Consider the following 42,569-nt stretch of genomic DNA (forward strand, 5'->3'; position numbering starts at 1 on the left):
CGAGCTCGAGACGCCCGGCGGCGCGACCGTCCGGCGCGAGACCGACGATCCGTTCGGCGAGGTGAAGCGCCTGCTCGCGCCGTATCGACCCGTCGCCGTGCCGGGTCTGCCACGCTTCACGGGCGGCGCCGTCGGCTACGTCGGCTACGACATGGTGCGCGCATTCGAGCGGCTGCCCGTGCGGACCACCGACGACCTCGGCATGCCGGACGCCTGCCTCATGCTGGTGCGGAGCCTCCTCGTCTTCGACAACATGGCGCAGAAGATCAAGGTCGTCGCGCACGCGCACGTGACCGACGACACGTCGCCCAACGCCGCCTACGACGAGGCGGTGGCGCGCGTCGACGAGCTGGTGGCACGGCTCGGCGCGGCGATCGTGGAACCGCGGGGCAGCGGGCGGGCGAGCGGCGAGGTGCGCTCCAACGTCTCGCCCGAGGCGTACCAGTCGATGGTGCGCCGGGCGAAGGAGTACGTCTTCGCGGGCGACGTCATCCAGGTGGTGCTCGCGCAGCGCTTCGAGCTGCCACTGAGCGCGGCGCCCTTCAACGTGTACCGCTGCCTGCGGACGGTGAATCCGTCGCCGTACCACTTCTTCCTCGCGCTCGGCGCCGACACCGTGGCCGGCGCGTCGCCCGAGGTGATGGCGCGCGTCGAGGGCGGCGAGGTGACGGTCCGCCCCATCGCCGGTACGCGGCCGCGCGGCACGATCGAGAAGGAGGACGCGGAGCTGGCCGCGGAGCTGCTCGCCAATCCGAAGGAGATCGCCGAGCACGTGATGCTGGTCGACCTGGCCCGCAACGACGTCGGCCGGGTGTCGGAGATCGGCTCGGTCGCCGTCACCGAGCGGATGATCCTCGAGCGCTACTCGCACGTGATGCACCTCGTCTCGAACGTACGCGGGAAGCTCATGCCCGACGTCGACGCGTTCGACGCGTTTCGCGCCACGTTCCCGGCGGGCACGCTCACCGGCGCGCCGAAGGTCCGTGCGATGGAGGTCATCGAGGAGCTCGAGCCCGTGCGGCGCGGGTTCTACGGCGGCGCGGTCGGCTATTTCGCGTTCGGCGGCGCCATGGACACGGCGATCGCGATCCGCAGCGTCCTCATGCGCGACGGCCGCGCCTACATCCAGTCGGGCGCGGGCATCGTCGCCGACTCCGATCCGGAGGCCGAGCACCGCGAGTGCGTCAACAAGGCGCGCGCGATGATCCAGGCCGTGCGGCTGGCGGAGGCGTTGTGATGGCCCGCGTCCGCCTTCTCATGATCGACAACTACGACTCGTTCACCTACAACCTCGTGCAGTATCTGGGCGAGCTCGGCGCCGACGTGACGGTGCGTCGCAACGACGCCATCGACCTCGACGGGATCGCGACGATGGCCCCGGACGCGGTCGTGATCTCGCCGGGCCCCTGCACGCCGCGCGAGGCCGGCATCTCGGTGCCCCTGATCCAGCGCTTCGCGGGGCAGCTGCCGATCCTCGGCGTGTGCCTGGGACACCAGGCGATCGGCGCCGCGTTCGGCGGCCAGATCGTGCGCTGCGACCGCATCATGCACGGCAAGACCTCGCCGATCCTGCACACCGGCGAGGGCCTCTTCGCCGGGCTTCCGAACCCGTTCGATGCCACGCGCTACCATTCGCTGGTGATCGATCCGTCGACGCTCCCGGCCGAGCTCGTGCGGACCGCGTGGACCGCCGAGAACGAGATCATGGGCGTGCGGCATCGCGAGCTCTTCGTCGAGGGCATCCAGTTCCATCCGGAATCGATCCTGACGCTCGCCGGGAAGGATCTGCTCGCGAACTTCCTCGCGCGGGTGCCGGCGGCCGCATGACACCGCAGGCCGCGCTCGGCCGGCTCGTCGGGGGCGACTCTCTCGCCGAAGACGAGATGGCCGCCCTCATGACCGCGCTCCTGGACGGCCAGATGACGCCGGCCCAGATCGGCGCGATCGCCGTCGCGCTGCGGATGAAGGGGGAGAGCGAAGCCGAGCTGGCGGGCGCCGCGCGCGCGATGCGCGCGCACATGACCCGGGTCGAGGGTGCGCCTGCGGGCGCCGTCGACACCTGCGGGACGGGCGGCGACGGCGCCGCCACGCTCAACGTGTCGACGGCAGCGGGGCTGGTGGTCGCGGCGGCCGGCGTGCCGGTGGCAAAGCACGGCAACCGGGCCGCGTCGGGCAGCGTCGGCGGCGCCGACGTCCTGGAGGGGCTCGGCGTGCGCCTCGTGCTCGATCCCGCCGCCGCGTCGGCGTGCCTGCGCGAGGTCGGATTCGTCTTCCTGTTCGCCCCCGCGTTCCATCCCGCGCTCCGCCACGCCGCGGCGCCGCGCCGCGAGCTCGGGGTCCGCACGTTCTTCAACCTGATCGGGCCGCTCGCGAATCCCGCCGGCGTCGGGCGGCAGGTGATCGGCGTGGCCGAGCGCCGGTGGGTCCTCCCGCTCGCGCACGTGCTCCAGCGGCTCGGCGCCGAGCGCGCGTGGGTCGTGCACGGCGCCGTCGGCCTCGACGAGCTGGCGCTCTCGGGCGAATCGCTGGTCGCGGACGTGACCCCGGGTGCGGTGGACACGCGCACCGTGAGGGCCGCGGACGCGGGTGTTCCATCTGCCCCGCTTGCCGCCCTGCGGGTCACGAGCGTCGCCGATGCGGTCGCGCGTGTGCGCGCCGTCCTCGCCGGAGAGCACGGACCGGCACGCGACGTGGTCTGCCTCAACGCCGCCGCCGCGCTGGTCGTGGGCGGGGCGGCGCGCGACCTGCGCGACGGCGCCGGGCAAGCGGCCCGCGCCATAGACGGCGGCGCCGCGACGGCGCTCCTCGAGCGGCTCGTCGCCTTCACGCAGGCTCGAGGAAGCGGGGCATGATCCTCGACGAGATCCTCGCTCACAAGGTCGACGAGGTCTCGGCGCGCAAGCGCGAGGTGCCCCCGTCGGCCCTGCGCGAGCGGCCCCTCTACGCCGAGCCGCGCCGCGGCTTCCGGGCGGCGCTCGCCGCGCGGCCGGCGCCCGCCGTGATCGCGGAGCTGAAGCGCGCCTCGCCGTCCAAGGGCGTGATCCGTACGCACTACGACCCACCCGCCCATGCGCGGAGCTACGAAGCCGCCGGTGCCGCCGCGCTGTCGGTCCTGACCGACGAGCGCTTCTTCGAGGGCCATCTGGACCATCTCGCGATCGTGCGCGGCGTCGTCGCCCTCCCGTGCCTGCGCAAGGACTTCCTCGTCGATCCGTACCAGATCGACGAAGCACGGGCGTTCGGCGCCGACGCCGTGCTCGTGATCGCCGCCGCCGGCTCGGCGGCGCTGCGCGTCGAGCTGCTGGCGGCGGCGCGCGAGGCGGGGCTCGACGCGCTCGTCGAGGCGCACGACGAGCGCGAGCTCGAGTGGGCGTTGGCCGCGGGTGCGACGCTCGTGGGCGTCAACAACCGCGACCTCGCGACCTTCGCCGTGAGCCTCGAGACCACCGAGCGGCTGGCGGCGCTCGTGCCGCCGGGAATCCTCCTCGTCGCCGAGAGCGGCATCCACTCGGCGGGCGACGTCCGTCGCATGGTGGCGGCCGGCGCCCGCGCGGTCCTGGTCGGCGAGGCCTTCATGGCGGCGCCGGATCCCGGGGCGGCGCTCGCGGAGTTCCTCACGTGAGCGTGGTCGTGAAGATCTGCGGCGTCTGCACGCCCGAGGACGCGCGGGCCGCGGTCGACGCCGGCGCCGACCTCCTTGGCCTCAACTTCGTGCCGTCGAGCCCGCGCTATCTCGTGCCCGACGCGGCGCGCCGCGTGGCGGCGGCCGCCACCGTGCCGCTCGTCGGGGTCTTCGTCGACGCCCCGCGGGAGGAGGTCCTGCGCATCGCCGCGCACGTCGGCCTCGCAGGCCTCCAGTTCCACGGCGACGAGCCACCCGCGTACTGCCGCGGCTGGACGCAGCAGACGATCAAGGCGCTGCGGCCGCGCCCCGGCGAGGACGCGGCGGCGCGCGCCGCCGACTACGACACCGACTTCATCCTGCTCGACACCTGGGTTCCCGGCGTCGCCGGCGGCACGGGCGTCGCGCTCGACCCGGCGGCCGCGTGCGGTCTTCCGCGCGACCGCCTGTTCGTGGCCGGGGGCCTTCGGCCCGAGACGGTGGCGGACGTCGTGCGCGCGCTGCGTCCCCACGGCGTCGACGTGGCCTCGGGCGTCGAGCGCAGACCCGGAGTGAAGGACCATGACAAGATCCGCGAGTTCATCCGACGCGCGAAAGCTGCCTGACGCCGAGGGGCACTTCGGGCAGTACGGCGGCCGCTTCGTCGCCGAGACGCTCATGCCGGCGATCCTCGACCTCGAGCGGGCGTGGTCGAAGCTGCGCAAGGACCCAGGCTTCCGGCGCGAGTTCCACGGCTGGCTCGCCGACTACGCGGGGCGTCCGACGCGCCTCCACTTCGCGCGGCGCCTGACGGAGCGGCTGGGCGGGGCGCGGATCTACCTGAAGCGCGAGGACCTCCTCCACACCGGAGCGCACAAGATCAACAACACGATCGGCCAGGCGCTCGTCGCCCGGCGCCTGAAGAAGCGCCGGCTGATCGCCGAGACGGGGGCGGGGCAGCACGGCGTCGCGACGGCGACCGTCGCCGCGTTGTTCGGCATGCCGTGCGAGATCTTCATGGGCGCCGAAGACGTGCGCCGGCAGAGCCTCAACGTGTTCCGCATGAAGCTCCTCGGCGCCGAGGTCCGCGTGGTCGAGTCGGGTGCGCGTACGCTGAAGGACGCCATGAACGAGGCGCTGCGCGACTGGATCGCGACCGTGACCGACACGTTCTACGTGATCGGCACCGTGGCGGGCCCGCATCCGTACCCGCTCATGGTCCGCGACTTCCAGTCCGTCATCGGCGCGGAGGCGCGCCGCCAGATCCTGAAGGCCACCGGGAAGCTGCCCACCGCGGCCGTCGCATGCATCGGCGGCGGCTCGAACGCGATGGGGCTCTTCCACGCCTTCCGCAACGACCGCCGGGTCCAGCTCGTCGGCGTCGAGGCGGCCGGCCGCGGCCTCGAGACGGGCGCGCACGCGGCGTCGCTCTCGGCGGGGCAGGTGGGTGTCCTGCACGGCAACAAGACGTACCTGCTGCAGGACGAGACCGGGCAGATCCGCGAGGCCCACTCGATCTCGGCGGGGCTCGACTACCCGGGCGTCGGGCCGGAGCACGCGTATCTCCGCGACACCGGCCGCGCGACGTACGTGACCGCGACCGACGACGAGGCGGTGTCGGCACTCCAGCTCCTGTCGTCGACCGAAGGCATCATCCCCGCGCTCGAGAGCGCCCACGCGATCGCGCACGTGGCGCGCATCGCGCCGGCGATGCGGCGCAGCGACGTGCTGCTCGTGTGTCTGTCCGGCCGCGGCGACAAGGACATGGGCACGGTCGCGCAGCACCTCGGAGTGCGCCTCTGATGACACGCATCGACGACACGTTCGCTGCGCTGCGCGCGCGGCGCGAGGTGGGCTTCGTCGCCTACCTCACGGCGGGCGACCCGTCGCTCGCCGTCACGCCCGATCTCCTGCGCGCGCTCGTGGCGGGAGGAGCCGACCTGATCGAGCTCGGGGTGCCGTTCTCCGACCCGATGGCCGACGGCCCGGTCCTGCAGCGCGCCGCCACGCGTGCGATCGCCGCCGGCACGAGCCTCGCGCGCGTGCTCGAGATGGTCGCCGAGCGCCGTGCCGAGCTGCCGGTGCCGATCGTGCTCTTCGGCTACTACAACCCGTTCTTTCGCTACGGGCTCGACGCGGTGGCGCGCGACGCGCGCTCGGCCGGGGTCGACGGCTTCCTGTGCGTCGATCTGCCGCCCGAGGAGGCGGCCGATCTCTCGGCGGCGCTCGCGCGCAACCAGCTCGACCTGATCCGTCTGCTGGCGCCGACCACGCCGATCACCCGCGCAAGGAAGATCGCGAACGCGGCGAGCGGCTTTCTCTACTTCGTCTCCGTGCTGGGCGTGACGGGGGCTCGACGTGAGCTGCCGCGCGAGCTCGAGGAGCTCGTGCGGCGCGTCGCCGCCGTGACGGCGCTTCCCATCGGCGTCGGCTTCGGCGTCCAGACCCCCGAGCAGGCACGCTGGATCGCCGGCTTCGCCGACGCGGTCGTGGTGGGCAGCGCGATCCAGCGCCTGGTCGAGGAGCACGGCGCCGCCGGCGCGCCGGCCCGCGTCGAGGCCTTCGTGCGGAGCCTCAAGGACGGCATGCGCGCGGCCGAGCGGTGACGGCGTACACCGACACCATCGCCTACCTCCACGGCCTCGAGGTCACGAAGGGCTGGGACCTCGAGCTCGAGCGCATCCGCGCGGCGCTCGCGCGCCGCGGGCATCCCGAAGCACGCGTGCCGGCGCTCCACGTGGCGGGCACGAACGGGAAGGGGTCCACGGCCGCGATGCTCGAGGCCGTGCTGCGCGCCGCCGGCTACCGGACGGGCCTCTACACGTCGCCGCACCTCGTCGACTTCGCCGAGCGCATCCGCGCAGGAGGGCTCGCGATGCCGCACGACGCGATCGTCGAGCTCGTCGCGGAGCTGCGGGGCGATCTCGATCGGGCGGGCATCGCCCTCACGCACTTCGAGTTCGCGACCCTGCTCGCGCTCGAGTGGTTCGCCCGCATCGGCGTCGAGGTGGGCGTGATCGAGGTCGGCCTCGGCGGCCGGCTCGACGCGACCAACGTGGTGCACCCGATCGTGACCGCCGTGACGTCGATCGCCCGCGACCACGAGGAGTTCCTCGGCAGCGATCTCCGCTCGATCGCGCGCGAGAAGGCGGGCATCGCCAAGCCCGGCGTCCCACTCGTGGTCGGGCGGATCGTGACCGAGGCCGAGGACGTCGTCGTCGCCCACGCGCGCGCGGTGGGCGCTCCGGTCGTCTCCGCGGTGCGCGATGCGACCCTCGAAGCGGGTGCGGGCGGGCTCGCCTTCCGGGGGCCCCGGGGCCACGCATGGGACCGCCTCCGGATCGGCCTGCCGGGCGCCGTGCAGGAGGAGAACGCACGCGTCGCGCTGACGGTCCTTTCGTGTGCGGCGGAGCGGTTCCCGTGCACGGTCGACGCCGTCCGCGGCGGGCTCGGGGCGGCGCGGTGGCCCGGCCGGCTCGCGACCCTGCGGGAGCGCCCGCGCGTGGTGGTGGACGGCGCCCACAATCCGGCCGGCGTCGAGATGCTCCTGCGCGAGCTTCCGGCCCTGGTCGCCGACCGTCGCGTGACCCTCGTCTTCGCGGTCATGGCCGACAAGGCGTGGCAGGCGATGCTCGATCCGCTCGCGCGGGCATCGGCGCGCGTCGTGCTGACGCGCGTCGGGCGGCGCGGTCTCGATCCACAGGTCATGGCGGCCCACGTCGGCGATCAGATCCCGACGGACGTCCTCGAGGAGGCGCGCGCCGCCGTCGAGCGTGCGCTCGCGGTCACGGCCGACGACGGCGCCGTCGTGGTCGCCGGATCGCTGTTTCTGGCGGGCGAGGCCTACCTCGCGCTCGGCCAACGCGAGCTGATCCCGCCTTGGCAAGGTTGGGAGCGAATTGGTACACAGGCGCGCCCATGAGCGTCGACCAGGTCGTCCGGTTGGGACTGGCAGCCTTGCTGCTGGTCGCCGGGCGTGGTTGGGCGGGCGAGCTCGACGGACCCACGATGTCCGCCGAGGTACGCGTGCTGTCCGGGCCGAACGCGCCGACGGTGATCACGCTCCAGGCCGAGCCCGACGCGCGCATCGAGGACCGCACGCCGGGCGCGCATCCGGCGTCGGACGTGAAGGGGCCGGCGAGCGTCGGCGAGACGTTCACCGACGAAGTGAGCTTCCTGGTCGCCGGCGCACCCGTCTCGCGCCAGGCCGCGATCGAGGTCGCCGACGCGCTCGTCTCGACGGTGCGCCTGTCGCCCGAGGCGGGCGGCACCCAGGTGGTCGTGTTCGTCCGGCAGCCGGTCAGCTACACGATCGCCCACCCGACGGCGACGGGCGCCATCGCCGTCACGCTGCGGCCCCGCACGGTCGCGACCGCGGCCGCGCAACCTGCCGGTACGCGCAAGCGTGCGGCGCCGCGCGCCGAAGGCGAGAGCAACCAGGTCGCCGTCGACGCCGCGGAGATGCAATACGACCAGGACCAGAACGTCCTCACCGCGCGCGGCGGCGTGACGCTCACGCGCGGCGAGACGACGGTGCGCGCCGACGAGGTGACCTACGATCGCACGACGGCGGTCGCCGAGGCGCGCGGGCACGTCGTGGTGGTCGATCCCGAGGGCACGATGGAGGGCGAGGCGGCGCGCCTCGACCTCGACGACGAGACCGGCTGGGTCGTCGACGCGGAAGCCGACATGAAACGGAGCCCGTACCACTTGAAGGCGGGCCAGGTGGAGAAGCTGGGCGGGCCCTGCTACCGGGTGGAGAACGGCGTCTTCACGACCTGCCGCTGCGGCGGCATCGAGTCGCCCTCGTGGAGCATCGCCGGGAAGGAGACCAACGTCACGCTCGGCGGCGTCGGCGTCACCAAGGACGCCACCCTGCGCGTGCAGGACACACCGGTCTTCTGGTCGCCGTACTTCCTCTTTCCGGCCAACACGGAGCGCGAGACCGGCTTCCTCTTCCCGCGCCTGGGCTACTCGAACAAGCGCGGCTTCCTCTACGAGCAGCCGTTCTTCTGGGCGATCGACAAGAGCAACGACGCGACCATCACCGCCGATCTCGAGACCGCCGCCCGCGTCGGCGTGATCGGCGAGTACCGCTATCAGTGGTCCAAAGAGACGCGCGGCATCTTCACCGGCGCCTACTTCAACGAGCGGATCGGCGGAAGCCCCGAGCCGATCACGCCCCTCTCGCCCCAGTCGGCGGAGGTGCCCGTCAATCGCTGGGTCGTGGCCGGGCGGCACATCCAGCCGTTCCTGTGGGACAGCAAGCTCTACCTCGACGTGCTCCGCGTGAGCGACGACGACTTCTTCCGCGAGATCCGCGCCTTCTCGTCGACGGTCCGCAGCGACATCCAGATCCGCAGCACGCGCTTCACCCGCTCGCGGCTCGGCGCCATCAAGACGTGGGACGACGGCCTGGCGCAGGTCGACGCGACGGCGTACCAGGACCTGATAGATTCGCAGGACCTGACGCTCGACCGGGTGCCGCGGGTGAACGCCGAGCACGCGATGCCGCTGCTCGGCGGCGTGGTCGTGGGCCGGCTCGCCGGCGAGGCGACCGATTTCCAGCGCACCGAAGGCTACGACGGCCTGCGGCTGGACTTTGCCCCCGAGCTCACGCTGCCCTTCAATTGGGGACGCTACCTGTACGGCTCCGTCCGCGGGCAGTTTCGCGAAACCGCATACCACCTGACCAACGGCGAGCAGGTGGGGATCTTCGTGCCGGACAACCCGGGTATCGCGACGAAGTTCGCGCTCGGAAAGAACGTGCTGCCCGACCTCGACACGAACCGCAGCCGCGAGATCGGCGAGGTCCATACGACGCTCGGAACCGAGCTCACCCACGTCTACCGTTTCCCGTACTTCGGGTTCGAGAAGATCCGGCACACGATCGAGCCGGAGATCCAGTACCTGTACGTCCCACAGGTGGGGCGCGACGTGGGCTCCGTTCGCACGCGCGTCGACGGCAATCCGGGGACGCTGTTCAGCGAGGGGTATCTCTTCGACGACGTCGACGCGATCAACCGGCGCAACTTCATCTCGTACGGCGTCACCACCCGGGTCTTCGGGCGGGCCGCCACCGCCACCGAGACCGCGCGCGCCGCGAGCGAGCTCGCCGAGGAGGCGGCAGCCTCCGAGGACGACGAGGACAACGAGGACGAGGACGGCGAGAACCTGTCCGATCAGTTCGATCAGGTCGCGGCGGACATGCTCCCGCAAGGCCTGCCGCTGGCGGCGGCGCCGCCCGGGAAGCCGCGCAAGCCGACGGCGGCTACCCCCGCGAGCGTCAACACCTCGCAGGAGCTCGCGCGCGCGAGCGTGCTCCAGGGCTACGACATCTCGCGCAGCATCGCCGGCGGGAGCCATCTCTCCGACCTCGACTTCCAGCTGCGCGTGACGCCGACGGGGTACCTGGGCTTCTCGTACGCGAACTCCATCGACCTGAACGACGGGCGGCTCCTCGCACAGTCGATCGGCATGGTGCTGCGCGAGCCGTGGTGGCAGCCGCCCCCGGGACGCGTCAGCTTCCAGAGCCCGTCCGCGATCGGCGCCTCGTACCGGTTCACCGCCGACAACTTGAACGCCGGCCTCACGCCCGGATCGCCGGAGAACCGGCTCTTCAACAACCCCGACCCGGTCGAGGAGGTCGACGGCACGGCATATCTGCGCCTGGGCGACTACATGGGGTTCCTGTTCGTGGCGCGCTACAGCCTCGCGCCCACGCTCGGCGTCGATCCCAACAACACGAACCGCCTCATCACCATCGGCCCGCAGTTCCTCGAGCGGGACTACATCTTCCGGATCATGTCACGCTGCGACTGCTGGATCTTCGAGATCGGCGCGTCCGATCGCTCGGACACGAACGATACGACGATCCGCGTGCAGTTCACGCTCTACGGCCTCGGCTCGATCGGCCAGGGGCCGAGCAACCGGACCTACACGGGGCTCGCCGGCCTGCAGAACCTCGGCTACAAGCGTCCCTGGGCGACTGGAACGGGGCCCGCGCCATGAAGGGTGTGGTCCTCGCCGGCGGGCTCGGGACGCGCCTCCTGCCGCTCACGCGCATCACCAACAAGCACCTGCTGCCGGTGTTCGACCGGCCGATGATCTACTACCCGCTGCAGGCGCTCATCAACGCCGGCATTCGCGACATCCTGATCGTCACCGGCGGCCAGCACGCGGGCGATTTCCTGCGCCTGCTGCGCAACGGCAAGGACTTCGGGCTCGATCGCCTGCACTATGCGTATCAGGAGGGCGAAGGTGGCATCGCGGCGGCCCTCGCGCTCGCGGAACGCTTCGCCGAGGGCGACCGGATCTGCGTCGTGCTCGGAGACAACATCGTCGAGGGCTCGATCGTCCCCGCGGTGCGCCGATTCGCGCGCCAGCGCAAGGGCGCGCGCGTGATCCTGAAGGAGGTGCCCGACGCCGAGCGCTTCGGCGTCGCGGAGATCTCCGGGGGGCGGGTGGTCTCCATCGTCGAGAAGCCGAAGCGGCCCAAGAGCCGCTACGCCGTCACCGGGATCTACATGTACGACCGTCAGGTTTTTGACGTGATCAAGACGCTCGAGCCCTCGGGGCGGGGCGAGCTCGAGATCACGGACGTCAATACCTGGTACTTGAGACGCGGCCAGCTCTCGTGTGAGATCCTGGATGGTTGGTGGACGGACGCAGGCACGATGGCGTCGCTGCACAGGGCCGGCAATCTCGTCGCCGAGACGGGAGCCAATCGGCTGGACGGGCCGACGACGCGCGTGCCGGACGCGGGCGAAGCGCCGCGTCGCGCCGTGGCGGCGAGGAGACGCGGATGATCGACGGGGTGGTGGTGAAGGAATGCACGGTCCATGCGGACGACCGCGGCACGCTCGTCGAGGTGGTCCGCGACGACGAGCCGGTCTTCCGCGAGGTGAAGCAGACGACGCTCACCGTCACGTACCCCGGCGTGATCAAGGCCTTCCATTGGCACGTGCGGCAGTGGGACGTCTGGTTCTTCGCGAGCGGCAACGCGCAGGTCGTGCTCTACGACCTCCGCGAGGGATCGCCTACGTGCGGGCAGACGCAGGTCCTGTACATGGGGGCCGCCAAGCCGCGGGTGATCGCCATCCCGCCGGGCGTGGCGCACGGCTACCGGGTGCTCGGGAACGAGCCGGTCGCGCTCTTCTACCATACGACCGAGCACTACGACGCGGCGAATCCCGACGAGGAGCGGATCCCGTTCGACGACCCTCGCATCGGATTCGACTGGCGAACCAAGAACCGGTAGCGTCGGGCGCGCATGCGGCTGCTCGTCACCGGGGCGGCGGGGTTCATCGGCACGAACTTCGTCCGCCAGGCCCTGGGATCGCGGCGGGAGCGGGTCGGACGCCTGGTCGCGGTCGACGTCCTCACCTACGCGGGCAACTACGCGAACCTTGCCGATCTCGACGGCGATCCGGTCTTCCGATTCGTCAAGGCGGACATCGCCGACGCGCCGGCCATGGCCGCGCTCGTTCGCGAGGAGCGGATCGACACGCTGGTCAACTTCGCGGCCGAGTCGCACGTCGACCGCAGCATCGAGGACGCGGCGCCGTTCCTGCGCACCAACGTCCACGGGACGATCGCGCTGCTCGAAGCGGTACGTGGGCTCGCGGGGTTCCGGTGCTTCCTGCACGTCTCGACCGACGAGGTCTACGGCACGATCCCGACCGGACGCGCGACCGAAGATGCGCCGCTGCGCCCGTCGAGCCCGTACGCCGCCAGCAAGGCCGCGGCGGACGGCTTCGTGCAGGCCTACGCTACGACGTACGGCGTACCGGCGGCGATCACGCGCTGCTCGAACAACTACGGCCCGTATCAGTTCCCCGAGAAGCTGATCCCGCTGTTCGTCACCAACGCCTTCGCCGGAGAGCCCCTGCCGCTGTATGGCGACGGCATGCAGGTCCGCGACTGGATCCACGTCGCGGACCATTGCGAGGCCCTCTGGCACGTCCTGGGGCTCGGCGTGACGGACGCCCCCGTCTTCAACGTGAGCGCGCACAACGAGACGCCGAATCGCGAGGTCACGACCGCGATCCTGCGCCTCACCGGACGCGGTGCCGACCTCGTCCGGCACGTGACGGATCGGCCCGGGCACGATCGCCGCTACGCGCTCGACGCCTCCCGCCTGCGCGCGACCGGCTGGACGTCACGCCGGGCGTTCGCGGACGGCCTCGCCGAGACGGTCGCATGGTACCGCGACCATCGTGCCTGGTGGGACGACGTGAAGAGCGGCGCCTACCGCGACTACTACGAGCGCATGTACGGCGCGCGCCTGCGCACGGCGACCTCCTGACCGATGGCACCCACGGCGCTCATCACCGGCATCACCGGACAGGACGGCTCGTACCTGGCGGAGTTCCTGCTCGGGCAGGGCTACCGCGTGGTCGGCATGGTGCGGCGCGCCAGCACCGAGAACTTCGAGCGCATCGCGCACCTGCAGGGGCGCATCGAGCTCCGGCAGGCGGACCTGCTCGACCAGCTCTCGCTCATCGACATCCTGAAAGACGCTCGACCCGACGAGATCTACAACCTCGCGGCCCAGTCATTCGTCCCGACGTCGTGGCAGCAGCCCGTCCTCACGGCCGAGTTCGATGCGGTCGGCGTGACGAAGCTCCTCGAGTCGATGCGGCTGGTGGTCCCCGAGGCACGCTTCTACCAGGCGAGCTCGAGCGAGATGTTCGGCAAGGTGCGCGAGACGCCGCAGCGCGAGTCGACGCCCTTCTACCCGCGGAGCCCGTACGGCGTCGCGAAGGTCTACGGGCACTTCATCACGGTCAACTATCGCGAGAGCTACGGGCTCTTCGCCTGCTCGGGGATCCTCTTCAACCACGAGTCGCCGCGGCGCGGGAAGGAGTTCGTGACCCGCAAGGTCTCGGACGGCGTCGCGCGCATCAAGCTCGGGCTCCAGAAGGAGCTGCGCATGGGGAACCTCGAGGCGCGGCGCGACTGGGGCTTCGCCGGCGACTACGTGGAAGCCATGTGGCGCATGCTCCAGCAGGCGGCGCCCGACGACTACGTGGTCGCGACCGGCGAGACACACGCCGTCCGCGAGCTGGTCGAGGTCGCGTTCGGCGTCGTCGGGCTCGACTGGCGGGACTACGTGCGCGAGGATCCCGCCTTTCTTCGCCCGGCCGAGGTCGACCTCCTGGTCGGCGACGCCGCCAAGGCGCGCAGCCGGCTCGGCTGGGCGCCACGCGTGAGCTTCCACGGCCTGGTCGAGATGATGGTCCGCGCCGACCTCGCGCGCCTCGGGCAGGCCACCTAGCGCCGCCGTGCGCGTACTCGTCACCGGGATCGGGGGCTTCGTCGGACCGTGGCTGGCGCGTGCGCTCGCGGCGTGCGGACACGAGGTCCACGGCTTCGTGCGCTCGGCCGAGGAGCGCTCGGCGGTCGCGGGCCTCACGACGGCGACGCATCAGGGCGACGTCACCGATCGTGACGGGGTGGCGCGGACGCTCGCCGCGGTCGCGGCCGAGGCGGTGGTCCATCTCGCGGCCGTATCGTTCGTCCCCGAAGCCGAGGCCGATCCGGACCTCGCCTATCGCGTGAACGTCGGCGGCACGATCGCGGTCCTCGCCGCGGTGCGGGCGGCGGTGCCGCGCGCGCGCGTCCTCCACGTCGGCTCGTCCGACGCGTACGGTGCGGTCCGGCGCGAGGAGCTGCCGGTCACCGAGGAGACGCCCTTTCGCCCGCTCTCGGTCTACGGGGCGTCGAAGGCGGCCGCCGACATCACGGCCGCGCAGTGGGCTCGCAGCTACGGCCTGGACGTCGTGCGCGCGCGGCCGTTCAATCACACCGGGCCCGGACAGCAGCCGACGTTCGTGTGCGCGGCGCTCGCGCGGCAGATCGCGGCCATCGAGCGGGGTGACCAGGAGCCGGTGCTGCGGGTCGGGAACGCCGACCCCGTGCGCGACTTCTCCGACGTGCGCGACATCGTCGCCGGCTACGTCGCGCTCCTCGACCGCGGCAAGGGCGGGGAGGCGTACAACCTCTGTGCCGGCGAGGGCGTCAGCATCGCCGAGGTGATCGCGCTCCTGCGCACGCACGCGCGCGTTCCGCTGCGGGTCGCGAGCGACCCGGCCCTCAAGCGCGCGGTCGAGATCGAGCGCATCGTCGGCAGCCACGCCCGCGCGACCGCCGACACCGGCTGGACTCCGACGATCCCACTCACCGAGACGCTGCGGATCGTGCTCGACGACTGGCGGCAGCGGCGCGCCTGAGCGCTACATCCGCTCCAGGGTGTCGATGCCGAGCAGGCCGAGGCCGGTCGCGAGCGTCCGCGCGGTGAGATCGCACAGGACGAGCCGGCTCTCGCGCACCGCCGGCTCGGCCGGCAGCACCGGGCACGCCTCGTAGAACGTGCTGAAGGTCGTCGCCACGTCGTAGAGGTAGCCGCACAGGCGATGCGGCTCGAGCGTGGCGGCGACCGCCTCGACGACGCCGTCGGCCTGCAGGAGCTGGAGGACGAGCGCACGCTCGGCGGGATGCCCGAGGGCAACCGGGACGCTCGGCGCCGCGTCGAGGCCCGCCTTGCGGAAGATCGCCCGGATCCGCGCGTAGGCGTACTGGAGGTAGGGCGCGGTGTTGCCGTCCATGGCGAGCATGCGCGCCCAGCTGAAGACGTAGTCCTTCACGCGGTCGCTGGCGAGGTCGGCGTACTTGATCGCGCCGATCCCGACCGCACGTGCGACGCCGCCGCGCGTGGCGGCATCGAGGTCGGGGTTCTTCTCGAGCACGATGCGGCCCGCGCGCTCCTCGGCCTCGTCGAGCAGCTCGGCCAGGCGGACGGTGTCGCCGCTGCGCGTCTTGAAGGGCCTGCCGTCCTCGCCGAGGACCGTGCCGAACACCACGTGCTCGAGGCGCGCATCGTCCGGTACCCAGCCGGCGGCCCGCGCCGTCGCGAAGACCATCGCGAAGTGCTGCTGCTGGCGCGCGTCGGTCACGTAGACGATCCGTCGCGCCCCGAGCTCGCGCAGCCGGAAGCGGAGCGCCGCGAGATCGGTCGTGGCGTAGAGGTAGCCGCCGTCGGATTTCTGCACGATGAGGGGCAGGGGCGCGCCCTCCTTCGTCTTGAAGCCGTCCGGGAAGACGCAGACCGCCCCCTCGCTGTCGCGTGCGAGCCCGGCGGCACGCAGCTCGGCGACCACCTCGGCCAGGCGCTCGTTGTAGAAGCTCTCGCCGCGGACGTCGCTCGCGGCGAGCGTGACGCCGAGGCGCGCGTACGCGGCCTGGAACTGCTCGGCGGAGATCGCGACCAGGGCCTGCCACAGGCGGCGCGTCTCGGCGTCGCCGCGTTGCAGCGCGACCACCCGCTGGCGGGCCCGCGCCGCGAACGCCGGATCGCTGGTCTCGAGCGCCGCCGCGTCGCGATAGAGCCCGGTCAGATCGACGTCGGATCCGAGCAGGTCCACCGGGTCCCTGCCCGCCGCCTTGCCGAGGTCGAACAGGCGCTCGATCAGGAGCCCGAACTGCGTGCCCCAGTCGCCGATGTGGTTCTGGCGCACGACCCGGTTGCCCATGAACGCGATCGTGCGCGCGAGCGCGTCGCCGATGACGGTGCTGCGCAGGTGTCCGACGTGCATCTCCTTGGCGACGTTCGGCCCCGAATAGTCGACCACCACCGTCCGGGGCGCGGCGTCCGGCGCAATGCCGAGGCGCGGGTCGCGCGCCGCCGACGTGGCGAGCGCGGCGAGAACGCCGTCGTCCAGGCGGACGTTCACGAATCCAGGCCCGGCGATCTCGGGCGGCGCGCACAGCCCCGATGCGTCGAACGCGCCGACGATGGCCTCCGCGATCTCGCGCGGCTTCTTGCCGAGGCGCTTGCCGAGGCTCATGGCGACGTTCGCCTGGAAGTCGCCGAAGCGGGCGTCCTGCGTCTCGCGAACGACCGGGTCGACGCTCGCGAGGTCCGCACCCAGGGCGCGCGCGATCGCCGCGCGCATCCGCTCGGCGATCATGTCGTGCAGCTTCGCCACGGCCGGCGCATGGTTCCGACCCTGGCCCTCCGCGTCAAGCGGCCGTCGCGGTTGCGCTTTGCGGCCGGTTCCGCGGGGCGCGCGGCGCGTTCCTTGCTTGCCGGTGAACAGGGGCACGGGTACACTCGTCTGTCGGACGATGGAGGTGCAGCACCAGAGCCTGGAGCAGCTCCTTCTCGAGCAGGGGCGCGTGAGCGCCGAGGACCTGCGGAAGGTCAAGCGGCTCCAGCAGGAGCGTGGCGAGCGACTCGAGCGCCTGCTGCTCGATCTGGGATTCATCTCGGAGGAGGACCTGCAGCCGCTCCTCGCGCGCTACCTCGGCGTGCCGGCCATCTCCCGCAAGGAGTTCCCCAGCGAGCCGGTGCCGCTCGGAAAGCTGTCGCTCAAGTACCTGCGGCGCGCCAAGGTCATGCCGCTCACTCAGTCGAACGGGACGCTCGTCGTCGCCATGGCCGACCCCGCCGACTACTACGCCATCCAGGGCCTCCAGGTGGCGACGGGTCTCCAGGTCGAGGCCCGCCTCGCGCGCGAACGCGACATCCTCGAAGGTCTCGAAGCCATCTACGGCGGCGGGACCGCCGGCGAGGGCGCGAACGGCAACGGCGAGGGCGACGCCGAGGTCGCGTTCGTCGGCGAGGACGAGGAGGACGTGAACCACCTGCGCGACCTCGCGAGCGAGGCGCCCGTGATCCGGCTCGTGAACCTCCTCATCAACCGGGCGGTCGAGAGTCGCGCGTCCGACATCCACATCGAGCCCTTCGAGCAGGAGCTGAAGGTCCGCTACCGGATCGACGGCGTGCTGCACGACGTCGAAACGCCGGCGCGGCGCCTGCAGGCCGCGATCGTCTCGCGCATCAAGATCATGGCGAAGCTGAACATCGCCGAGCGCCGCTTGCCGCAGGACGGTCGCATCAAGCTGCGCCTCATGGGCAAGGAGATCGATCTCCGCGTCTCGACCCTCCCGACGCTCTACGGCGAGAGCGTCGTGCTCCGCATCCTCGATCGCTCGAGCATCAACGTGAGCCTCGGGACGCTCGGATTCCCCGAAGACGTCCTCAAGGAGTTCGAGACCGTCATCCAGCGGCCGTACGGCATGATCCTGGTGACGGGGCCCACCGGCAGCGGCAAGACGACCACGCTCTACGGCGCGCTCGACAAGATCAACTCGCCCGACAAGAAGATCATCACGATCGAGGATCCCGTCGAGTACCAGCTCTTCGGCGTGAACCAGATCCACGTGAAGCCGCAGATCGGGCTCACGTTCGCCAACGGCCTGCGCTCGATCGTTCGCCAGGACCCCGACGTCATCATGGTCGGTGAGATCCGCGACCCCGAGACGGCCGAGATCGCCATCCAGTCGGCGCTGACCGGCCACCTGGTCTTCTCCACCCTGCACACGAACGACGCCGCCGGCGCCGTGACACGGCTGCTCGAGATGGGCGTCGAGAGCTATCTCCTGGCGTCCTCGCTGCTCGGCGTGCTCGCGCAGCGGCTCGTGCGTCGCGTGTGCCGCAAGTGCATGCAGCCCGCCGAGATGCCGCCCGAGCTGTGGCGCGAGATCGGCGGCCGCGACGGCGAGCCCATGCGTGCCGTCATCGGGAGCGGCTGCGAGGACTGCGCCACCACGGGCTACCGGGGTCGTGCCGGCATCTACGAGTTCCTGCCCGTGACCGACGCGGTGAAGGCGCACATCCTGGAGCGCGCGTCGGCCGGCGTCATCAAGGAGACGGCGGTGAAGCAGGGCATGCGGACGCTCCGCGACGACGGATGGCGCAGCGTCCGCGAGGGGACGACCACCGTGGCCGAGGTCGTCCGGGTGACGCAGGAAGAGGTCTAGGGGCGGCCGCGGGGTGGGGCTGCTCGATCGAATCCGGAGGCGGGGGGAGTCGTCCACCCCGGCGCCGGCGCGGGTCGCGGTGATCGGGCTCGACGGCGTCGGGCTGCCGCTCGTGCAGGACCTCGTCGCACGCGGCCTCATGCCGAACCTCGGGAAGCTCGTCGCCAACGGAACGCTGGCCCCGATGCGCTCGTCCATTCCCACCATCTCGTCGGTGTCGTGGACGGGCTTCATGACCGGGAAGAATCCCGGCAAGCACGGCATCTACGGCTTCACGGACATGAAGCCGGGCACGCTGACGCTCTTCTTTCCGAACTTCGGCAACGTGCGCGGGGACACGCTCTGGGACGTCGCCGCGCGCGCGGGCAAGCGTTCGATCGTGATGAACATTCCCGGCACGTACCCGGCGCGCCAGATGAACGGCATGCTGGTCTCGGGATTCGTCGCGGTGAACCTCGAGCGGGCCGTGTATCCGGCCGACCTCCTCGGGCGCCTTCGGACCGCCGGCTACAAGATCGACGTCGACTACATGAACGCCGATCAGCGCCCCGACGCGTTCTTCGACGACACGCGTGCGGTGCTGGACGCCCGGCGGCGGGTCTACCTGGATCTCCTCCGGAACGACTCGTGGGACCTCTTCATCGGCGTCATCACCGAGTGCGATCGCCTGCACCACTACTTCTGGAGCCAGCTCGTGGACCCCGCGGCGCCCCTGCACGGGAAGTTCCTCGACGTCTACCGCCAGCTCGACGACGTGCTGGGCGAGCTCGTCGCGGCGATTCCGGCCGACGTTCCCCTCTTCGTGGTCGCCGATCACGGCCACACCCTCATCCACCGCGAGTTCTATCCGAACGCCTGGCTGCGCCAGCAGGGGCTCCTGCGCTTCACGGTGGAGAAGCCCAAGGGGCCTGCCGATCTCGACCCCGCCTCGAAGGTGTTCGTCCTCGATCCAGGCCGCGTCTACGTGCACCGCAAGGGGCGCTTCCCGCTGGGCACGATCGGGCCCTCCGAGGCCGACGATCTCCTGGGTCGCCTGCGCGAGGGGCTGCTCGCCCTGCACGACGACAGCCCGGGAGCGCCCGCCGGGGGCCGGCCGATCCCGCGCGTCTTCTCGCAGGCCGAGCTGTACCACGGCCCTGCCGTCGACGCGGCGCCCGATCTGGTGATCCACTTCAACGACGGCTACGACCCGAAGGGCGCGCTCTCGAAGACGGAGGTGTTCGGGCGCAGCGCCTTGACCGGCATGCACACCTACGCCGACTCCCTGTTCTTCGTGAACCGCCCGGGCGTCCCGACCGACGACCTCGACATCATCGACCTCGCACCGACGATCCTGGCGCTGCTCGGTGTCGAGCCGCCCGCCGACATGGACGGGCGCGTGCGCTTGCCCACGTGAAGCCCTTGACCCAGGCGGGAGTCTAAGGCGGCGGGAGCGGCGATCGCGTTGAAAACCGGGGCCCCGTCGCGTATACGATTGCCTGGCTTTTCCGTAACTTACGGCAAACCTCGGCGGCGCCTCGGTAGGCTTGCGGTCGCCTAGGCCCGTACCTGGAGGCTCGTTTGGCGCAGTTTCAGTTCCGCGCTGCTGACGCAGAAGGCAAGGTCGTCGAGGGGACGATCGAGGCTGGAGAAGCCGCAGCCGTCGTCGCGCGCCTCCAGGATCGCGGCCTGATTCCGCTGCGGGTCGGCGCGGCGGCAGAGAGCAAGGCGCCTGCGCGGACCGGTGGCGTCGCGTCGAGCCGCTTCCGCGGCCGGCTCGGGCAGCGACATCTGCTGATCGTGACCCAGGAGCTGTCGGCGCTGCTCGGTGCCGGCCTGCCGCTCGACCGCAGCCTCGCGACCCTGACCGAGCTTGCCGATCATCCGGACCTGGCGCGCATCCTCGACGAGGTGCTGACGTCGGTTCGCGGCGGCAAGTCGCTCGCCGACGCCCTGGGACAGCACAAGTTCTTTCCGCCGCTCTACGTCAACATGGTGCGCGCGGGCGAGGTCGGCGGCTTCCTCGACGCGTCGCTCGCGCGGCTCGCGGAGTACCTCGAGCGCGCGCAGGACCTGCGACGCGAGGTGGTGAGCTCGCTCACGTACCCCGCCGTGCTGACGGGCGTCCTCGGCGCGTCGTTGATCTTCCTGCTGGTCTACGTCCTGCCGCGCTTCTCGGCACTGTTCGAGGGCATGGGGCGCGCCATGCCGCTCCCGGCGCGCATCGTCATGGGCACCTCGGACGTGATCCGCGCCTATTGGTGGGTCGGCGCCATCGTGATCGGGCTCGGCGTCATGGGGTTCCGGCGTTGGGTCGCGACGCCGGCGGGACGGCTGCGCTGGGATCAGACGAAGCTGCGCATCGTCGGGCTGGGACAGGTCCTCCGCAAGATGGAAGTCTCGGGCGTGACGCGCACGCTCGGTACGCTCATCAAGAGCGGCGTCCCGATGATCCAGGCGCTCGACACGGCGCGCGCGGTGGTTGGCAACGTCGTCATCGCGAACGCACTCGCCGACGTCGAGGTCGGCGTGCGCGAAGGCGCGGGCGTGTCGAACCCGCTCGCGCGCTCGGGCGCCTTTCCGCCGCTCGCCGTCCAGATGATCAGCGTCGGCGAGGAGACCGGGAAGCTCGACGACATGCTGCTGCGGGTCGCCGAGCACTACGATCGCGAGGTCCGTGCGCAGATCATCCAGTTCACGCGACTGCTCGAGCCGATCATGATCGTCGTCATGGGACTGCTCGTCGGCGCGGTCGTCGTCTCGATGCTGACGGCCATCTTCAGCATCAACGACCTCCCGATGTGAGCAAGGAGAGAATGATGAAGCGAAACAGAGGCAACGCCGGATTCACGTTCATCGAGATGATCGTCGTGGTGAGCATCATCGGGCTCCTGCTGGCGCTCGTCGGTCCTCGGTTCATCCGCGGCCAGGAGAAGGCGGAGGCCCGCGCCGCCGCCGCCCAGATCGAGAACATCGGGACGGCGCTCGACACGTTCCGTCTCGACGTCGGTCGCTATCCGTCGACACAGGAGGGGCTGGCAGCGCTCATGCGGCGTCCGCCCGCGGTCGACCGATGGGACGGCCCGTACCTGAAGAAGGACATCCCCGCCGATCCCTGGGGGCGGCCGTACTACTACCGCAGCCCCGGCGAAGCGGGCCGGCCGTACGACGTCTACTCGCTCGGCTCCGACGGCGCCCCCGGGGGCGACGGGCCGGCACGCGACGTCCTGTCCTGGGACACGAACGCCGGTTGATGCGTCCTTGCTCCTCGCGCGGGTTCACCTTCGTCGAGATGATGGTCGTCCTCGCCATCGTCGCGCTCGGCGCGGCGCTGGCGGTGCCGGCCATCGACGCGGGGCTCGACGCGCGCGAGGTCCGGCGCGCGGCGCGGCAGATCGCGGCGACGATGAACTACTGCCGGCGCGAGGCGGTCGCGACGGGCAGCATGCGCCGCATGCGGATCAGCCCGGACGACAATCGCATCGAGGCGGACGACGGCTCGCGGTGGGCCGTCCTCACCGAGCGCGCGCTCATCGAGCGCATCGACGGCGGCTGGGACGCGGGCTTCGGGAAGTACGATCTGGCCTTCTTTCCGAACGGCAGCACGAGCGGAGCCGAGGTCGTCGTCGTCAGCCGGCGCGATCGGAGCCGCAACCGGCTACGGCTCGTGCTCGACCCGCTGGTGGGGACCGTCCGGGTCGAGGACGCGGGGTGATGCGCGCGGCGAGCCGCGGGTTCACGCTCCTCGAGATTGCAGTGGCGATCGCGATCCTCGGCACGGGGGTCGTGACCCTCCAGCAGATCTACCAGGGGAGCCTGCGCCTGCAGGAGCGGGCGTCCCGGCACAGCCGGGCCGTGCTGCACGCCCGGGCGGCGATCGACAGCCTGCTCTTCCAGCGCGGCGTCTCCGACATGAACAAGGAGGAGACGACCAAGGAGGGATTCAAGACCCACTACCTCGTGCGTGACGCCACCCCCGAAGAGGGCGGCGAGACGCCGGAGCAGCGCGAGAACGACCCGATCGGACAGAAGCTCAAGTACGTCGAGGTCACGGTGACCTGGCAGGACGGTGCCGGCGCCAAGGACTACACGCTCCGTAGTCTCCGGATGTCGCACGACGACGACGAGGACGAGCCCAAGTGACCCCTCGCCGGATGCAGCGGCAGGCCGGTTTCACGCTGCTCGAGGTCATCATCGCGATGACCGTGCTCGCGCTCGTGGCCGGTATCTGCTACGCCGCGTTTCATCTCGGGATTCGGGCCGTGGAGCGGGGGGAAGCGGCGGTCGTGACGGCGCAGCGGCTGCGAGTGGCGACGGACGTGATGATCCGACAGGTGAAATCCACCGTCGCTCAGCCGGCGCTCGTCGACGAGGACACCTACCCCTACTGCGTGGGCTCCCCGACGTCGTTCAGCTTCGTCACGACGGCCGGGCAGCTCTCGGGGGGTGGCCGCGCCCGGGTCACCTATCGGCTGAACCCGGACCCGCCGCAGCTCGTGCTCGAGGAATCGCCGCACTTTACGGCCGACAGCCTGGGCAGCGGGACGCCCGAGGCCGGCGAGCCACACACGGCGGTCCTGCTCGACGGCTTCAAGACGCTGGCCTTCCACTACCTCTACGACGACGGCTCCGAATCGGAGTGGAGGAGCTCGTGGGACTGCGTCGCGGAGGAGGTGCTGCCGAACGCCATCCGGATCGAGATCGAAGGCCTCGCGGGGCTCGAGGAAGGCGAGTGGGGGCAGGAGATTCCGATCATGGCGGGCGCCTTCGGCGAGGGCGGGCTCGAGCTGGGTGGCGAGAACGACGTCGCGGAGTGCGACGAGCTCGGAGCCGGTGGCGGCCCCGGCGAGGGCGGGACCCCCGGCAGCGGCGGCACGGCGGGCTCGGGCAAGGCCGGCAACGGGCACGGCGGTGGCGGCGGCGGTACGGGCGACGGCGACAACGAGGACGACGGGGGCGACGAAGAGTGACGCACCGGCGGCCAAGGCGCAGTGAGCGCGGCGTCGTGCTGCTTCTCGTGCTCTGGGTCTTCATGACCCTCGGCGTGCTCGCGCTCGACTTCTCGCAGTTCATGCGCGACGACGCGATGGCGTCGGTGAACCTCGCCGACGAGACCCAGGGCTACTACCTGGCGGTCGCCGGCATGAACAGCGCGCTGTTCGAGGCCTGGCGCGCCCGCGGCGACAATCCGGGCGGCGTTCCCAAGCCGCCGAGCGTCGATCCCGACGATCCCGACAACGACGAGGAGGAGACGCAGTTCGTCGCCGACGGCGAATGGAAGGAGCGGAACTTCGGGGGCGGGGTCTACGCGGTCCGCATGGTGGGCGAGGACGGCAAGATCCCGCTCAACATTCCTCCGGCGGAGCTCGACGAGCCCCTCTACCGCGACCTCCTGAAAGTGGTGGTGAAGAACCTCCTCATCGGCGGCAATGCGACCCAGGGCCTCGACGTCCACGAGGAGAAGGACGTCGAGACCATCGTCGACTCGATCCTCGACTGGCGCGACTGCGGCAAGGAGGCGCGCGTCAACGGCGCCGAGGACGACTACTACCTGGGGCTCCGCCATCCCTACCGGGCGAAGAACAACTACTTCGAATCGCCCGAAGAGCTGCTCTACGTGCGCGGCGTGACCCCCGAGCTGCTCTACGGCTCGAAGGACAAGCCGGGCCTCGTCGACGTGTTCAGCCCGTTTCCCAAGGGGAAGTCGCTCGAGATCAACGCCGACTCCGTCACCGTGCCGGTCATGCGTGCGCTCTTTCCGGACATGACGCAGGCCGACGCCGAGGACTTCATTGCCGGGCGCAAGGACGATCCGGAGGCGGTCGCCGCGTTCCTGCGCCAGCAGCTCGATCTCGCGGTGCCGGGGCTCGGCGAGCGCGTCACCCGTCACGCCCCCGAGTACGTGCGCGTCGAGGCGCGCGCCGACATCCGTGGCGAGCGCAACCAGGCCGCCGTGTCCGCGCTCGTGCAGCTCCCCGGCGAGAGCGTCGACGACATCGTCGTGCTCGAGTGGCTCGATCGCGCGCCGATCCGTGGCGAAGCCCCCAAGGTGGACGAGCACCTCGAAGGCGCCAAGTCGTGAGACGTCCGGACTTCCTGGACGGGCTCGGAATCTACGTCGGCGCCTCCGACGTGACGCTCGCCTACGTCTCGAAACGGCTCTTCCGCGTGCAGCTCCGGCAGATGCGGTCGGTGTCGCTTCCGGGCAGCGATCGTCCCGCCGAGCGCCGCCAGGCGCTCACGGCCGCGGTGCGCGAGTTCGCGGGCGCCGACGAGATCGATTCCACGCACACGGTGCTGTGCGTGCCGCGCGCCGACGCCGCCGTGACGCGCGTCGTGCTGCCGGCGGCAGCCCAGGAGAATCTCGCCCAGGTCCTCGAGTACGAGATGGAGAACCTGATCCCGTTGCCGCGCAACGAGGTCGCGTTCGACTACTCGGTGCGGCCGCTGGGCGAGGAGCGCATCGAGGTGCTGCTCGTCTGCCTCCCGCGCGAGATCATCCGGGGCTACCTGGAGGCGCTCGAGGACGCCGAGGTCCGCCCGCGCGGCATCGTCCTGCCCTCGGCCGCGATCGCCGACTACGTCGCGTTCTGCCGCGGCGACGGTCCGAACGCCATGGGCTTCGTCGTCGGCACGCCCGACGCGACCGAGCTGGCCCTGGTCGCGGATGGACGGCTGCTCTCGAGCCAGCTCGTTCCGAGCGCGCGGCTCGTCGAGCCGGGCGCGCTCGATCGATCGCTCGCGCGCCAGATGGCGGACGAGCTGGTCGATCCCGAGCGCGTGGCGCTCTTCCACTGGCAGCTCGGCAACGGCGGGACGCCGCCGGTGCCGCCGGTGGGCGAGGGCGATCTTCCGGGTCTCGCCCGCGGGCGGCTCACGGCGCCGGAGGCGTTCTTCGAGGCTGCGGCCCCGAGCGCGGTGCCGGCGGTCGGGGCGGCCCTGGCCGCCGTCCGCGAAGGCCTGCTGCGCGTCAATCTGCTCCCGGTCGAGAACCGCGAGGCGTTCGACGAAGGGCCGTCGGTCGCGACCTGGGCGCTGCTCGCGGCGAGTGTCCTCCTGCTCGTGGTGTGGGGCGTGAGCGCCATCGTGAAGGACGTGATGCTGCGCGGCCAGCTCCAGGCGCGCCTGGAGGAGATCGCCCCCGACGTCCGCGAGGTGCGCACGGTACAGAACGAGATCGACGAGCTCCAGAAGCAGGTCGAGATCCTCGCGACGGGACAGGACGGGCGCGTCACGACCCTGCTGAAGGAGCTGACCGAGCTGATCCCGACCGACGCCTATCTCACCTCGTTCAACCTGCGCGGGAACCGCCTCACGCTCGACGGACAGGCGCGGTCCGCGTCGGACCTCATCACCGCGATGGAGAAGTCGAAGCGCTTCAAGAGCGTGTCGTTCAGCTCGCCCACCACGCGGCAGGGTGACAAGGAGCGCTTCTCGATCGCGGCCGAGGTGGTGAAGTGAACCTGGTCGCCCGAGCTCGGGCGCTCTGGGAGGCGGCGCTGCGGTGGTATCAGAGCCACTCCCAGCGCGACCAGCGGATCGTCCTCGGCGTCATCGTCGCGGCCGGCCTGTCGCTCGTGTACGTTGCCGTGGTGGAGCCGGTGCTCGACTACCGCAAGGCGGTGGCGCAGGAGATCGTCGACGGGCAGGAGGAGCTCGAGCACTCGATGCGGTTCCTCGCCGCGAAGGACACCCTGCGGGCCGAGCGCGAGGAGCTCCGCAAGCGTCTGACCCAGGCGAAGACCCGTCTCCTTCCCGGCGGCACGGGCACGCTCGGCGCGGCCGCGTTGCAGGAGCGTGCGAACGCCCTCGCGACCGAGAAGGGCATCACCGTGCAGAGCACACAGGTGATGAAGGAGGAGGCGCTCGACCCCTATCGCAAGGTGTCCATCCGGATGACCCTGTCGGGCGAGCTGAAGCCGCTCGCGGAGCTGATCTCCGGGCTCGAGTACGGGCAGCAGCTCGGCATCCCCTTCCTCGAAGTCAGCCGCCGCGGCGCGGTCGCGGGAGCCAAGGGCCCGCGCACGATCTCGGCCACCCTCGAGGTGAGTGGCTTCGTTCACGGTGGCGGGGGCAAGGGCGACGGCGCCAAGGGCGGCGACGCGACGTCCGACGCCGACGCCACTGCGCCCGGAGCCGACGCGGCGAACGATCAGCCTGGCGCAGACGGACAGGCGCCCGCGTCGACGACGACGCTCGCATCCGAGCCGACGACGTCGACGACGCTCGCACCGCCGACCACAACGACCACACGCCCGCTGCCGACGACGTCGACGACGCTGCCGCACGTGGTCCCGCCACCGATTCCGACGACGTTGCCGCTGCCGGTGACGACCTCGACGACCATCGTCGTACCGATCCCCGTGCCGACGCCGCCGTCGACCGAGGTCGAGGTCCTGCCGCCGCCGGCAGCCGAGCTCGGCGGCGGTGCGGGCGTGGTGCAGGAGGTTCCCGACGGGCATCCCCAGGGGGAGATGCCCGCCCCCGACGAGGGGGACGGGGACGACGGGCAATGATGCGCCGCTGGGTGATCCTGAACGGCATCCTCGCCGTCATCGTGCTCGGGCTCGCGTTCATGATCGCGCGCACCTGGGCTCGGACCCTTCCCCCGGTCGAGGTCGCGGCCGGCGGCAAGGCCGCCGACGTGCCGGTGCGCAGCGGCGACGGCAGCAAGAAGTCGAAGCGCGGCGCCGCCGAGAAGACGGTCCAGACACCGGCCATGCTCGTCACCGCGATCGTCAACAAGGACCTGTTCGATCCGACGCGCACCAAGCAGAGCGAGGAGGCGAAGATCCAGGCCCCGGTTCCACACGAGGCGCCGCCGACCGGCGTCACGCTCGCCGGCATCCGGATCCTGGGCAAGGATCGGGAGGCGATCATCACGGAGGCGACCTCGGCCAACGCGCAGCGACGGATCCGCAACGGCGATCCGGTCGGGAACTTCACCGTGAAGACGATCGGACGCAGCAGCGTGCTGCTCGTGTCGGCGGCAGGCGACGAGTTCACGCTGACGCTCGAGGTCGACAAAGCGAAGACGCCGGGCGGTGCCGCGGCGCCGGCCAGGCCGCGGCCTGGCGGTGTGGCACCGGCGGCGAGCGGGTCGCCCGCGGCCGGGATCACCGGCGGCGCGCCGACGTCCGCTGGCACGGGCTCGGCGGGCCCGGGCGGCCCGCGACCGGGCCTCACGCCCGCGGCGGCGACCGCCGTCACCACCACGACGTCGCTTCCGGGCATGGCGGGCGTCCCGCCGTTCCCGGTCGCGACCACGTTGATGCCCGGGGGCGGGCTCGGCAGAGGGGGCCAGGTCCCACAGCTTCCCGCAGGCGTGCGCGAGAAGATCGAGCAGATGAAGAAGGATCGTCAGAAATGATGAGGAGGATGGTCGTGAAGGGGCGTACGATACTCGCGCTCATCACCGTCGGTGCGGTGCTCGCCGTGCCGCAAGTTCGCGCCCAGGCGCCGGCGGGGCAGCCCGCGCCACCGGACGCGCCACCAGCCGGCGACGTCGAGCCGCCGGACAGCGACGGCGATCGTCCGCTCGGCGACGACGAGGCGATGGTTCTCAACTTCGAGCGCGCCGACATCCGCGAGGTCATCCACAGCCTCGCGACGGCGCTCGGGCTCTCCTACACGATCGATCCGCGGATCGAAGGGCAGGTGACGATCCGGACGACGGGGAAGATCGCGCGCAAGGACCTCTTCCCGCTCTTCAACGAGATCCTGCGCAACAACGGCATCGCGGCCGTGAAGCAGGGCGAGTACTACCAGATGCTTCCGGTGGCCGAGGCGAAGACGCGCGCCATCATTCCGACGGGCGCAGCGCGGGACGGCATGAGGCTCGAGGACAGCTTCGTCATCGAGATCGTGAGCCTGCGGCACGTGGCGGCCGAGGAGATGGCGAACATCCTCCAGCCGTTCGTCACGCCGGGGGGCGACGTGCTCTCCTATCCGCGCGCGAACGCGCTCGTCATCACCGACATCGATTCCAACGTGCGGCGGCTGCGCGAGCTGGTGGCGACGTTCGACGTCGACGGCTTCCACAACCTGCACGCCCACGTCTTCAAACTGAAGGAGGGCGATCCGGACGAGCTCGCGAACGAGCTGCTCAACCTGCTCGCGCCGTACGGCGTGACCGCGACGGGCGAGGGCGAGGCCGGGCTGTCGCTGGTCCCGCTCTCGCGCCTGGACGCCATCGTGGCGTTCGCGATCGACAAGACCGCCTTCGACGCGATCGAGCGCTGGCTCGCCATCCTCGATGTCCCGCCCGACCAGACCTCGGGACGCCAGACGTTCGTCTACAACGTCGAGAACGCGAAGGCCGCCGATCTGGCCGCCGTGCTGAACGAGCTCTTCGGCGGCGGCCCGGGTGGGGGCGGCGGCGGGCTCGGCCGCAATCCCGGCGGGCAGCCGGGCGGCATCGGGCTCTTCGGCGCCGGCGGCACGTCGGGCGCGACCGGTGGCCTCGGGAGGGGGCGCGGCGGAGTCGGCGGTGGGGTCGGCGGCGGCGGTGGGGTTCGAGGCGGCGGACGTGGCGGCATCGGCGGCGGGGGCTTCGGTGGCGGCGGCATGGGCGGGGCGGCGGCAGGTGACACGTCGCAGGGTCTGCGTGGCGGCGCCACCGGGGGCGTCGGCGGCGTCGGAGGTGCCGCGGGAGGTGTCGGCGGAGCCGCGGCTCGACGACGCGCAGGCGCCGGCGGTGGGATCGGCGGTGCGGCGGCGGGAGCCGCGGCTGGCCAGCAGGGCGCGGTGCTGGGCGTGTCGCTCCCCGGCGGGCCACAGGGAGCGCCCGGCGGGCCCGGCGCAGGAGGGCAGTTCGGGACGCAAGGCCCGCCGCCCATCTTCAAGGAGGAGGTGCGGATCGTCGCCGACGACGTGACGAACTCGCTCGTCATCCTGGCGACCAAGCGGGACTACCAGCTGATCCTGGACGTGGTGAAGAAGATCGACGTCGTCCCGCGCCAGGTCGTGCTGGAAGTCACGATCGCCGAGGTCGAGCTGAACAAGAGCCTCGAGTTCGGTGTCGCCTACGCGCTCGCCGACGGCACGTTGAGCGCCGCGGTCCCCGCGAACGCGGGAGACGCGACGTTGTCATCGCCGAGCATCTTCAGCCTGGCGAAGACGAACAACGTCGCCGGCCTGTTCGCGGATGCGGCCCGCTTCCCTCCCGGCCAGGGCTTCGCCGTCATCTCCGGGAACAACTACCAGATCTTCCTGCGCGCGCTGCAGACACTCACCAACGTGAAGATGTTGTCGGCGCCGCACATCATCGCGGCCGACAATCGCGAGGCGCACATCCTGGTCGGCGAGTCGATTCCGATCCTGACCTCGTCGTCGACCTCCGTCGTGGCCAACAGCCAGACGATCAACCAGGTGCAGTACCGCGACACCGGCAAGATCCTGACCGTGCTGCCGCAGGTGAACTCGCTCGGCCTGGTGAACATGCAGATCCGCCAGGAGGTGAGCGCGGTCGCCGACAAGTCGTTCGGCTCCACGAACTCGCCGTCGTTCACGACCCGCGAGGCCGAGACCACGGTCGTGGTGCAGGACGGAGAGACGGTGCTGATCGGCGGCATCATCGACGACACGATCCGCCACGATCGGCAGGGCCTGCCGTATCTGATGGATGTGCCGGTTCTCGGCTTCCTGTTCCGTACCGAGACGAACGACCTCCAGCGCGTCGAGCTGCTGATCACGATCACCCCGTCGGTCATCCGCAACCTCGACGAGGCACGGCGCGTGACGTCCGACTACACCGACCGCATCCAGGGCCTGGCGGGCCTGCGGCGCTCGATCGCGACGCACCGCAGCCGCCGCCAGGGACGGATCCGGGAGGAGTATCCCGCCAGGCCCGCCGAGCCCCCGGGCCTCTCCGTGGAGCCCTGACCAGGAGGTTTGAACTCGACCGCGAAAGCCGTTAGGAAACCGCAGTTTATCGGGAGGAAACCGCGTAGATGGCGACGATGATCACGAGCGAGTGCATCAACTGCGGCGCCTGCGAGCCGGAATGTCCGAACACCGCCATCTATCAGGGCGGCGTCGACTGGCAGGCCCCGGACGGCGCCATGCACAAGCCGCTCTCGAACGACATCTTCTACATCGTCCCCGAGAAGTGCACCGAGTGCGTCGGCTTCCATGACCACGAGGCCTGCGCGGCCGTGTGTCCGGTCGACTGCTGCGTGCCGAACCCCGACATCCCGGAGACGCACGACGTGCTGCTGCTGCGCGCCCGCGCGCTCCATCCGGGCGAGAGCATCCCCGACGACGCGCCGTCGCGGTTCAAGAAGGAGGCCGCAGCGGCTCCTGCGGCCGCGGCCGCCGCCGCGGCGCCGGCAGCCGCCGCTCCCGCCGCCAAGGCGGCTACCGCACCCGCGCCCGTCCTCGCAGCCGGGCTGGTGCGGATCGTTCGGCCCGCCGGGACGGGCAAGGTCGAGAAGCCGGTTGCGCCGGTCGTCCGCACGCCGCCGCCGATGTTCGCGGGGGAGCTCGGCGGCGAATTCGACGAGATCCTCTCGTCGCTCGGCGCGCCCCGCCGTCACGCGACGTCCGCCGCGGGGCGGCTTGCGCTCGGGGCGCTCGGGGTCTTCCAGGGCGTGCTCGGCGCGCTCCCCGACGCGACCAAGCGGCGCCTCGAGGACGCCATCAGCGACACGCGTGCCTTCAGCGCGCAGCTCGCGACGGCGGGCAACGTGTTCCTGAACCTGCTCCTCTACCCGATCGCGTGCGTGGTGATCGCGTTGCTGTCGCCGACCGGGAGCGTGTTCGATTGGGGCATCCGCTGGTGGGTGGCGCTCGGCGTGACGGTCGCGGTCGTCGAGGCGATCTGGCGGCTGCGCGAGAGCTTCTTCCACGGCATTCCGATCGGCGAAGCGCCGCTGCGCGGCGCCATCTACGGGATCGCGCTCCTGCCCGTCGCCGCCGTCATCCAGGGGCTCGCGGGACGGCGCGGCGCCGCCAGCGGCGTCGGCTTCGACGGCTTCTACGGCGGCGAGGCGCACTTCGACGACAAGGTCGAGCGCGCGCGACGCTACGGCGAGGTCTACAAGCTCGAGGAGCGCGACAACGCCTATCTCCTGCGTCTCGAGTTCCCGCGCGTCGTGCCACCCACCTCGCTCGGGGTGGAGCTGGACCTGCCGCGTGCGATGCCGGACTACGAATACGACCTCGCCGTGCACGGGAAGAACTTCGTCGTGCACGGCCGGATCGCCGACCCCAAGGTGCGCAAGATCACGGGTGTCGCGCCGGCGTTCCCGCCCGATTTCACGACCCGCATCCCGCTCGATGCGCCGGTCTCCGGGTTCCGTCACCGGCTGCGCGGCAAGACGCTCGAGGTCATTCTCCCGAAGGCCGTCGCGTAGCGTGGATGCGCAGCTCCCTCGACGCCGGCTGGTGGGGGTCCGCGCTCCTTCGATAGCCGGCGCTGGCGGGTGCGCGCCGTGACGGGATCGACGACCGTGCGGAGCGAGCTGCTCCTGCGTCCGATGGCGCGGGCCGACCTCGACGCCGTGATGGAGATCGAGCGCCGGGCCTTCCCGCAGCCGTGGTCGCGGGCGTTCTTCGAGACCGAGCTGGCCGCGTCGCAGGCGCGCTGCACCGTCGCCATGCGCGACGGGACGCTGGTCGGCTACAGCGTGTGCTGGCGCGTCGCCGACGAGGTACATCTCCTGAACCTCGCGGTGCGTCCGGGCGATCGCGGCAGCGGCATCGGGCGCCATCTGGCCGAGGCCTTGATCGTCGAGGGACGCAGCGCGGGCGCGCGCGTCGTCTACCTCGAAGTGCGAGCCGGGAACGTCGCCGCCCGGCGGCTCTATCGCCAGCTCGGGTTCCGCGACCTCGGCGTCCGCCGCAGCTACTACGGCCCCGGCCAGGACGCGATCGTGATGGAGCTTCGACTGGGGGGCGGTGAATGAGCGCGGTCGACCTCGCCGTCGACGTCGGCGCGGTCCGGCTGCCGAACCCCGTCGTCGCCGCCTCGGGCACCTTCGGCTACGGGACCGAGTTCGAGGGGCTCGTCGATCTCGGGTGCGTCGGGGCGATCAGCGTGAAGGGCCTTTCGCTGCACCCGTACGGCGGCAAGCCGGCGCCCCGGCTCGTCGAGACGCCGGCCGGCATGCTGAACGCGATCGGCCTGCAGAACATCGGCGTCGACGCCTTCCTGCGCGAGCGCCTTCCGGTCCTGCGCGCCGCCGGGGCGCGCGTGGTCGCCAACTTCTGGGGCGACGACGCAGACGAGTTCGCCGTCTGCGCCGAGCGGCTCGACGGCCAACCCGGGATCGTGGCGCTCGAGCTCAACGCCGCGAGCCCGAATCGGCCCGAGTGGGGGACGATCCTCGCCACCGACCCCGCGGCCTTGGCGGGGATCGTGCGGGCCGTGCGGGCGCGCGTACGGCTGCCGCTGTGGGTGAAGCTGTCGCCGAACGTCGGCGACATCACCCTCGTCGGCCGGGCGGCGGAGAGCGAGGGGGCCGACGCGCTCTCGGCGATCAACACGCTGCGCGGCATGGCCGTCGACGCCGCGACGCGCCGCCCGCTGCTCGCGAGCGTGACCGGCGGCTTGTCGGGTCCCGCCATCAAGCCCGTGGCGCTCGCGATGGTGCACGCCCTCGCCCGCGCGGTGCGGATCCCGATCGTCGGCCTCGGCGGCATCCGCAACGGGGAGGACGTCGCTGAGTTCCTGGTTGCGGGCGCGAGCGCCGTGCAGGTGGGCACCGCGATCTTCTACGACCCGAACGCGCCCGAGCGCATCGCGGGAGAGCTCGCGACCTGGTGCCGCCGCCACGGCGTGGCGGCGGCCCGTGAGCTCACCGGAACCCTCGTCCGGTGACTCGGCTACTCGACCGTGATCTCGAGGTAGTCCGAGTCGGAATCCCCCGAGGAGTCCTTGACCTCGAGGTCGGCGCGGTACGTTCCCGCCTTGGCGTAGGTGTGCTTCGGGTTCGCCTCGCTCGAGTCGGGGGTCCCGTCACCGAACTTCCAGACGTAGGTGAGGGGGGCCTTGCCTCCCTCGACGTCCGCCGTGAAGGCGACCGTCAGCGGGGCCTTGCCCTCGTCGGTATCGGAGTCCGCCCACGCGAGCAGCGGAGCCGGCTCTTCGTCCTCGCCACCCTTGGCGGCGGGGGCCATGGTCGTCGCGGTCGGGGCCGCCGGGGCAGCAGCCGGCGGAGGAGTCGCGGCCGGTGCAGCCGGCTTGGCGGCTTCGCCGCCGCCCGAAGTGCTCTCGCCACCGCCACAGCCAGCAAGCGTCGTGGCGACGACGATGCCGAGCAGGACTGACCACGTACGCATCATGAACCCTCCCGGAAGGATATTGCTGAAACGGCCGCGGATTCTCACAGACACCCCCTATGCTGTCAATTCCGGGCGCGTTCTCGTCGTCGTGGCGCTGGCCGCGCTCTTGGCGACCCTCGCGAGCGGCGTGCGCGCAGCCGGCCCCGTGCCCACGACGGGCGACCTCCGGCTGCTCGTCATCCTGGCGGGCTTTCCCGATCGGCCCCTCGGCGAGCCCCGCACACACTTCGTCGGCGGGCCCGAAAGCCTCGTCGATCGGCTCGTCGGCTACTATGCAGAGGTCTCCTCCGGCAGGCTGCGCATCGTGCCGCACCTGGCGGGGCCCATCGTGACCCTGCCCGAGCCGCGCGCCCGCTATGTGCAGCGATCGTCCGCCCTCGCGGGGGACGCGCTCCGCGCACTGGCCGCGGCGGCGACCGACGAAGCCGATCGCGGCGCGCTGCGCGACTCGCAGGCCGTCGTGGTCTTCTTCCCCGGACCCGGACGGGAGTCCTACATGCGGCCCGGGGAGTCCGGCGACCCCTGGTCGAACTACACCGAGCTGACGCCGCCGGTGCTCGGCTTCGACGAGGCGTGCGTGGTCGCGGCGAGCCAGTACGAGCCACTGTCGAGCTTCGGCGTCCTCTGCCACGAGTTCGGACATCTGCTGGGTCTGCCCGAGTTGTATGCGCCGGGCGGCGCCGCGCACGAGGGCATCGGCAAATGGGGGCTCATGGGGCAGGGCACCTGGGTCGGACGGGGAGAGCACCCGCCGCATCTGGACGCGTGGAGCAAGGTGAAGCTCGGCTGGGTCGACGTCGTGACCGTCGACCGGACGACGCCGGGCGTGCGGGTGCCAGCCGTGGCCACCGAGCCGGTGGTCGTGAAGATCCCGGCCGTGCCGGGAAAGCCGCAGGAGTACTATCTGCTCGAGAACCGGGAACGCACCGGAAGCGATCGCGGAATCCCCGGCGACGGCATCCTCGTCTGGCACGTCGACGAGTCCGTCGGCGGCTTCCGGACCGCACAGTCGAACCCGCGCCACAAGCTCCTCCACCTGGTGGAAGCCGACGGGCGCGGCGATCTCGATGTCGGAACGCGCAACGGCGGCAATCGCGGCGACGCGGGTGACGCCTGGGCCGGGCCGCCGCGCTGGCAGCGGCGGGTGGGCAACGTGCTCGCCTTCGCCGGCGCGGTCTACGTGATGCTGGCGCTCTATCGCACGACGCGCCGGCGCTCGCTCGTGGCGGCGCTCCTCTACGCGCTCATCGGCGGCGCCGCGCTGTGGGGCGCGGGCCGGCTGCGCGCCGGGCCCGTGTGCGGCCCGCAGACGCCGGGCATGGCGCCGTACGGCGGCGAGCCCGGCCGCGTCGTGCTGCGGAACTTCTCGCCCGCCGGCCCCGTGATGCAGGTCGACGTCCTCGTCGCCCCGGCAGGTGCTCCGGCGGCTGCGGCCCCCTCCGGGTGACCGTTGGTGCGTCGCCCCAGTGGTCGGTAAGCTAGGCGGGCCGGCGCCCTCGTATGGTCAAGCTGATCATCCAGATCCCGTGCTTCAACGAGGAGGCGTCGCTCGCCGAGACGCTGAAGGCGCTGCCGAAGCAGCTCCGCGGCGTCGACCTGATCGAGTCGCTCGTCATCGACGACGGGTCGACCGACGCGACGGCCGAGGTCGCACGCGAGGCGGGTGCCACCTACCTGCTCCGCTTTCCGGTGAATCTCGGGCTCGCGCGGGCGTTCTCGGCCGGCCTCGACGCGGCCTTGAAGCTCGGCGCCGATCTCATCGTGAACACGGACGCGGATCACCAGTATCCCGGCGCCGAGATCGGCCGCTTGATCGAGCCGATCCTCGCCGGCGAGGCCGAGATGGTGATCGGCGATCGCGCGCCGCATCGCAGCCGGCACTTCAGCCCGTGGAAACGCCTCCTCCAGCGCATCGGAAGCTGGGCTGTGCGGCAGCTCTCCGGGACGAGCGTGCCGGACGCCGCGAGCGGCTTCCGCGCCTTCTCGCGCCGCGCGGCGTTGCGTCTCAACGTGTTCACGCAGTTCACCTACACGCTCGAGACGATCATCCAGGCCGGCAAGAAGCACATCCCGATCGCGCACGTCCTGGTCGAGACCAACCCGGAGCGACGTCCGTCGCGGCTGTTCTCGAGCATCGGGGGCTACGTCCGGCGCTCGGCGGCGACGATGATCCGGATCTACGCGCTCTACGAGCCGCTGCGCGTGTTCTGGCGGCTCGGGGGACTCTGTCTCGTCGCCGGCACGCTGATCGGCGGGCGGTTCCTGTTCTACTACTTCGTCGACGGCGGCGCGGGGCACATCCAGAGCCTCATCCTCGCCGCCGTGCTGATCATCGTCGGCTTCCAGACGGTACTGATCGGTCTCGTCGCGGACCTGATCGGCTCGAGCCGGGCGCTCCTCGAGGATCTGCTCGTGCGCGTGCGCGAAGGCGAGCTGCGGATGGCCGCCAACGCCGAGGCGGTGGCGCTCGAGCCGGGCGATCCCGAGGTGGTGCGTCTGGCGCCCGGCGACCCCGAGATCGTGCGCTTCGACGTGCAGGCGGGCGGACGTGCCGAGGGCGGGCGCGGCCCCCGATGAGGGCCGTCCTCTTCGGCACGTACGATCGGGACCACAGCGCGAATCGCCTCTTGCGCGACGCGCTCGCCGCGGCGGGCATCGAGGTGACCGAGCTGCATGAGCCACTGTGGGAGGAGACGCGAGAGAAGGCGCGCGGCTACTTCGGCGCGAGCTCGCTCGCGCGGCTCGGCGTTCGCTACGCCGCGGCCGCCCGGCGGCTCGCGCGTCGGTGGCGCACGGCGCGCGAGGGCGAGCCGCCGCTCGTCGTCGTCGGCTTCGGCGGGCAGCTCGACGTGCTCGTCGCCGCGCGTCTGTGCCGCCCCCGCCGCGGCCTCCTGTTCGCGCCGCTCGTGAGCCTGACCGAGACGCTGGTCGAGGACCGCGCCGTCTTTCGTGCCGGCGGCGCGCGCGCGCGTGCCGCGCTCGCGCTCGACCGGGCGACCTGGCGCCGCGCCGACCTCGTGCTCGCCGACACGGCTGCGCACGCGACCTACCTCGCGGAGCTCGGTGCCGCGCGCGATCGGCTCGGCGTGTGGCATCTCGGCGCCGAGCCGGAGTTCTGGGCGCCGGTCGCGGCCCCGGTCGATCCGCGGCGCGTCCTGTTCGTCGGCCGCTGCGTCCCCCTGCACGGTCTCACGACGATCGTCGGGGCGGCGGCGCGCCTCGGCGAGCGCGCCCGGCTGGTCGTGATCGGACGCGGTCCGGAGCGGGCCGCGGCGGAGGCCCGGGCGCTCGAGCTGGGCGTGGCGGTCGAGTGGCGCGACGAGGTGCCGCTTGCCGATCTGCCGGGGGAGCTCGCGCGCGCGGCCGTCGTCCTCGGCGTCTTCGGTGCGGGGCGGAAGGCCGAGATGGTCGTGCCGAACAAGGTGTATCAGGCGGCGGCCGTCGGTCGCCCGCTCGTCACGCGCGACGGCTCGGCGCTGCGCGAGGTGCTGGCGCCGGGCGAGCACTGTCTCGTGTGCCCGCCCGGTGACGCGGGCGCGCTCGCCGCCGCGATCGCGCGGCTCCTCGACGATCCCGGCCGCGCCGCGGCGCTCGGGGCGGCCGCCCGGACCCACCTCGCGCGCGAATGGAGCCCCGCTCGGCAGGCGGCGCGGCTGGGCGCCCTCGTCACCGAGCGCTTCGCCCCATCGCCGGCCCCGGGTCGCCGGCTCGCGGCGGCGAGGTAGCCGTCGTGACGAGCGCGGTGGTCGTGACCTGGGAGGGCGGCGACACGACGCGACGGTGCGTCGCCTCGCTCCTCGCGCAGGATGCGCCGCTCGGGCGGATCGTCGTCGTCGACAACGCGTCGAGCGACGCCGAGCGCGCGAGCCTGCGCGCGGCGTGGGCGGGCGAGTCGCGCGTCGACGTCGTGCTGCTCGACGACAACCGGCAGTTCGCGGGCGGGATGAACGCCGGCGCGGCGCATGCGTTCGGCGCGGGCGCGATGCGCGTCCTTTTCCTCAACAACGACACCGTCCTCGCGCCCGACGCCGTGCGCCTGCTGGGCTCGGCGCTCGACGCGACGCCGGGCGCGGGCATCGCCGGACCACGCGTCGTCGATCGCGCCGATCCCTCGCACGTGCTCTCGGCGGGGGAGCGGCACGCCCTGCCGATCCTGTGCTTGCCGCGAACCCTCCTGCGCTACCGGCGCCCGCTCGATCGCCCGTACGCGGTGCGCGGCGTGATGGGGTGTGCGCTGCTCGTGACGCGCGAGTGCTTCCAGGCGGTGGACGGATTCTCCACCGACATCGAAGTCTACTACGAGGACGTCGATTTCTGCCTCGGGGCTCGCGCGGCCGGCTTCGGCATCGTGGTCGAGCCGCGCGCCGTCGTAGCGCACGACGGCCTGCGGGGCTTCGCGGCCGGTCTCTCGCCGTGGGCGGCGTTCCTGAAGGCGCGGAACCCCTGGCTCCTGGTGCGTCACCGGGGCACGTGGGCCGTGTGGCCCGCGTTCGTGCCGACCTACGCGGCCATGCTCGCTTCCAGCGCCGCACTCTACGCGCTGCGCGGCAGGGGCGACATCGTACGCGCGTTCGGACGCGGCGCGCTCGCCGGCGTGCGGGTGGCGCTCGGCGGCGCGCCCGCGCCCGTGGGTGCGCCGCGGCGGGTCGCCTGAGATGCGGATCGGGATCGGGGCGCTGGTCGGCATCCTGGGTGGTCCGGCGACGTACGCGCGCGAGCTCGTTCGCGCCCTCGCGCGGGAGGCGCAGCACGAGTACGTGGTGTTCACCGATCGGCCCGAGGCGTTCGCCGGCGAGCCCGTCGAGGTCGTGCACGTCCCGCTCGCCTCGTCCTATCACCAGGTGACGTGGGATCACGTGCGGCTCCCGGGCCTCATCCGCCGCCACGGCGTCGCGCTCTATCACGGGACCAAGGCCGTGCTGCCGCTCCGCTGCGCCGTGCCCGCCGTCGTGACGGTGCACGATCTCGCGGTCTATGCCTGCCCCGAGACCTTCGCCTGGCCGCAGCGGCTGCACTTCCGTCTGTGCGTGCCGCCGAGCATTGCACGCGCGGCGCGCGTCGTCGCCGTTTCCGAGCACGCGCGGGGCGACGTCATCGCGCACTTCGGCCTGCCGCCCGACCGCGTGATCGCGGTCCCGAACGGCGTCGCCGAGGTCTTCCGCTCGGCCGTCCCGCCCGGCACGATCGATCGGCTGCGCGGGCGCCACGGTCTCGGCGAACGTCTCGTCGCCTGCGTCGGCACGGTCCAGCCGCGCAAGCACGTCGAGCGCGTGATCGACGCGTTCGGGCGCGCCGGAGGGCCGTCGCGCGGCTGGCAGCTCGCGATCGCCGGCCGCCTCCGCCCGGGCCATGCCCCGTCGTGGACGGCCTCGCCGCCGGCGGGCGTGCGCTGGCTGGGCGCGCTCGGCGACGACGACCTCCATGCGCTCTACGCCGCCGCGCCGATCTTCGTCTCCGCCTCGGAGTACGAGGGCTTCGGGCTCACGGTGTGCGAGGCCATGGCGTCGGGCGCGGCCGTGGTGGCGGTCGGCGCGAGCTCGCTCCCCGAGGTGGTCGGCGACGCCGGCCTGCTCGTCCAGCGCTCGGACGCGGCGCTGCTGGCACCGGCGATCGCGAAGCTGATCGACGACGCCTCGCTGCGCGCCGAGCTCGGCACGCGCGCGCGCGCCCGCGCGGCGCGCTTCACGTGGGACGAGGCGGCGCGCCGGACGCGTACCGTCTACGAGCAGGCGGTGGCCTCGTGACGCGGAACCTCGCCGCCGTCGTCGTCCACTGGCAGGATCCCGACGAGACGCTCGCGTGCGTCGCGAGCCTCGCCGCGGAGCCGCCGGCGCGTGTCATCGTGGTCGACAACGGCGCCGCCGAGCCGGTCGGGGCGCTGCTCGCGGCACGGGCGCCGCATGCGGTCGTGCTGCGCGAGCCCGAGAACCGCGGCTATGCCGGTGGGGCGAACGTCGGAATTCGCGCCGCGCTCGCGGGCGGGGCGGAGGCCGTCCTCGTCCTCAACAACGACGCCCGGGTCGCACCCGGCGCCCAGGCCGCCGCGCTCGCCGCACTCGCCGAGCCGCGCGTCGCGGTCGTCGGCGCGAAGGTCGTGACGCGCGAGGATCCCGCACGGCTGTGGCTCGCCTGGGGTCGCGTCACCTATCGCCAGAGCCTGGTCGCGCTGTGCGGCGCCGACGTGCCCGACGGCGCCGAGTGGAACGTCGCCCGCGACGTCGACTGGATCGCGGGCTGCGCCATGTGGCTGCGTGCCGACGCCCTCGGTGCGCTCGGCCTCCTCGACGAGGAGCTCTTCGCGTACCACGAAGAGGTCGAGTGGTGCGCGCGCGCGCGGCGAGCGGGCTGGCGGGTGCGCTACTGTCCGGCGGCGGTCGTCTCGCACACCGGCCGCGGCAGCCACGGCAGCGCGCGATCGATCCGCATCCGGAAGTACTTCGCGGCGCGGAACTCGATCCTCTTCGCGCGCCGCCACGCCGGCCCGATGGAGCGCCTGAAGCTCGGCGCCTTCCTCGCGACGAGCCTGCCGCTGCAGCTCCTGTGGCACCTGCCGCGCGGCACGGCGGGCGATGTCGTCCTGAAGCTCCGCGGCGTGCGCGACGGCCTCCTGGGTCGCCGTCCGCCGTTCGAAGAGCTGGGGCTCACGACTGCAGCGTCACGCCGGAACGCGACCTGAGCGCAGGAAACGAACGAGCCCCCGGGCCGCGAGGCCCGGAGGCTCGTGAGAGGCGCGGTCGAGACGACCTACGGGCGGAGCACCATCGTGCCAGGCAGCGAGGTGGCTCCGGGGCCCGGCAGGTTCGCGGCGCCGTTGATGAGGAACCCTTGACCGGTGCCGTTCGGATCCGTGCTCGCGGCGGGGATGCAGAAGGCCGTCGCGAGCGTCGTGGCGTGCGAGGTCCCGATCGGGAGCAGGCTTCCGGCCGGGGCGCCCTGCACGCGAATCGAGCGGGCGAGCGTGCCGGCGCGGACGCAGGCGCTGCCCGGGCAGTCCGCGGCGACGGCGCAGCCGAGGCCCGCGTTGGCGCCGGCGGCACACATGTTGTTGGTGCTGCCGAGCCGGCACGTGCTGCCCGGGCAATCGGTGGCCTGGGTCGCGACGGTGCATGCGTGACCGCTGTTCACGCCGCCCTGGCAGACGTTGGTGAAGAACGCCCCGGCCTGCGTCGTGGTCTGCCCGACGCAGCGCGGAACCGCCGTGGTGCCGGGGCAATCGGTGTCGGTGGCGCACACGTTGCCGTAGTTCGTGCCGCCGACACAGTGTCGCTCGGGGCAGAAGATGCCGGTCGCGCTCGAGAGCTCGGCGAGTCCGGTCGTGAGCGGCGAGAGGTTCACCGGAATGTTGCCGACGAAGATCGCGCAGGCGCCGCCCGGGCACTGTGCGTTCGACGTGCAGGCGCCGTTGTTGTTGGTGCCCTTGTAGCAGCGATTGCCCGCGGCGCTCGACTGCGGGGCGGGGCAGTCGTTCGTCAGGCCCTGCGAGTTCGTGCTGACGCAGGTCGCGCCCTGGTTCGGGCTTCCCTCGCAGACACCGGTGCACGGCGAGCCCGGGCTCCCGACGCACGGCGCGCCGGCCGTCGAGCCGATGCGGCAGACCGGGCAGGGCTGGGTCGGGTTGCCGGTCACGACCGAGATCGACGTGAGCGGGATCGTCACCTGGCTGACGCCGGTCGAGAGATCGAGTGTGCCGCTCGCCGGCGCCGAGAAGACGTTCTGGACGCACGTCGTCGTGCCGCCGTTCGGAATCGGCAGCGGCGTGCCGAACACGCAGCCGGTGTTCGTGCACTTGAAGCCGGGCCCGTCGGCGAGCGTCGGGCCGAGCGTGCAGGTGTCGCCCGAGCACGAGGTCGTGAAGCGGCTCGTGGCGCCGTCGGGCGTCGGGCCCTCGGCCACCGTCGACGCGCCGCCGCCGATGTCGAGGCCGCCGCAGGTGAGGTTCTTGAGTGGCGTGCCGGTGCCGTCCGTCGTCCGGAACGTGTTGCCGCACACGTTCCCGGCGGGACCGGTCGTGAAGTCGAGGAAGGAGGGCTGCGGACCGCCCATGGTCGTCGTGGTGCTCGACGTCGACGTGCTGGTGGTCGTGCTGCTGGTGGTCGGCGCCAGCGACGTCGAAGTGGACGAGCTGGTGCTGGTGGAAGTGGTCGAGCTGGTCGACGTCGTCGACGACGTGGAGGTCGTGGTGGACGAGCTGCCGGTCGTCGAGGTCGTCGACGTGCTCGAGCTCGTCGTGGTGACCGTCGTGCTCGAGCTCGGTGGGACCGCCGAGGTGCTGCTCGACGACGAGGAGGACGTGGACGTCGAGCTGGTGCTGGTCGACGTGGAGGTCGAGGTGCTGGTGGTGGTCGTCGACTCGCACTGGCACTGATCGGTGCACACCTGACCCTCGGGGCACAGGAGCGCGCCGGACGGCGAGCTCGGATCGCACTGCTCCTCGGGGTCGACCATGCCGTTGCCGCAGGTGCCCTGCGTGGTGGTCGTGGTCGAGCTGGTGGTCGAGCTCGACGTGCTGGACGAGGTGCTCGAGGACGTGGTCGGCGTGGTCGTCGACGACGTGCTCGAGCTGGTCGTGGTGGAGGACGAGGTGCTGGTCGTGGTGGTGGACTCGCACTGGCACTGGGAATTGCAGACCTGGCCCTCGGGGCACAGGAGCGCGCCCGACGGCGAGCTCGGATCACACTGCTCGCCCGAGTCGACGACGCCGTTGCCGCAGGTTCCCTGCGTGGTGCTGGTCGACGACGAGGTCGTGGTCGTGCTCGACGTGCTGCTCGAGCTCGTGGTGGAGGACGAGGTGCTGGTCGTGGTGGTGGACTCGCACTGGCACTGGGAATTGCAGACCTGGCCCTCGGGGCACAGGAGCGCGCCCGACGGCGAGCTCGGA

General features: G+C 71.8%; 39 protein-coding genes and 1 pseudogene (1 of these 40 cut by a window edge). 37 read left to right on the plus strand and 3 right to left on the minus strand.

The features are described from left to right. The 14 genes in view from trpE to VMS22_23825 are tightly spaced (at most 12 nt apart) and all read left to right on the plus strand, a layout consistent with a single transcriptional unit that may run on beyond the window. Positions 1–1,237: the 3' portion of an anthranilate synthase component I gene (gene trpE / locus VMS22_23760; protein HXJ37055.1), read on the plus strand. It extends 197 nt beyond the left edge of the window; the window shows 1,237 of its 1,434 coding nt (coding positions 198–1,434); its start codon lies beyond the left edge, outside the window; its stop codon occupies positions 1,235–1,237. Next, entirely contained in the window at positions 1,237–1,827 is a 591-nt protein-coding gene (locus VMS22_23765; GenBank protein HXJ37056.1) for an aminodeoxychorismate/anthranilate synthase component II, read from the plus strand. Before trpE ends, VMS22_23765 begins: the two co-directional genes overlap by 1 nt. Then, a complete protein-coding gene (trpD, locus tag VMS22_23770; GenBank protein ID HXJ37057.1) occupies positions 1,824–2,852 on the plus strand; it encodes an anthranilate phosphoribosyltransferase in 1,029 nt (342 codons plus the stop codon). Before VMS22_23765 ends, trpD begins: the two co-directional genes overlap by 4 nt. After that, the gene (gene trpC, locus VMS22_23775) at positions 2,849–3,622 is read left to right on the plus strand and encodes an indole-3-glycerol phosphate synthase TrpC (protein HXJ37058.1); all 774 of its coding nucleotides are present in this window, start codon (positions 2,849–2,851) and stop codon (positions 3,620–3,622) included. The genes trpD and trpC overlap by 4 nt, the downstream gene beginning before the upstream one ends. After that, positions 3,619–4,227 (plus strand): phosphoribosylanthranilate isomerase, encoded by a 609-nt coding sequence (locus VMS22_23780; GenBank protein ID HXJ37059.1) that lies wholly within the window; start codon positions 3,619–3,621, stop codon positions 4,225–4,227. The genes trpC and VMS22_23780 overlap by 4 nt, the downstream gene beginning before the upstream one ends. Next, positions 4,184–5,404: a tryptophan synthase subunit beta gene (trpB, locus tag VMS22_23785; protein ID HXJ37060.1), complete on the plus strand. Its 1,221-nt coding sequence runs from the start codon at positions 4,184–4,186 to the stop codon at positions 5,402–5,404. Before VMS22_23780 ends, trpB begins: the two co-directional genes overlap by 44 nt. Next, the gene (trpA, locus tag VMS22_23790) at positions 5,404–6,207 is read left to right on the plus strand and encodes a tryptophan synthase subunit alpha (GenBank protein ID HXJ37061.1); all 804 of its coding nucleotides are present in this window, start codon (positions 5,404–5,406) and stop codon (positions 6,205–6,207) included. Before trpB ends, trpA begins: the two co-directional genes overlap by 1 nt. Next, positions 6,204–7,523 carry a folylpolyglutamate synthase/dihydrofolate synthase family protein gene (locus tag VMS22_23795; GenBank protein HXJ37062.1) on the plus strand — a complete coding sequence of 440 codons (1,320 nt, stop codon included), beginning with the start codon at positions 6,204–6,206 and terminating at the stop codon, positions 7,521–7,523. Before trpA ends, VMS22_23795 begins: the two co-directional genes overlap by 4 nt. Then, complete coding sequence (gene lptD, locus VMS22_23800) at positions 7,520–10,612, plus strand: LPS assembly protein LptD (GenBank protein HXJ37063.1); 3,093 nt, start codon at positions 7,520–7,522, stop codon at positions 10,610–10,612. Before VMS22_23795 ends, lptD begins: the two co-directional genes overlap by 4 nt. Continuing rightward, positions 10,609–11,409, plus strand: coding sequence for a sugar phosphate nucleotidyltransferase (locus VMS22_23805; protein ID HXJ37064.1), 801 nt, complete (start codon positions 10,609–10,611; stop codon positions 11,407–11,409). Before lptD ends, VMS22_23805 begins: the two co-directional genes overlap by 4 nt. Then, positions 11,406–11,861: a dTDP-4-dehydrorhamnose 3,5-epimerase family protein gene (locus tag VMS22_23810; GenBank protein HXJ37065.1), complete on the plus strand. Its 456-nt coding sequence runs from the start codon at positions 11,406–11,408 to the stop codon at positions 11,859–11,861. The genes VMS22_23805 and VMS22_23810 overlap by 4 nt, the downstream gene beginning before the upstream one ends. A 12-nt stretch (positions 11,862–11,873) precedes the next feature. After that, on the plus strand, positions 11,874–12,908 hold the full coding sequence (rfbB, locus tag VMS22_23815; GenBank protein HXJ37066.1) for a dTDP-glucose 4,6-dehydratase: 1,035 nt from the start codon (positions 11,874–11,876) through the stop codon (positions 12,906–12,908). A gap of 3 nt (positions 12,909–12,911) precedes the next feature. Continuing rightward, a complete protein-coding gene (gene gmd, locus VMS22_23820; protein ID HXJ37067.1) occupies positions 12,912–13,880 on the plus strand; it encodes a GDP-mannose 4,6-dehydratase in 969 nt (322 codons plus the stop codon). Positions 13,881–13,887: 7 nt separating this feature from the next. Beyond that, the gene (locus tag VMS22_23825) at positions 13,888–14,835 is read left to right on the plus strand and encodes a GDP-mannose 4,6-dehydratase (protein ID HXJ37068.1); all 948 of its coding nucleotides are present in this window, start codon (positions 13,888–13,890) and stop codon (positions 14,833–14,835) included. Positions 14,836–14,838: 3 nt separating this feature from the next. Here the strand turns inward: VMS22_23825 and argS are convergent, their stop codons facing one another. Further along, on the minus strand, positions 14,839–16,590 hold the full coding sequence (argS, locus tag VMS22_23830; GenBank protein HXJ37069.1) for an arginine--tRNA ligase: 1,752 nt from the start codon (positions 16,588–16,590) through the stop codon (positions 14,839–14,841). A 139-nt stretch (positions 16,591–16,729) separates the two neighbouring features. On the opposite strand from argS, the gene gspE reads away from it, so the two are divergent. From gspE to VMS22_23905, 15 genes and pseudogenes are all read left to right on the plus strand, one after another. Further along, on the plus strand, positions 16,730–18,427 hold the full coding sequence (gene gspE / locus VMS22_23835) for a type II secretion system ATPase GspE (GenBank protein HXJ37070.1): 1,698 nt from the start codon (positions 16,730–16,732) through the stop codon (positions 18,425–18,427). Positions 18,428–18,506: 79 nt separating this feature from the next. Beyond that, a complete protein-coding gene (locus VMS22_23840) occupies positions 18,507–19,823 on the plus strand; it encodes an alkaline phosphatase family protein (protein HXJ37071.1) in 1,317 nt (438 codons plus the stop codon). Between the two features lie 164 nt (positions 19,824–19,987). After that, positions 19,988–21,211, plus strand: coding sequence for a type II secretion system F family protein (locus VMS22_23845; GenBank protein ID HXJ37072.1), 1,224 nt, complete (start codon positions 19,988–19,990; stop codon positions 21,209–21,211). A 14-nt stretch (positions 21,212–21,225) separates the two neighbouring features. Continuing rightward, positions 21,226–21,660 (plus strand): type II secretion system major pseudopilin GspG, encoded by a 435-nt coding sequence (gspG, locus tag VMS22_23850; protein ID HXJ37073.1) that lies wholly within the window; start codon positions 21,226–21,228, stop codon positions 21,658–21,660. Beyond that, positions 21,660–22,121 (plus strand): GspH/FimT family pseudopilin, encoded by a 462-nt coding sequence (locus VMS22_23855; GenBank protein HXJ37074.1) that lies wholly within the window; start codon positions 21,660–21,662, stop codon positions 22,119–22,121. The genes gspG and VMS22_23855 overlap by 1 nt, the downstream gene beginning before the upstream one ends. After that, positions 22,121–22,549 carry a type II secretion system protein gene (locus VMS22_23860; GenBank protein HXJ37075.1) on the plus strand — a complete coding sequence of 143 codons (429 nt, stop codon included), beginning with the start codon at positions 22,121–22,123 and terminating at the stop codon, positions 22,547–22,549. Before VMS22_23855 ends, VMS22_23860 begins: the two co-directional genes overlap by 1 nt. Beyond that, the gene (locus VMS22_23865; GenBank protein HXJ37076.1) at positions 22,546–23,376 is read left to right on the plus strand and encodes a prepilin-type N-terminal cleavage/methylation domain-containing protein; all 831 of its coding nucleotides are present in this window, start codon (positions 22,546–22,548) and stop codon (positions 23,374–23,376) included. Before VMS22_23860 ends, VMS22_23865 begins: the two co-directional genes overlap by 4 nt. A 35-nt stretch (positions 23,377–23,411) precedes the next feature. Continuing rightward, positions 23,412–24,488 (plus strand): hypothetical protein, encoded by a 1,077-nt coding sequence (locus VMS22_23870; protein HXJ37077.1) that lies wholly within the window; start codon positions 23,412–23,414, stop codon positions 24,486–24,488. Further along, positions 24,485–25,867: a PilN domain-containing protein gene (locus VMS22_23875; protein HXJ37078.1), complete on the plus strand. Its 1,383-nt coding sequence runs from the start codon at positions 24,485–24,487 to the stop codon at positions 25,865–25,867. Before VMS22_23870 ends, VMS22_23875 begins: the two co-directional genes overlap by 4 nt. Beyond that, positions 25,864–26,922, plus strand: coding sequence for a type II secretion system protein GspM (gspM, locus tag VMS22_23880; GenBank protein ID HXJ37079.1), 1,059 nt, complete (start codon positions 25,864–25,866; stop codon positions 26,920–26,922). The genes VMS22_23875 and gspM overlap by 4 nt, the downstream gene beginning before the upstream one ends. After that, a complete protein-coding gene (locus VMS22_23885; protein ID HXJ37080.1) occupies positions 26,919–27,776 on the plus strand; it encodes a hypothetical protein in 858 nt (285 codons plus the stop codon). Before gspM ends, VMS22_23885 begins: the two co-directional genes overlap by 4 nt. A 14-nt stretch (positions 27,777–27,790) precedes the next feature. After that, a complete protein-coding gene (gspD, locus tag VMS22_23890; protein ID HXJ37081.1) occupies positions 27,791–30,289 on the plus strand; it encodes a type II secretion system secretin GspD in 2,499 nt (832 codons plus the stop codon). A 68-nt stretch (positions 30,290–30,357) separates the two neighbouring features. Continuing rightward, positions 30,358–30,645 (plus strand): annotated as a pseudogene (locus VMS22_23895) (4Fe-4S dicluster domain-containing protein). Positions 30,646–31,839: 1,194 nt separating this feature from the next. Next, positions 31,840–32,313 carry a ribosomal protein S18-alanine N-acetyltransferase gene (gene rimI / locus VMS22_23900; GenBank protein ID HXJ37082.1) on the plus strand — a complete coding sequence of 158 codons (474 nt, stop codon included), beginning with the start codon at positions 31,840–31,842 and terminating at the stop codon, positions 32,311–32,313. Then, a complete protein-coding gene (locus VMS22_23905) occupies positions 32,310–33,227 on the plus strand; it encodes a dihydroorotate dehydrogenase (GenBank protein HXJ37083.1) in 918 nt (305 codons plus the stop codon). The genes rimI and VMS22_23905 overlap by 4 nt, the downstream gene beginning before the upstream one ends. Before the next feature lie 5 nt (positions 33,228–33,232). Here VMS22_23905 and VMS22_23910 read toward each other — a convergent pair whose 3' ends face one another. Continuing rightward, the gene (locus tag VMS22_23910) at positions 33,233–33,688 is read right to left on the minus strand and encodes a PKD domain-containing protein (protein HXJ37084.1); all 456 of its coding nucleotides are present in this window, start codon (positions 33,686–33,688) and stop codon (positions 33,233–33,235) included. 91 nt (positions 33,689–33,779) lie between these two features. Here VMS22_23910 and VMS22_23915 point away from each other — a divergent pair, with 91 nt between their 5' ends. From VMS22_23915 to VMS22_23940, 6 genes are read left to right on the plus strand one after another with little or no spacing between them, the layout of a single operon-like run. Continuing rightward, complete coding sequence (locus VMS22_23915) at positions 33,780–35,138, plus strand: M6 family metalloprotease domain-containing protein (GenBank protein HXJ37085.1); 1,359 nt, start codon at positions 33,780–33,782, stop codon at positions 35,136–35,138. 53 nt (positions 35,139–35,191) lie between these two features. Next, positions 35,192–36,268, plus strand: coding sequence for a glycosyltransferase family 2 protein (locus VMS22_23920; protein ID HXJ37086.1), 1,077 nt, complete (start codon positions 35,192–35,194; stop codon positions 36,266–36,268). Further along, a complete protein-coding gene (locus tag VMS22_23925) occupies positions 36,265–37,416 on the plus strand; it encodes a glycosyltransferase (GenBank protein HXJ37087.1) in 1,152 nt (383 codons plus the stop codon). The genes VMS22_23920 and VMS22_23925 overlap by 4 nt, the downstream gene beginning before the upstream one ends. Positions 37,417–37,421: 5 nt before the next feature. Then, on the plus strand, positions 37,422–38,345 hold the full coding sequence (locus VMS22_23930; GenBank protein ID HXJ37088.1) for a glycosyltransferase family 2 protein: 924 nt from the start codon (positions 37,422–37,424) through the stop codon (positions 38,343–38,345). Position 38,346: 1 nt separating this feature from the next. Continuing rightward, entirely contained in the window at positions 38,347–39,435 is a 1,089-nt protein-coding gene (locus tag VMS22_23935; protein ID HXJ37089.1) for a glycosyltransferase family 1 protein, read from the plus strand. Further along, positions 39,432–40,367: a glycosyltransferase family 2 protein gene (locus VMS22_23940; protein ID HXJ37090.1), complete on the plus strand. Its 936-nt coding sequence runs from the start codon at positions 39,432–39,434 to the stop codon at positions 40,365–40,367. Before VMS22_23935 ends, VMS22_23940 begins: the two co-directional genes overlap by 4 nt. Before the next feature lie 68 nt (positions 40,368–40,435). On the opposite strand, the gene VMS22_23945 is transcribed toward VMS22_23940, so the two are convergent. Then, positions 40,436–41,734 carry a hypothetical protein gene (locus tag VMS22_23945; protein ID HXJ37091.1) on the minus strand — a complete coding sequence of 433 codons (1,299 nt, stop codon included), beginning with the start codon at positions 41,732–41,734 and terminating at the stop codon, positions 40,436–40,438. Here VMS22_23945 and VMS22_23950 point away from each other — a divergent pair. Together VMS22_23950 and VMS22_23955 are read left to right on the plus strand one after the other, a co-directional pair. Then, complete coding sequence (locus VMS22_23950) at positions 41,733–42,056, plus strand: hypothetical protein (protein HXJ37092.1); 324 nt, start codon at positions 41,733–41,735, stop codon at positions 42,054–42,056. The two genes, VMS22_23945 and VMS22_23950, sit on opposite strands and share 2 nt — an antisense overlap. 78 nt (positions 42,057–42,134) lie before the next feature. After that, positions 42,135–42,569, plus strand: a 435-nt coding sequence (locus tag VMS22_23955; GenBank protein ID HXJ37093.1) for a hypothetical protein, incomplete at its 3' end; no start/stop codon positions are given.

The organism is Candidatus Eisenbacteria bacterium (assembly GCA_035577985.1).
Classification (GTDB): Bacteria; Desulfobacterota; Binatia; order DP-6; family DP-6; genus DATJZY01.

Coding starts and splice junctions, on each gene's coding strand:
- VMS22_23765 (HXJ37056.1), top strand. CDS start 1,237: ATGGCCCGCGTCCGCCTTCTCATGATCGACAACTACGACTCGTTCACC.
- trpD (HXJ37057.1), top strand. CDS start 1,824: ATGACACCGCAGGCCGCGCTCGGCCGGCTCGTCGGGGGCGACTCTCTC.
- trpC (HXJ37058.1), top strand. CDS start 2,849: ATGATCCTCGACGAGATCCTCGCTCACAAGGTCGACGAGGTCTCGGCG.
- trpB (HXJ37060.1), top strand. CDS start 4,184: ATGACAAGATCCGCGAGTTCATCCGACGCGCGAAAGCTGCCTGACGCC.
- trpA (HXJ37061.1), top strand. CDS start 5,404: ATGACACGCATCGACGACACGTTCGCTGCGCTGCGCGCGCGGCGCGAG.
- lptD (HXJ37063.1), top strand. CDS start 7,520: ATGAGCGTCGACCAGGTCGTCCGGTTGGGACTGGCAGCCTTGCTGCTG.
- VMS22_23805 (HXJ37064.1), top strand. CDS start 10,609: ATGAAGGGTGTGGTCCTCGCCGGCGGGCTCGGGACGCGCCTCCTGCCG.
- VMS22_23810 (HXJ37065.1), top strand. CDS start 11,406: ATGATCGACGGGGTGGTGGTGAAGGAATGCACGGTCCATGCGGACGAC.
- rfbB (HXJ37066.1), top strand. CDS start 11,874: ATGCGGCTGCTCGTCACCGGGGCGGCGGGGTTCATCGGCACGAACTTC.
- gmd (HXJ37067.1), top strand. CDS start 12,912: ATGGCACCCACGGCGCTCATCACCGGCATCACCGGACAGGACGGCTCG.
- gspE (HXJ37070.1), top strand. CDS start 16,730: ATGGAGGTGCAGCACCAGAGCCTGGAGCAGCTCCTTCTCGAGCAGGGG.
- gspG (HXJ37073.1), top strand. CDS start 21,226: ATGAAGCGAAACAGAGGCAACGCCGGATTCACGTTCATCGAGATGATC.
- VMS22_23855 (HXJ37074.1), top strand. CDS start 21,660: ATGCGTCCTTGCTCCTCGCGCGGGTTCACCTTCGTCGAGATGATGGTC.
- VMS22_23860 (HXJ37075.1), top strand. CDS start 22,121: ATGCGCGCGGCGAGCCGCGGGTTCACGCTCCTCGAGATTGCAGTGGCG.
- VMS22_23885 (HXJ37080.1), top strand. CDS start 26,919: ATGATGCGCCGCTGGGTGATCCTGAACGGCATCCTCGCCGTCATCGTG.
- VMS22_23905 (HXJ37083.1), top strand. CDS start 32,310: ATGAGCGCGGTCGACCTCGCCGTCGACGTCGGCGCGGTCCGGCTGCCG.
- VMS22_23910 (HXJ37084.1), bottom strand. CDS start 33,688: ATGCGTACGTGGTCAGTCCTGCTCGGCATCGTCGTCGCCACGACGCTT.
- VMS22_23920 (HXJ37086.1), top strand. CDS start 35,192: ATGGTCAAGCTGATCATCCAGATCCCGTGCTTCAACGAGGAGGCGTCG.
- VMS22_23925 (HXJ37087.1), top strand. CDS start 36,265: ATGAGGGCCGTCCTCTTCGGCACGTACGATCGGGACCACAGCGCGAAT.
- VMS22_23935 (HXJ37089.1), top strand. CDS start 38,347: ATGCGGATCGGGATCGGGGCGCTGGTCGGCATCCTGGGTGGTCCGGCG.
- VMS22_23950 (HXJ37092.1), top strand. CDS start 41,733: ATGGTCGTCGTGGTGCTCGACGTCGACGTGCTGGTGGTCGTGCTGCTG.
- VMS22_23945 (HXJ37091.1), bottom strand. CDS start 41,734: ATGGGCGGTCCGCAGCCCTCCTTCCTCGACTTCACGACCGGTCCCGCC.